Raw genomic sequence first — 56,222 nt, forward strand, 5'->3', positions numbered from 1 at the left:
TATTCCTCACCCACCTGAGGCTGACACGCCCAAAAGCAGCGGGGCAGACCTGAGCCTCTACGCCGTCCTGCGCGAACTGCAATACCTACTCGCGACCTGGCTCGGGTTCTGCCCCCTCTGCCACCAACTCGTCCCAACCTAACAAAGCACTACTAGCAGGATCGGGCAGGAGTCCATCGCGGCGTACCTCCAGGCGGTGCAGGGCGCGTGAAAGGACTACGCCGAGCAGGGCGGCCGGGCGCTGACCGAGTTCCAGGCGTTCTGCTATCACCAGCCGTTCACCAAGATGGCGTACAAGGCGCACCGGCACCTGCTGCGGCACTGCGGACTGGACGCCGAGGCGGCTGACGTGGACCGGGCTGTCCAGCCGACCACCGCGTACAACTCGGTGATCGGCAACAGCTACACCGCTTCGATGTACCTGGGCCTGGCCGCCCTGCTGGACAGCGCGGTCGAGCTGAACGGCCGGGCGGTCGGCCGCTGTATGGCCAGGCGGTGCCGTGGCTCGGGTAGGAGGTCGTCGAGGACCTCGTCTTGGTGGGCCGTGCCTCCTTGGACGATGAGGTAGACGAGGAACTCCAGGGCCTGGGGGCGGAGGTGTTGGCCGGCGGGGACCCCGAGGATGGTCGGTGGGCCGAGTACGCGGACGCGCACCCGGTGCGCTCCGGCAGCGGCTTTCTCTTTGGCCGGTCGGTGCGTCGGGTGGCCTCCAGGTGCGTCAGCGCCGACTACGGGGGCAGTCCCGGGTGAATTCCCGGGTTCGGCGTCGTTCATCGATGAGATCAGCCAGACACCCTGACCAGAGAGGAGGCAACTTCCAGGGCGCACCCCCAGGAGAGGGTGACGCCGGCTCCGCCGTGTCCGTAGTTGTGGATCACCCTGGTGCCNNCGATTCGGCGCTCTTCGACGCGTACGTATGGTCGGGTNGGCCNTANGCCGACTCGGTGCTCGATGACCCGGGCCCTACGAAGGCGCGGTTCGATCTCGGCACAGCGTGCGACGATCGCTGCGGCGATGTCCGGATCGGGCCGCGGGTTCCACGCGTCGGGTTGGGCGGTGCCGCCGAGGACCAGTGTCTCGCCCTGCGGATAGAAGTGCAGCAGGTCCGGTGAGAGCCCGGTGTCTTCGGAGAAAAACTCGGTGATGCCCGGGTTGTCGACCACGACGAGCTGCCCGCGGATCGGGGCCAGGTCGGGGTCGGGTACGAGGTCGTGGGCGCCCATCCCGGTGCAGTTGACGACCACTGGGGCGACATCAACGGTCTCATCGAGTGAGTCGACCCGGCGGATCGCGATCTCGCCGCCAGCTTTCCGGAGCCGCTCTCGCAGGTAGCCAAGGTAAACCGGCATGTCGACCAGCGGAGCCGTGTAGCGCCACCCGGTGGCGAAGCCGTCCGGCAACTCGTCCGGCTCACACATCCTGAATCCATCAAGCTCGTTTCCCCACTCCGGCGGTTCGACCGGCTTGCGGGACGCCTCGACGCCGGAGACGAGCCGTACACCGGTCGCCGTGTCGGTCGCGAGTTGCCGCAGGACGTCAAGCGTCTGGGCGCTCCAGACACGTACCCGGCCGACAGGTTCGACGAGGTACGGACCCCACATCGCCCCGGCCGCGTACGAGGTGGTCCGCTCGGGTGACTCGGCTGCCCAGATCTGGACCCGCAGCCCGGCTTCGGCGAGGCAGATGGCGGTGGTGAGGCCGGATACGCCAGCGCCGACGACCAGAGCGTCAAGATCGATGCTCGTCATCGTTTGACCGTAGTGTCAGGCCGGTTGGTGCGCCAGTGCCTTCTCAAGGTCGGGGAGCACGTCGGCGACGCTCTGGTTCCGCTTCCGTCGCGCGCCGATGCGCCTGGCGGACCTCGCCGCCGCCGGCAGCCGCGCTGAGCAGACCACCTGACCCCGCCAAGCGCCGAACCACGCACGGCGGCCGGACACGCCCGCACAGGCGGGGCGACAAGGACCGCCCGCTGACCCGACGGCCCCGTCCAGGCGCGGCGAGCGGTAGCCGTCCGCGCCGGCTCCCAACGATGGAGGGCGGAAGGTACCTCTGCGCTCGCGGTGACAGCAAGAATTCGAAACTGTCAGCGGCTCTCCAGCAGCCCGCGTGAGTTGTGGTGAGTCGCTGGCAGTCCGAATCACTCCCCGGTGACAGCGCTCGGAGGTACCGTCCCCGCCTCCCGGACGCCAGATAGAGCGACCCGCCACGAGTCGCCCCTTCCGCATCAATCAGATCAGTCGCGCGACTCCGCGTAAGAGAGGAAACCGCATGAACGAAGGACTCCGACCCCCACAGCTTCACACGCTTTTCGGAGGACCGTTGCCACCGCGTCGTATGACGACGAAAACGCCGTCCGGAGCTATCCTGACGACCCGCATCCCGGTACCGCGAATAATAACGGCGGCGCGAAACACGTCCCCACCAACAAGAAGGAAACGACGATTCCGATGCGGATCGTACGCGTCGACACCATTCCCATGACCGCCGAAGACCTCGATAACGCCGCCGAAGCCCTCGCCGTCCTCCTCAACCACTTCCGGCGTGAGCACCCCGACCTCGCCACCTGAACCCCACCCGAACCCAGCCCAACGGCGGCCCACCCCGCGTGGGCCCGCCCACCACCGAACGCCCCGGCCTCAAGAAAGCACTCGACGCGGCAAACGCCGGCCTCTACGACGTCCGGGCTCACGTCGGGCTCACTTTGGCTGCCGCTCTGCCTGAGCCGCTCCGGGATCTGCGAAGTACAGTCCGAGCACCTGAGTCGGCCAGGTCGGTTGGCTTGGCCTCGCCGCGTGGGCCGACCTGAGTCCCCGCTTTCATGGCACGCTTACCTACTGCCAGCTTGTGGAGGGGTAGCGATAGGTGATTGGGCTATTCCTTCTGACTCTGGCTACCCTACTCCAACGGGATCGTGTACGCGTGCACGAAGAAGGTTTCGACGCGCGCCCAGTGCAGGTGACCGGCAAGTGCTCCGTCGCCCTCGCGGCCGAGGACCACATGCACATGGACCTTGCCGTCCCGGATCTCGCCGGTGCCACTCAACTCGAATGGCTGCCGGTACTCGTTGACGATGTCCGTGCTTGCGTCGTCCGCAGGCATGTTGCTGATCGCGCACCCCTCAACAGCACCGATGAGAGAGACGATTGCGCCATTCGCTATGCCCTCTTCCGCTGCACGCCGGGTAAGCGTGTCGATTACTTCTTCACCAGGCTTGACGCTCAACAGCTTCATCGACTGCTTATCCAATCTTTAGAGGAGTGGCACCGGCCAGCACTGCCGCATATGCGCGCAGGTTTTCGCGGCACGGTTCGTTCTTGACAGCCAACATCAGAGCGGATCGCATCCGCGTATCCTCTACGTCTATGCACGTCGCGAACAGTACGGCGCTGCACCATCGGGCGGCGGCGTCCCGGTTGTTCGCAAGCTCATCGGAAAGACGGCGCGATGCCCACGCTTTCGTGCCGTCACCTTCACCAAGCGTCCAGTCGGCTGCATGTGTGTTTGTCGCGCCGGATAGATCGGCTGCTCGCTCCCACGGCAGTTCCAGGACTCGGCTGGCGACGGCTGTGACGTAGAGGTGTCGGGCGTCTCGGTCGCTGCGGATGGCCGAGATTGCCGCATCGCTAAGGTCAGCCGCTCCCAACTTGGCGAGGATGCCGGCGGAGTTGACTCTGAGGACTGCGGTGGCACCACTACGCATCCATGCGGTCAGGCCCCGGCATGCTTTCTCGTTTTCGGCTGCCAGAGCGCTGATGGTGAGATCGGTGACGTGACTGGTCTGGGCGGTAGCGAGGAGATGCCCGCTGCCCTGGGCGATGTCACCGAATACGCGGTGGGCGACGAGAACGTCGGTCAGTGCCGGGTCCATGAATCGGTAGGCTCCGCCTGCTGTTCGTAGGACGTGTGGGTGCGCGTTCAAGCGATGAGAAATTGACTGCGGGATTCGGGAAGGATCCAGCTCGTCCTTACGGTTTTGCCAAAGGTGCCATGCGAGCCAATCGACGGCTTCGTGGTCACCAATTGGCTGGGCGGGAATCGAAGGGTCGTACAGAAACCCGCTGGCGGCGGTGGCGGCCGTCGAGGAAAGGAACTGGCGGCGGTTCACTGTGCCCTCTTTCTCGTCCAGCTCTTCGTTAGCGGCTGGCAGTGCGAACCACAATCGGTCTTCCGGTATGTGTAGCACTGCTGCCCACTGCGCCAAGCGGTCAAGGTGGACGACGGGGGGACCGTTCTCGATCCGGCTTAGTTGAGCTTGGCTCATGCCGACCCAGGAAGCGGCCTGATCTTGAGATATCGGATGGCGGCCATGGTAGGGGTGGGTTCGCCAGGCTCGGATCACTCGGCCCATGTGGCGGTCTTGTAGCGCTCGAGCAAGGACGACCTCGCTCCAAAAGTCGGCCGGAACCTTCGGCGCTGACTCTGGGTGCTGTCGGTCGCGGGACGAGCAGGGTGAACAGCGGCCATCGGTGTTGTCGCGTGCGAGCCGTGCGCCGCAGCGGCAATAGCGGGTCTGGCGGGTCGATGTCATCTTGGCGTCCTTGCGTGGCTGCCGAGCCTTGATGGTAGACAGTGCCTCTCCAAGATCCCATCCGAGTGTCGGTTGTGCCCATGCATGAGGTGCATATCGACATCCATCCTCTGTCATGTTGCCCAAGGTCCGCCCCACGGCATCGTGTCGTAACGATAAGCGATAGGTCGATTACGGCGTTGCGGCTCCTGCTTTGCGCTGCTCAGTCCACGCAGGCAGGCGGTCGGCACGTTGCGCTAGGCCGGACAACGCCCGGTCTTCCGCCCGCAAGGCGTACGACCACCAGCGTGAAAGGCGGTTGAGGATGGCCATGTACCCCGGCGGCGAACAGGTAGATGCCGCGCAGGTCGCGCTTGAGCGACACGCGGTGTCGAGCGCGGATGGTAGGTGTCTGAGCTGCGGAACGGCGGGGCCGTGCGCTTCCCGGGAAGCAGCAGTGTTGGTGTTCACGCGATCACTACGTCTGCCCAGCCGTCGGCCCGGGGCTACTCGCCCGGAGCTGGTCGGCGCGCGTCGTGTCGGTGTGCCCATGCTGCTCGCGGCGCGGTAGGTGGTCGTCATGGCAGTTGCCACCGCTGCGCTTATCCCCCTACGCGCTGCTGCGGAGCCGGTGACGCCAGCAACGGTGGCGGATGCTCTTCGGTTGCTGGGGGCTCGGTTAGCGAACACGCGTAGGGCTGCCGGCGTCAGACAGGTGGACCTCGCCCGGATGGTTCTCGCTGGTCGCGCAGCACGGTCGCCAGCGTCGAGACGGGACGGCAGTCAACTCCACGAGAGTTCTGGTTGGCGTGTGATCTTGCTCTGGGTGCCGGTGGTTTGTAGGTGGCCGCGTGGGCGGAAACCGAGATGCTGTCGAGCCGCTTACGCGATCAGAGAGCGATGGAGCGGATCCGGCTGCGCTTGTCTGAGTCGCCGCCAAGGTGCGTATGTGCCGCGATCTTCAACTCCTGCTTAATGAAGTAGCAGTAGCTACGTCGGCGGCGCACCTCGGCCGCTCGTCCGTCGTCCAAGCGGATGGAAGACAGCGCCGTGGATGACGACGCGGACCTGAGCCGTCCTCGGCACCGTCCGTATCGGTCACGCCGCCTCCCGCGCGGCCGGGCGTCCGGCATGCCGGTCAGGGCGTAGGCGCAAGCGCCTGACCCCTGGGCCGACGATGCCGCCTGCGGGCTACCTGCCGTCGCTTCGGGCCGCTCCACCGTCTGCTTCGGCGACACGGGCGTCGGATGGCCCGACACAGATCGATTGGACTCGCGCGGCCGAGACGGTGACCCGAGGTCAGCTCGACCGCGTGCAAGGAGTCGCACGAGTGGAAGGAGTGAATCCCTCTAGCACGTCAGCTCATGGCACGAACCCGTCAGCTTTCACACAGAAGGAGACACGGCACCATGACCGACACGATCACTGGTAACCCGACAATCGAGGCGTACACCGGTCCGATCGACCTGTCCCGTCCGCACTTCGTGGGCATCGGCGGTTGCGCGATGTCCGGCCTGGCGCGGCTGTTGGTCGAGTTGGGCCACGAGGTCAGCGGCAGCGATCTACGTGACTCGGCCGCGCTGGCGGCGCTGCGTGCAGCCGGCGTGCGAGCGCAGGTTGGGCACGACCCGGCGCGCACTGAGGGCGCTAGCTGCGTCGTCTACACCACCGTCGCGCAGAACGCGCCCGAGGTGCGTGCGGCCCGGGTCGCGGGCGTCCCGGTGGTGCATCGGGCGCAGCTCCTCGACGTGTTGGCCGCCGCGCGGCGGCTGGTGGCGGTGTCCGGATCGCATGGCAAGTCCACCACGGCGGGCATGCTCGCTCACATCCTGCGCACGCTTGGGCAGGACCCGAGTTACCTGATCGGTGCCGACGTGGCCGAGGTCGGCTCGGGCGCCCACCTCGGCGCGTCTCGGCTGCTGGTGGCGGAGGCGGACGAGTCGGACCGCTCGTTCCACTTCCTTACTCCGTCGATCGCGGTCATCACGAACGTGACCGACGACCACCCGGAGAACTTTGTCAGCCACGCCGAGGTTCTGCGGGCCTACGTCGGGTTCGGCGGCCGGGTCGCCCCCGACGGGTTCCTGATCGTCAACGCGGATTGTGTGGGGGCGACGGTGGCCGCCGATGTGATCGCCGACGAGCGTCCCGACCTGACGGTACTGCGCTATGGCTGGGACCGGACGGCGGATGTGCGGCTGTTGGACGTGCACGCCGAGGGCTGGAGTGTGTCCGCGACGGTGCGGATGCCGAACGGAACAGAGGTCCGGCTGACCTTGCCGACTCCGGCGGCGCACCACCTGGACAACGCGGCGGCGGCCATTGCGTGCGCGGTGGCGCTGGGCCTGGACCCCGTCGACGTGGCCGGGGCAGTGTGCTCTTTCGCCGGGGTGCGTCGGCGGTTCGAGCACATCGACACCCGCGCCGGGGTAACGGTGATCGACTCCTACGCCGATCACCCGCACGAGATCGCCGCCGATCTGGATGCCGCGCGCACCCTGGCGCGGGGTCGGGTGTTCGTGGTGTTCCAGCCATCCGGACACGCCCGCGTGCTGGCGTTCGGGGAGCGCATCGGCGGCGTTCTGGCGGACAAGGCCGATCACGTCTTGCTCCTGGATGTGCACGGCACGGTGCCGACCGGTCGACCCGTGGCGGACACCTCCGCGATCGTGGCCCGGCTGCGCGAGGGCGACTACTGCCTGCCGCTCGGCCCGGACCAGGCGGCGCGGCTCATCGGGCGGATGGCTGGCCGCGGTGACGTGGTGCTGACGATGGGCACCGGTGACGTAACCGGCTACGGTGCGGCGATCCTTGACGCTCTGAGCAGCCGGAGCGAGGTCGCGTTGTCCGCGTGAGTGCTACGCCTGGGTGGTGACGGCGCCGGGTTCCTCGATTAGCTTGTCCGCGAGCGCGAGGAGCCCGGCGCTGTTGGCTGCCTTGACCAACACCACGTCGCCCGGCCGCAACCCGTCGCGCAGCAACTCCCACGCCTCGGCTACGTTGCCCGCCCGGTCTAGGGCCGTGCCGTTGCCGGCTGCTCCGGTCGCGTACTGCTCGGCGTCGGCTCCGCCGATGGCGACTAGCCACCCGGCTCCGATCTCGGCCACCTGCTGCCCGATCTCGCGGTGCACCTGTGCGGCGTGGTCGCCCAGCTCGGCCATCTCCCCGAGCACCGCGACCGCCCGCCGCCCGTCGCCGGCCATCGCGTGCAAGGCGCGCAACGCGGCCCGCATCGCGTCGGGCGCGGCGTTATAGGCGTCGTTGATGACGGTCACCCCGTCGGCGCGGGTGCTGACCTGCATGCGGCCGGGCGACACCGCCTCGGCTTGTGACACCGCGTCGGCTACCGCCTCGATCGGGTGCCCCAGACCGAGAGCGACCGTGGCGACGGCCAACGCGTTGGACGCCTGGTGCAGCCCGTAGAGACGCAACCGCACCTCGGCGGCCTGGCCGTCATGCATCAGCCGGAAACCGGCGCGGCCCAACTCGTCCACGGTCACGCTCTCGGCGCGCACGTCAGCCGGGTTGTCGATGCCGTAGGTCAACACCCGGGCGCGGGTACGGCTCGCCAGCGCGGCCACCAACACATCGTCACCGTTGAGCACGGCCAACCCGCCGTCGCGGGCGTCGGGCAGCGCTTCCACGATCTCACCCTTGGCCTGGGCGATGTTCTCCACCGACCCGAACTCGCCAAGGTGCGCATGTCCGACGCGGGTGACGACGCTGACGGTGGGCGGAGCTATGCGGGTCAGATACGCCACATGCCCGATCCCCCGTGCGCCCATCTCCAACACCAGATAGCGGGTATCGGCGGTGGCGCGGGTGACCGTGTACGGCAACCCAAGCTCGTTGTTGTTCGACGCCCGGTTGGCCACCGTGGCACCCCACACGGGCAGCACCTGGGCGAGGATGTCCTTGGTCGACGTCTTGCCCACCGAGCCGGTCACCCCGATCACGGTGGTCTGCGGCAGCCGGTCCACCACCGCGCGGGCGAGTCGCCCGTAGGCGGTGGGCACGTCCTCGACGACCACGGCGGGTACTCCAACCGGCCGTGACGCCAGCACCGCCGCCGCACCGGCCTCGATCGCCTGGGCGGCGAAGTCGTGCCCGTCGACGCGCTCACCAGGCAGCGCCACGAACATGCCGCCGGCCTCGACACGGCGGCTGTCGAACACAACTGGGGCGGTCACGATCACGCCTTGGGGAGCGTCGTGGACGGCTCCGCCGACAACGGTCGTGATCCCTTGCAGAGTCATCGGAAACACGTGATGAACCTACCGCCTGCGGTCGGCGGAACGAGGGCTGTAGCCGGATCGCGGTTGTCTGCGCGCCGGTAGCTACTGGCAATAGCCCAATTGGCACGATGCCAACTGTCGCTAGCGCTACTGGCACTGTGCCAAGCTGTGTTTTATGTACCGCAATTCGCCTGCCGGTCGCCGGTGGTCGTGATCGTCGACGAGTTGGCAGAGCTGTACCTGGTCGCCTCCCGTGCGGACAAGGACGAAGCGCTGCGGGCGACCACGAACCTGTTGCGATTGGCGCAGCTCGGCGCGGCCCTCGGCGTGCACCTGATCCGCCGGGCTCACGTCGGGCTCACAGCGGCCCTCTGTATCGACGCCGAGCAATGGAAAAGATCGCAAGAGTGGCAAGAAACACCAGGTCAAGCGCGCTTCTTGATGGTGGGGCGGGCGGGACTTGAACCCGCGACCGAGGGATTATGAGTCCCCTGCTCTGACCAGCTGAGCTACCGCCCCGGTACCGCGCTGGATCGTACCCGCCTGGTTGATCAATGGCCAGCACACACCAGCTTCCCTCGGTCACGGCGCCAGGCGCTGTAGCACGATGGGCAACGCGAGGATAACAGTGTGCTCCCAGCCCGCTCGGCCGAGGAGCTCTCAGGCCGCTGACCGCAGGTACGCGAGGACCGCCCCGGCGGTACGCCAGCCGCTGGCCAGCGCACCCTGAATCGACGGGCTGTCCCGGTGGTCGCCGGCGACGAAGAGACCGTCGCCGAGAGCGACCGGCCGCCGCAGCCGGCCCTGTGGCGGTGGCGCGGCGGGGAGCGCCCCGGCGATGGTGACGGTGCTCAGGTGAGCCCAGTCGGCGGTGGACTGTCCGTAGAGGCGGGCCAGCTCGGTTCGGATCACTGGCTCGGGCGGTACGGCCGGGCCCACCATCGAGGTGGCGACGAGGTGCCGCCCCTTCGGCGCGTACGTCGGTGCCGCCTTGCTGACAACGACGGTGTTGGCGATCAGTTCTCGGCGGTCACCGTCAACGAGCAGAATCGGCTCCGTCAGCGGCGCTGTCTCGGTGGCGTGGTACCAGGTCGTGTAGCTGTGCATGCGTACCGCGGACAGCGCCGGCAGCAGGGTGGTCGCCGTGGATGGGTCGACCGCGACCACGACGGCCCGGGCGGTGATGGCACCGGCCGGGGTCCGCACCCGGCCCGGCGCGACGTGGTCAACCGAGGTGTCCAGGTCGATCAGGTCGGCGGGGAGCGGGGCGGCGATCGCGTACGGCAGCGCGGCCATTCCCTCGGCAGGCAGCCCGATGCGGCCCCGGACGAAGGAGCGCAGCACCAGCGCGAAGACGTGGCTGGAGGTCTCCAGCTCGCGCTCCAGGAACACGCCGGAGAGAAACGGCCGCAGCAGCTGCTCAATGATGGTGTCGGAGAGGCCGGCGCGACGCAGTGCCGCCTCGGTGGTGGTCTCCGGGGCGTTGAGTAGCTGCCGCGCGGGCAGCGTGGCGGCGCCGGTGGCGAGTGCGGCGAAGCGGAGCCGGTCGCGCAGCGACCCGACTCCGGCGAGCAGGGTGGTGGGCGCGCCGACGGGCTCGCGGAGCGGGTTGACCAGTCTGCTGCGGGTGTCGCCGTGGCGCACCAGCACCCCGGGGACGAGGTACCCGAGGTCGAGCTGGTTGACGTCCAACAGGGTGCCGAGCCGCGGGTACGCGGTGTTGAGCACCTGGAAGCCCCGGTCGAGTCGGAATCCGTCAATGAGGTCGGTGCCAACCCGGCCGCCAAGCCGGCCGGTCGCTTCGAGGAGCCGCCAGGGCACCCCGGCGCGGTGCAGCCGGCGCGCCGTCGCCAGCCCGGCCAGGCCGCCACCGACGATCACCACGTCGGTATCAACCGGCATCGCGGGACTCCCGTTCTCCGTTGGTCCGGGCCAGCCGGCTCGGCCACCAGATCTTCGGCCCGATGTCGTACGCGAGGGCGGGCACCAGCAGCGAGCGGACGATGATCGTGTCGATCAGGACGCCCACGGCGACCGCCACGCCCAGTTCGATGAGCACCACCAACGGGAGTACGGCCAGTGCGCTGAACGTCGCGGCGAGCACGATGCCGGCGGAGGTGATGACGCCGCCGGTGACGACGAGCCCGTGCAGCACCCCGGAGCGGGTCCCCCGCCGCACCGCTTCCTGCCGGATCCGGCTCATCAGGAAGATGTTGTAGTCGATGCCGAGGGCGACCAGGAAGACGAAGGCGAACAGCGGGAAGGAGGCGTCCACACCGGGGAAGTCGAGGAGGTACTTGAAGATCAGCGCGCAGAGTCCCAGCGTGGCACCGTACGAGAGCAGCACGGTGGCGACGAGCAGCAGCGGGGCGAGCAGGGCGCGCAGCAGCAGCGCCAGGATGACGGCGATGACGCTGAGGACCACCGGGATGATGACGTTGCGGTCCCGGGTGGAGGCGTCGGCGGTGTCGATGTTGATCGCGGTGACGCCGCCGACGACCGCGTCGGCGGCGGGTACGGCGTGGACCGCCACCCGTAGGTCGCGAATGGTCTCTTCGGCGCCGTCGGAGTCGGGTGTGTCGGCGAGGGTCGCCTCCAGTTGCACGATGCCGTTGACGACTTTCGGCGGCTCGGTCGGCCCTGCACCGCCTTCCGAGTCCGATTCCGAGCCTGGACCGGCGCCGGGACGGTCGGTGACGGGTCGTACCGCCACGACGCCGGGCGTCTCCTGGGCCACGGCGGCGACCTGCTCGGCGGTCTCCTGGCGGGTGAAGATGATGGCCGGGCTACCGGTGCCGGCCGGGTAGTGTCGGGCGATCGTTTCCTGGCCCGCGACCGAGTCCGTCTGCTCGGTAAACAGGTCGCTCTCGCCCAGTGTGGTCACACCCAGCTGGGTGAGGCCGAGGGAGAGCGCGGCCAGCGCGAGCGCGGTGACCAGCCACACCGTGCGGGACCGACGGGCTACGAACCCCGCGACGCGCCCCCAGATGCCGTGTTCGGTCTGTGGCTCGGCGTGGTCGAGTGGCGGCTGGCGCGGCCAGAACACTCGGCGTCCACCGAGCACGAGCAGCGCGGGTAGGAGGGTGAGCATCACCAGCAGGGTGGCGCCGATGCCGATGGCGGCGACCGGTCCGAGTGCCTGGTTGGAGCTCAGGCTGGACAGCAGCAGGCAGAGCAGGCTGGCGATGGTGGTACCGGCGGAGGCGGCGATCGCCGGGGCGGCGCCGCGCCAGGCCGCCAACATGGCGGCGGCGGGCTTGTCGTGCCGGTGTAGCTCCTCCCGGTACCGGGCGATCAGGAGCAGGGCGTAGTCGGTGCCGGCACCGAAGACCAGCACGGTGAGGATGCCCTGCGCCTGCCCGTCGAGGGTCAGGATGTCGGCCTCGGCGAGCCGGTAGACGATCGCCGTGGCCACCGAGAAGGACATGCCGGCGGCGAGCAGCGGGAAGATCCACAGCACCGGGCTGCGGTAGACGACCAGCAGAATGAGGAGCACCACGCAGAGGGTGACCAGCAGCAGCGTCCCATCGATCGCCGAGAAGACATCGATCAGGTCGGCGAGCAGGCCGGCCGGCCCGGTGACGTTGACGGTGAGCCCGTCTCGATCCGCACCGACGACGGTGCGCAGCTCCGCCACGACGTTGGCGATCTCCTCGCCCCGCTCGTCGTCCACCGGGACGATCAGCTGGACCGCCTGCCCGTCCGCGCTGGGAATCGGCGGCGGTAGTGGGCCGACCACACCGGGCACTTCGGCGATCTCGGCCGTGTCGGCGGCGATCTGCTGCTGGTCGGCGTCGGTGATGCCGCTGGTGCGTTCGTAGACGATGAGCGCCGGGGTGGTCAGTTGGTCCACGAAGAGTTCGGAGAGGTCCTGGGCCCGGGTCGCCTCGGCGTCGGTGGGGAGGAAGGCGGCGTTGTCGTTGGTGGTGACCTCACTGAGTCTGCCGGTGTACGGCCCGGCGAGGCCGCCGACCACCAGCCAGGCGAGCGTGATGAGCAGGGCGACCAGCACGCCCCGACCCGCGGCCCCTTTCCCGGACATCCGCACCCACCCGATGCGCCTTCCGGCGCGTTAGGGGTCTTGGTTGACGTCTCCCATCCTGCCCTCCGGCTCCCGCTCCGATCCCGAAAACACCGGTAAGGGCCACTGCGGGGTGATGCGCCGGACTGATGGTCCGGTGCCGGCACAGGAAAGCCCACCGACCTGGGCCGGTGGGCTTGATGGGGAGGGAGCTCCCCCGTTTGGACTCGAACCAAAAACCTGCCGGTTAACAGCCGGCTGCTCTGCCAATTGAGCTACGGGGGATCGTGCCGACGCCCAGCCTCCGGATCTCCGGTTCGCCGTGCGACGGGACAAGAGTACAGGACCACCGGGTGCCTCGGTCGAGGGGGTTAGCGCGCCGTTGCGGGTGCTACCGCGGGAATTCTGTATCCATCATTCAGGATGTTCCGGATAAATCGGCGTCAGGGCACCCGGAGACCAGCGCGGGGAGCAGGATGGGGAGTTAGCACATCAGGTACGGAGGGAGCCGCTATGCGCGGAAAGGTCATGTTCCTCGGCGGGATGGCGGTGGGATTCGTCCTGGGCGCCCGCGCCGGCCGGGAAGCGTACGAGGAGTTGGTGGTGTGGGGTCGCAAGATCCTCGACCACCCGACCGTCCAGGAGGCGGCGGGAGTGGCGCAGGCACAAGCGAACCGGTTCTACAGCGAGAGCCGAGACAAGCTCGGTCAGTCCAAGCTGGGCGAGACCTTCGGCGGTAACGGCCAGCGACGGGGCCCCACCGCCGCGGACGACCCCTTCGCCGGCACACCGGTTACCGATAGAGCAACCGGCTCATCCGGCGGGATGCGATAAAGAGGCCGATGGCCAGGACCACCAGCAGGTATCCGATGTCGAGCAGCCAGGTCCAGCCACTGCCGCCGACGGTGATCCCCCGGATCAGGTGCACCGCGCGGTAGAGCGGAGTCACCTCGACCAGCCAACGCAGCAGTGTCGGATAGGCCTGCGCCGGGATGAACGTGCCGGAGAAGAGGAAGAGCACGAACTGCGCCGACCCCAGCAGGTCGAAGTCCTGCCAGCTCCGCATGAAGGTGGCGATCGTCATGCCGATCGCCCCGAACGTGAAACCGACCAACACCGCCGCCGGGAAGGCGACTGCCGCCCGGGTGACGGTGGTCAGATCCATCACGACCATCACCACGAGGAACGCGCCGGAGTAGGCGCTGCCCCGGAGCATCGCCCAGGCCAGCTCACCGAAGGCGATCTCAAACGGCTGCACCGGAGTGGCGATCACCCCGTCGTACAGCTTCATGTACTTCATCTTGCCGAAGAAGTTGAAGGTGGTCTCCGCGAACGATCCGGTCATCGCCGACGAGGCGAGCATCGCGGGCGCGACGAACGCCGCGTAGCTGACGACGGCTCCGCCGGGCAGCGTAAGGTCACCGACCAGCGCCCCCACCCCGACCCCGATGGAGAAGAGGTAGAGCAGCGGCTCGATGAAGCCGGAGACCAACAACAGCCAGTAGATCGACTTTAGGGCCGAGAGGTTCCGTTCGGCCACCGAGGCCGACCGTCGCGACGCCGCCGAGACATCCATCAGCCGGGGCAGCACCAGAGCGACCATGACGCCCCTTTCCTAGACGACGAGCCTGCGGCGCAGGGCACGGTGGGCGAGCAGCCACCCACCGGCAGCCCAGGCGGCGAGGTACAACAGATGGCCGGTGACCGACCAGACCGGCGCGGTGCCGAGCGTGGCCGCCCGGCTCAGGTCAACCGCGTGCCAGAGCGGCGTCGCGTACGCCAGCCAGCGCAGCCCCACCGGCAGCGACTCGACCGGGAAGAAGACCCCGGCGAAGAGCGTCATCGGGATCACCGCGAACCGGAACAGCAAGGCGAGCCAGCTGTCGCTGGAGGCCGTCGCCGCGTAGGCGAAGGTGGGCGCGGCAACGGCCAGGCCGAGCAGCGCCGCCACCGGTAGCGCCAGCACCGCCCACGGCGAGCGCAGGGCCCCCAACACCCCAGTCACCAGCAGAAACACCGCGGCTGAGGTCAGCACCCGGAGCAGCACGAAGGCCAGCTGACCGGCCACGATGTCGGCAACCCGCAGTGGCGCTGCGTGCTGCGCAAAGTAGATCTTTGTCCACTGGAGGCTGCTGTAGACCGGCCAGGTGGACTCGGCGATCGCCACCTGCAACGCGGTGGACGCGAGCAGCCCCCCGACGATCCACTCCAGGTAGGAGACGCCATCGACACCCTGGTCGATGTAGGCCCCGACTCCCACGCCGAAGCCGAGCACGGTCAACGTGGGGAGCAGGAACGACGAGAGCGCTCCGCCCCGCCAGGTGCGCCGGTAGCCGACCAGGTGGTATTGCAGCACCGCCAACGCCGGCACCCGGGCTGGGCCGGGTCGGGCCCGCCTCGCCGCGAGTTGTGTCATGCCTTCACTCCCCATCCACCCGGCCCCCGGCCCGGCTCCTCGCGGCCTCAGTCGATCAGAGTGCGGCCGGTGAGGTGCAGAAAGACATCCTCCAGGCCGCTGCGCCGCACCAGCACGTTGAGCGGGTGCAGGCCGAGCGCGGTCACCTCGACCACCGCCGCGTCGCCGTCGGGCACGTAGAGCAGGATCCGGTCGGGCAACACCTCGACCCGCTCGCCGAGCTGTTCGAGCTTGCTGACGAACGGCTCCTGCGACTCGCCCGCGAAGCGCAGCTCGACCACCTCGCGGGTGGAGTGCTGCTCGATCAGCACGCGGGGGGAGCCTTCGGCGACGATCCGCCCGCCGTCCATCACCACCAGCCGGTCACAGAGCTGCTCGGCCTCGTCCATGTAGTGCGTGGTGAGCACCAGCGTGACACCCTGCTGCTTGAGCTGGAACAGCCGCTCCCAGACCAGGTGCCGGGCCTGCGGGTCGAGACCGGTGGTCGGCTCGTCCAGGAGCACGATCTCGGGCTCGTTGACGAGCGCACGGGCGATGGTGAGCCGCCGCTTCATGCCACCGGAGAGCGGCTCCACCTTACTGTCGGCCCGCTCGCTGAGCTGCACGAAATCGAGCAGCTCGGCGGCGCGCAGCCGAGCCACCCGGCGGGGGATACCGAAGTAGCGGGCGTAGGTGATCAGATTTTCCCGGACGGTCAACTCCGGGTCGAGCGTGTCGAGCTGGGGGCAGACACCGAGGCGGGCCCGGATCGCCGGCCCGTCTCGCACCGGATCCATGCCGAGGATGCGCAGCTCCCCACCGCTGGGCGGCGAGACACAACCGATCATGCGCATGGTGGACGACTTGCCGGCGCCGTTGGGCCCGAGGAAGCCGAACGCCTCCCCGGCCCGGACCGCAACGTCGATGGCGTTAACCGCGGTGAAGCCGCTGAACCGCTTCACCAGCCCCCGCGCCTGGATGAGTGGTTGAGCCGTGGTCACCCCCTGACCCTAGCCACCCGGTCCGACACTCCCTACCGGGTTTTTGCCCAGCCCGTCGGTCCAGATCCGCGGCGGGGCCCCGCTGCCGCCGGGCCGCGTTGTCACGCCTCCAGGGCGGTGGTCGCGGCGCGGGCCGCGGCGACCAGGCGCTCGGTCTCCGCACGGACCGCCGGATCGTCAACCGGGGTGCCCGGCTCGTACCGGACAGTCCAGGTCAGCCCATCAACCCCCGGCACCCGCCGGCCGACCACCCGGCCCGCACCGCCGGGCACCGAGTGCGCCTCGGTGTACGCCACCGAGCGGGTGACCCGTTCCCGTACCTGATGCGGCAGCTCCCCCGGGTCCAGCAACGGGTAGGCCTCGGCGGGTCGGTCGGCCACCACCAGGTAGCCGTCCCGCTCGACGACGGGCTCGGCGGCGGTGACCACCAGCTCCCGTCCAGACCAGACCGCTCGGAGGATGTCGTGCCAACTGAGCCGTTCCGCACGCCGGGGTAGCCACAGCCCGAGGTTGGTGGCGACCAGGACGCTGCCCTCCGCGCAGCCACCGGCGGCAGCCCAGGCGAGCACCCGTTCCCCGGCGACGAGCGGCGGACGGTCTGCCGGCGACAGCTTCGGCCGGCGGCGAAACAACCCCATCTAGCACCCTCCCACGGCTACCGGCCCCGTACCTGCCGGCGGTCGGCCTCACAGCCCACCAGCGGCCTGCTCACGCAACGCCCGGGCATGTTGCTCGAGGGACAGCAATTCGCCGAAGGCGGCGAAGTACTCGTCCTTGTGGCTGACCGGATTTATCCGCTGAATTCTCGACTTGAGATCCCGGATCCGGCCGGTCACCGCCCCCCACTGGAGGCGGGCCATCGTCACCGACACATAGCGTGGATCGAGCTCCCCGTCGATTCGCAACGGCTCGACAGCCAGCTCACCGACGAGCGCCTGGGCGGCGAGGTCCGCGCAGGCGTGGCGGACCGACTCGATCCAGACCGCACCGCCGGTGGCCGCCGCCGCTCCCCCGGCCGCCGCCACCGCCGCCCGGACCTCGACGTGCACGGGATGGCGGTACTCCGTGGCCTCCACGGCGTCGAACATCGGCCCGGCGAGCACCGGTGCCTGAAGGGCCAGCTTCAGCGCCTCCCGCTCGACGGCCGCCTGTGGGCTGTCCGCCGGTGACTGCGGCGGTGCCGAGGCTCCGCGGGGCGCGGTGTTGGCCTTGCCGGGGGCGGTGTTCGCCTTGCCGGGGGCGTGGGCGGCGGCCAGCACGGCCCGCTGCACCGGCTCGATCTCCATGCCGAGGTCCCCGGCGAGCTTGCGGACGTACTCCGGGCGCTTCTCCCGGTCTTTGATCTTGGCGACCAGCGGGGCCGCCCGGCGCATCGCCTCCACCCGACCGTCAACGGTGTCGAGGTCGTGCCGGCCGATCACGTGCCGCAGCGCGAAGTCGACCAGCGGTTCACGGCGCGCGACCAAGTCCCGGACGGCCAGCTCCCCCTTGGCCAGCCGCAGCTCACAGGGGTCCATCCCGTCCGGGCTGACCGCGATGAAGGTACGCCCGACGAAGCGCTGATCGTCGTCGAAGGCACGCAACGCCGCCTTCTGCCCCGCCGCGTCCCCGTCGAAGGTAAAGATGATCTCCCCGGCGACGGCGTCGGTGTCCAGCAGCAGCCGGCGCAGCACCCCGATGTGGTCGCCGCCAAAAGCGGTGCCACAGGTCGCCACGGCGGTCGGCACCCCGGCCAGGTGACAGGCCATCACATCGGTGTAGCCCTCGACCACGACCACCTTGCCCTGCTTGGCGATCTCCCGCTTGGCCTGGTCGATGCCGTAGAGGACATGGGACTTCTTGTAGATCGGGGTCTCGGGAGTGTTCAGATATTTCGGGCTGTCGTCGTCGGCAAAGAGCTTGCGGGCGCCGAAGCCGACGACGTCACCGGTCAGGTCCCGGATGGGCCAGAGCAGCCGGCGCCGAAACCGGTCGATCAGGCTGCCCGACCGGGCCGGCCGCGACAGCCCGGCGGTGACCAGCTCGTCGTGACTGAAACCCTGCTGGCGCAGGTGGCGGGTCAACAGGTCCCACCCGTCGGGCGCGAAGCCGCAGGCATACCGCTCGGCAGCGGCCTTGTCGAAGCCGCGTTGGGCGAGGAACTCGCGGGCCGGCCGGGCTCCGGCGGTGGTTAGCTGCGCCCGGTAGAACTCGACCGCGGCGGCGTGCGCGGCGATCAGCCGCTGCTTCTGCCCCTGCTGCGGTCGGGCCCGGGGGGTGGTCTGGTCGTTGGCCACGTAGCGGAGCTGAAGGCCGGCGCGGCCGGCCAACCGCTCGACGGACTCGACGAAGCTGAGGTGCTCGGCATCCATCAGGAACTTGATGGCATCCCCGCCGGCGCCGCAGCCAAAGCAATACCAGACGTTACGGGCCGGTGACACGTTGAACGACGGACTCTTCTCGTCGTGGAACGGGCAGAGCCCCTTCAGGTTGCCGCCACCGGCGGACCGCAGGGTGACCGTCTCGGAGATGATCTCCGCGATCGAGGTGCGCTCGCGGACCAACGCGATGTCCTCGTCCCGGATCCGCCCCGTCATCTCCGCCACCTCCTCGCCGTACATCCTGCCCTGTCCGACCGACGTCTCGGTGGCCGGGGGACGCGGGTACGGCGACCGCCACCCGAATCCCCAGAGCGGGACCCGCGGCGTGAGACCAGGATGGTCGGGGACTACTCCTCCTCGTCTTTGGTCAGGCGGGCGTGCGGGTCCTCCTCCTTGGTCGAGCGGGCGTGGTGCAGGGCATCGGCAAGCCCGTGCCGGTGGGGCGGGCGCGCCCGCACCGCCGGGTCCTGGAGCATCTCCTTGACCAGCGACATGGCGAGGCCGAGCATCACCACCACGAACGGCAGCGCAACCATGATCGTCGCCTGTTGGAACGCGCTCAGCCCGCCGGCCAGCAACAGCACCGCAGCGGTTCCACCGATCAGCACGCCCCAGGTGACGACGATCACCCGGCGCGGGCGCAGCGCACCTCGGGAGGTCAGCGACGCGAGCACGAGAGAGGCGGAGTCGGCGCTGGTGACGAAGTAGAGCGTCACCAGCACAATGGCCAGCACGCTGGTCAACGCGCCCAGCGGCAGCGCCTCGAGCAGCCCGAAGAGCGCCTCCTCGGTGCCGGCGGCGGTCTCGGCGACCAGGTCCGCGTCGCCGTTGGCCTGCACCCGCAGCGCGCTGCCGCCCAGCACCGCGAACCAGACCACGCTGGCCCCGCTGGGCACCAACAGCACGCCGATCAGGAACTGGCGTACCGTACGACCACGGGAGATGCGGGCGATGAAGGTGCCGACGAACGGCGCCCAGGAGATCCACCACGCCCAGTAGAAGACCGTCCAGGAGCCCAGCCAGGACGGCTCGGAGAAGGCACCGGTCCGGGTCGACATGAAGATCAGGTTGCTGAGGTAGTCACCGATCGAGGCGGGCAGCACATCAAGGACGTAGACCGTCGGGCCAACCACGAAGACGAAGAGCATTAACAACACCGCCAGCACCACGTTGGTGGTGGACAGCCACTTTATGCCCCGGTACAGCCCGGAGAAGGCCGAGACGACGAAGGCCAGGGTCAATGCCCCGATCACCACCAGCTCCACCGCCCTGCCGCTGGGGATCCCGGCGACCCGGTTCAGGCCCGCGGCGACCTGGAGCGCGCCGAGGCCGAGGCTGGTCGCCGAGCCGAAGACCGTGGCGAAGACCGACAGCAGGTCGATCATCCGCCCGATCGTGCCGTCGGCTCGGGAGCCGAGCACCGGGCGGAACACCGCCGAGATCCGGTTCTCCCGCCCCTTGCGGAAGGTCGAGTAGGCCAGGGCGAGCGCCACCACCGCGTAGATCGCCCAAGGGTGCAGGGTCCAGTGGAAGAGGGTGAACTGCATGGCGACCGAAGCGGCGGCGCCGGTCTCCGGCTCGGTCCCGGTGGCCGGCGGCGGCGAGGCGTAGTGCTGGATCGGCTCAGCCACGGCGAAGAAGACCAGGCCGATCCCCATCCCGGCGCTGAACATCATGGCGATCCAGGCCAGGGTGGTGAACTCCGGCCGCTCGGTCTCGGCCCCCAGCCGAATGGTGCCGAACCGGGAGAGGGCCAGCACGAAGGTCAGCACCAGGAAGGCGTTCGCCGCGACGACGAACAACCAGCCGAACGTGGTGATGACCCAGTCCAGGCCAGACTCCCCGACGCTGGAGACCAACTCGGGCGTCCAGACCCCCCAGGCCACGACGGCCAGCACACCGCCGACGGCCAGGCCCAGCAGCGGTCGGTCCACGCTCCTGCCGGCGGCCCGCTGCTCCGCCCGCTCGTCCATGTCCACCCCTTCCGATGACGAGCCGCTGCCCGCCGCTCCACCGACGCCCCCTGCCATCCTGCGGGTGGCGGGGGTAGCACCGGGGCGAAATCGGAACGGTCGGCGTCAGGTCGGGGTGGCGACGGACTCCTCGGCCTCGACCTGACGGTTCCACTCCGCCTTGCTGGCCCGCCAGCCCTCGTCGTCCACTCCGCGACGCCAGTAGCCGGAGATGGAGAGCCGCTCGCGCGGAACCTCCCGCTCGCCCCGCAGCAGCCGCCGCAGCTCCCGAACGAAGGTCGCCTCACCGTGCACGAAGGCGTGCACCCCGGGTGGGAAGTCCAGCTCCCGGACCGCCGCGACCAGCGCCGCGCCGACCGGCCGGTCACCCCGGTGCAGCCAGGTCAGCCGCACCTGCCCCGGGCTGGGCAGCGGCTGCTCCTCGGCCGGCCCGCTGGTCTCGACCAGGACGGTGGCCGGCGCGCCGGCGGGCAGCCGTTCCAGGGCGACGGCGATGGCCGGCAGGGCGCTCTCGTCGCCGACCAGCAGATGCCAGTCGGCGTCGGGGCTCGGGGCGTACGCCCCGCCCGGGCCGACGAAGTGCACCGGGTCACCGGGGCGCAACGCCGCGGCCCACGGCCCGGCCAACCCCTCGTCGCCGTGGTACACCACGTCCACGGTCAGCTCGCCGGCGTCGGCGTCAAAGGCCCGTACGGTGTACGCGCGCAGCCGCGGCCACTGCGTGGCCGGCAGGTCCCGACGGATCGCGGCCACATCGATCGGTTCCGGGTACACCGCCCCGGGCACCGGGAAGAGAATCTTGATGTAGTGATCAGTAAACTCGCCGACCGGAAGTCCGGCCAACTCGTCGCCGCCGAGGACCAGCCGAACGACATGCGGGGTAGGCCGTCCGATCCGGACGACGCGGGTGGACGTGACCTTCTTCGGACGATCCGTCATGCGGTTAGGTTAACCTAAGTCAACCGACCCCGACGGCGCCGGTCGGGCCACCAAAGAACCGGGAATGCCACTGCACCGCCATCGGATCCGTCAACGACGCCACCTGATCAACCACCACCCGTAGCCGGGCCGCATCATCTCCGGCAGCCCGCCACAGCGGGGCGAACACCGCGTCCAACGCGTCGGGGGCCCGGTCGGCCAGGCTCGCTACCAGGCCGGCGAGAAGTTGCCGCTGCCGCTCGTGCCGGGCGGCGGAGCCGGGGCGACGCAGCACGTACCGCAGGGCGATGCCCTTGAGTAGCGCGCACCGGGCCCGGACCTCGCGCGGCACGACCAGGTCGGCGGCGCACCGCCGGTGCGGGCCGGGACCGAACCGCCGCCGGGTGGCGGCCACGGCGGCGGCGACGAAGCGACCAGTCAGCGCGCTGGTGGTCGCCTTCAACGCAGCCTGTGCCCGGTGACTCCCGTCGTAGCCGGCGAGCGCCACGAGCAACGGATCGGCGAGCAGGTCAACCAGCACCTCAACGAGGTCGGCCGGAGACTCGCTGGAGTAGGTCGCCGCGACGTCGGCACCCAACGCCGCCCGCTCGTCGGCGTCGGCCAGCAGCGGACGCAGCGTCACGTATCCACCGTGGATGCCGTCCTCGACGTCGTGCACCGAGTACGCGACGTCGTCGGCCCAATCCATCACCTGTGCCTCCAGACACCGCCGCCCGTCCGGCACGTCGGCGCGCAGCCACTCGAAGACCGGGCGATCGTCGGCGTACACGCCGAACTTGCGCTCGCCCGGCCGGCGCGGCCACGGATACTTGCTGACCGCGTCGAGGGTGGCCCGGGTGAGGTTCAGGCCGGCGGAGGCGCCGTCCGGGCCGATCACCTTCGCCTCCAGGCGGGTGAGCACGCGCAGCGTCTGCGCGTTGCCCTCGAAGCCGCCGCAGGTCGTGGCGAGGGCGTCCAGCGCGTCCTCGCCGCTGTGCCCGAACGGCGGATGCCCGAGGTCGTGGGCGAGCCCGGCGGTGTCCACCACGTCGGGATCACAGCCGAGCCGACTGCCCATCTCGCGGGCGACCTGGGCGACCTCCAACGAGTGCGTCAACCGGGTGCGGAGAAAGTCGTCGGTGCCGGCCGTGTGCACCTGGGTCTTGGCGGCGAGCCGCCGGAAGGCCGCCGAGTGCAGCACCCGGGCGCGGTCTCGCTCGAACGCCGACCGGCCCTGCCCGGTGTCCTTCGCGGGCTCGTCCACCCACCGCCGCTGGTCCGGGCCGACCGGATTCATGCCGCCAGGCTACGCCGGCCGACCGACCGGCAGGCGGCGGCCGATAGGCGGTGGCCGATAGGCGGCCGCCGGTGCTCGGTGGGCGGTGGCCGCACCACCGCCCCCCACGTCAGCGGCTGTCTGATCCGGCGGTCTCCACGGCGGCCCGCCCCGCCTCCAACCGGGCGACCGGCACCCGGAACGGCGAGCACGAGACGTAGTCCAGCCCGACCTCGTGGAAGAAGTGCACCGAGTCGGGGTCACCGCCGTGCTCGCCGCACACGCCGAGTTTGAGCTCAGACCGGGCGGCCCGCCCCTCCTCGGCGGCGATCCGCACCAGCCGGCCCACCCCGTCCCGGTCGATCGACTCGAACGGCGAGATGCCGAAGATGCCCAGCTCGAGATAGCGCCAGAAGAAGGCACCCTCCACGTCGTCGCGGGAGAAGCCCCACGCCATCTGGGTCAGATCGTTGGTGCCGAACGAGAAGAACTGCGCCGCCTCGGCGATCTCGCCAGCGGTCAACGCCGCCCGCGGCACCTCGATCATTGTGCCGATCAGCACCTCGACACCGCTGCCGTCGACCACCTCGGCGATGATCTTCTCGGCTTCGGTGCGTACCGTCTCCAGCTCCTGCACCGCACCGACCAGCGGGACCATGATCTCCGGGAAGGCGGACCCACCGGACTCGGTGACCGCGGCAGCGGCCTCCGCTATCGCGCGGACCTGCATCGCGAACAGGCCGGGAATGACCAGGCCGAGCCGGACGCCACGCAGGCCGAGCATCGGGTTCTCCTCGTGCATCCGCCGGACGGCGGCCAGCAACGCCTCCTCCCGGGCCGCGGCCTCGCCCCGCTCCTGGGCCACCGCCACGTTGACCGCCAGCTGCTCCAGCGGGGGCAGGAACTCGTGCAGCGGCGGGTCGATCAACCGCACCGTGACCGGCAGCCCGTCCATCTCGCGGAAGATCTCGATGAAGTCCGCCCGTTGCAACGGCAGCAACGCGGCCAGCGCCTGCTCCCGGTCGGCGTCGGTGGAGGCGAGGATGAGCCGCTCGACCAGTTCCCGCCGGTCGCCGAGGAACATGTGCTCGGTGCGGCACAGGCCGATCCCCTGCGCGCCGAAGCGCCGGGCCCGCGCCGCGTCCGCCTTGGTGTCCGCGTTCGTCCGCACGGCCAACCGCCGCCGGTCGTCGGCGTGGGTCATGATCCGGTGTACGGCCCGCACCAGTACGTCGTCGGCCTGCTCCGGGTCGAGGGTGCCCTCGAAGTACCGCACCACCTCGGACGGCATCACCGGCACCTCGCCCAAGTAGACCTTGCCGGTGGTGCCGTCGATCGACACCACGTCGCCTTCGTTGACGGTCTGTCCGGCCACGGTGAACACCTTCGCGGGGATGTCCACGCCGAGTTGGTCGGCGCCGGAGACACAGGTCTTGCCCATGCCTCGGGCCACCACGGCGGCGTGGCTGGTCTTACCGCCCCGCGAGGTGAGGATGCCCTGTGCGGCGATCATGCCGTTGAGGTCGTCCGGGTTGGTCTCCCGACGGACCAGGATCACCGCCTCACCCTGGCCGGCCAGCTCCACGGCGCGGGCAGAGGTGAAGACCACCCTGCCGACGGCCGCGCCCGGTGAGGCGCCGATACCGGTGGCGACCGGCTGGAACTCGTGGTCCAGGTTGAAGCGCGGGAACATCAGCTGGGCGAGCTGGGCACCGTTGACCCGGTGCAGCGCCTCGTCCAGGTCGATGAGGCCCTCGTCCACGAGTTGCCCGGCGATGTTGAACGCGGCGGCCGCGGTGCGCTTACCGACCCGGGTCTGGAGCATCCACAGCTTGCCCCGCTCGATGGTGAACTCGATGTCGCAGAGATCCTTGTAGTGCCGCTCGAGCCGGGCCATGTAGTCGAGCAGTTCGTCGTAGGACTTCTTGTCGATCCGCTCCAGCTCCTGCAGCGGCACGGTGTTACGGATCCCGGAAACGACATCCTCGCCCTGCGCGTTGGCCAGGTAGTCGCCGTAGATGCCCTGGGCCCCGCTGGCCGGATCACGGGTGAAGGCGACGCCGGTCCCCGAGTCCGTACCGAGGTTGCCGAAGACCATGGCGACCACGTTCACCGCGGTGCCCGCCTCGGCGGGAAGTCGCTCCTGGCGGCGGTAGATCACCGCCCGCTCGGCGTTCCACGACTCGAAGACCGCCCGGATCGCGAGGTCCAGCTGCTCCCGCGGCTCCTGCGGGAAGTCCCGGCCGGTGTGCCGACGGAAGATCTCCTTGTAGGTGTCGACCAGTGCGCGGAGGTCGTCGGCGCTCAGGTCCAGGTCCAGGTCGCTGCCCTTGGCCCGCTTGGCGTCGTCGAGGGCGCGCTCGAAGTCCTCCCCCGGCACCGCACAGACAGTCTTGCCGAACATCTGGATCAGGCGACGGTAGGAGTCCCACGCGAACCGGTCGCTGTCGCTGGCGGAGTCGGAGCCCGCCGAGCCGCCGGCCTGTCGGGCCAGCCCTACGACACTCCGGTCGTTGAGGCCGACGTTGAGGACGGTCTCCATCATGCCCGGCATCGAGAACTTGGCACCGGAGCGCACTGAGACCAGCAGCGGGTCCGCCGGGTCACCGAGGGTTCGCCCCATCGCCTGTTCCAGGGCGTCGAGGTGGGAGCCGACCTGGTCGGCGAGGCCGGCCGGCTCGCTACCGGTGGCGAGGTACGCCTGACACGCCGAGGTGGTGATCGTGAAGCCGGGCGGCACCGGCAGGCCGAGGTTGGTCATCTCGGCCAGGTTGGCGCCCTTGCCGCCGAGGAGATCCTTCTGGTCCTTGTTTCCCTCGGCGAAGTCATAGACGTACTTGTGATCGACTGTCTCCTGCGCTGCCACCAGAGCCTCCCACGCACGCCGAATGTGTCACCTGACGAAGGTTCAGCTGCCACCGGGCCGGCCCGGTCGCCGACGGTCCGTGGCCAGGCTTTCAATCGTGGGGCGAAGGTTAGGCGAACATCGGACCCCTAGGGACCGTTCGGTGACAATCGGCACAGTCACCCCCACTTTCCGTGTTCGCACCCGTTTTTGGAAACGCTTCCACGCGCACGATCACGCAACTGCCGTGCCGCCGTACCCTTGAGGCAACGCTCTCGGTGAAGCCTTGCCACAACCGCCGCGAATACACCCCCGAAAGGCAGCTCCGTGCACCCCACCCCCGCCACCTCGCCACAGCATCCGGAACACCGGACCGCACCCGCGACCTCGGGCGCGACGGGCACCGTGCCGGCCACCGACGGCGACGCGAACACCTCGAGGACCTCCACCCCGGCACCCGTCCAGCCGGCAACGGGCGAGCTGGCAGCGGGCGAGCTGGCCCGGCTGGCGGCCCACGAAGCGGGCACCCGACTCGCCCCCGCCCCGACTCGGCTGGGCGATGTGGTGCCCGCACCCGAACAGGTGCGCCCGGAGCCCCACGCCGACTTCACGCTGGCGGCCGATACGGCGGTGCGGGTCAGCCCCGACCCCGCCGCGCGGGCCGTCGCCGAACGCCTCGCCGACCTGCTCCGGCCGGCCACCGGATATCGGCTGCCGATCGCCGACGCCCCGTACCCCGAGCTGGCCGACGGCATCGCGCTCGTCCTCGTCGAGCAGCCCGACCTCGGCCCCGAGGGCTACCGACTCGACGTCACACCGACCGGTGTGCGGATCAGCGCCGGCACCGCGGCCGGGCTCCACCACGGCACCCAAACCCTGCGCCAGCTTCTCCCGGCCGCGATCGAGAGCAGTACGCCGGTCCACGCCAGCTGGACGCTGCCCGGCGGGTCGATCGTCGACCGGCCGCGCTTCCCGTACCGGGGCGCCATGCTCGACGTGGCCCGGCACTTCTTCGGGGTTGACGACGTACTGCGGGTGATCGACCACCTCGCCCGCTACAAGCTCAACCACCTGCACCTGCACCTCACCGACGACCAGGGGTGGCGGATCGCGGTCGAGTCCCGACCCCGACTGACCACGGTCGGCGGAAGCACGGCGGTCGGTGGCGCCCCCGGCGGGTGGTACACCCCGGCCGACTATCAGCGAATCGTCACGTACGCGGCCGAGCGGCACCTCACCGTCGTTCCGGAGATCGACCTGCCGGGGCACACCAACGCCGCGCTGACCGCCTACCCGGAGCTGGCCCCGGACGGGACCACACCGGCGCCCTACACCGGCACCGAGGTTGGCTTCAGCTACCTGGACCCAGGAAACGCGCAGACGTACGAGTTCGTCGCCGATGTGCTGGGGGAAGTCGCCGCGCGCACCCCCGGGCCGTTCCTGCACATCGGCGGGGATGAGGCCTTCAAAGTGAAGGGAGCGGCGTACACCGGATTCGTCGAGCGGGCACAACGCATCGTGGCCAAGCTCGGCAAGACAGTGGTGGGCTGGCACCAACTGGCGCCGGCCACCCACATCGAAGGACGGGTGCTCCAGTGGTGGGGCACCGACGGCGTTGACCCGACGACCGCAGGCGCGGTGCGCCGCGGCGCCCGGCTGATCCTCTCCCCCGGTAACCACGCGTATCTAGACATGAAGTACGCCGCCGACACCCCGATCGGACATGACTGGGCGGGCCTGATCGACGTACGGCAGGCGTACGACTGGGATCCCGCGACTCAGGTGACGGAGGTGCCGGCGGAGTCGGTGTTGGGGGTGGAGGCCCCGCTCTGGACCGAGTCGGTCACCTCGCTGGCGGAGATCGAGTTCATGCTCCTGCCCCGGCTACCCGCCATCGCGGAGCTGGGCTGGTCACCGCGGGCCACCCACGACTGGGCGTCGTTTCGCACCCGGCTGGCCGGGCAGGGCTCTCGCTGGACGACCGCCGGCATCGCCTTCCACCGCTCCCCCGAGGTCCCCTGGCCAGCGACACCCGCTGACCCGCCGATGGCGCAGGGCGCGGCACCCGCGCCCCGCCCCAGGCCGGCATAACGGAGCGCGGGGTTGCTCGAAGGCATGAGCGAAGCCCTTACGCAGGAGGCCACGATGTCGCTGGTGGGTATTTCTGAGTCAAATGTCCGGTCCTGAAGCACGGGTGGGCGGGGAAAGCGCACCTCGATCGTCCGCTCTGGGCGTTCTGATGGGTGGTCCGGGTCACGGTTGGCGGGGAATCGGTGCCGGGGGCCGGTGGTTATACCTGGCGTAACCATGCGGGGCAGCCGTGAGCGCCCCACCGCCCCACCGGACCGCCGGTGGCCGCCCGCCGGCGGAATGCCGCCGGACCGGCGTTGGTTACATCCCCGGGCCGCCCGAGTAGCACCCCGCCGGGCGGGACCCCCTATTCGTTCTCATCTCGAACCACCTCGTGCGACCCGCTGGCGCGCCCCCCGCGTCCGCGGCACCCCCGAGCGGAAGGCTTCGACCATCATGCGTACCGACATCCTCCGTAAGACCGCCCTGACCGCTGCTGGCCTGATCGCCACCGGTGGCGCCATCGCCGCCCCCGCCAGCGCCGCCTTCGCCGCCCCCACCACGCAGCCCACCACGCAGCCCACCACGCAGACCGAGCGCGACGACACCCGCGTGCTCCCGGTCGACTACGAAGCCCAGCCGAACTTCTACTACTGCGGCCCCGCCGCCGCCCGCAACGCCCTGTCCGTGCAGGGCAAGAACATCGACATGGACGCGATGGCCGAGCGGATGGGCACCACCCAGTCCGGCACCGACTCCATCAACGACATCACCCCGGTGCTGAACACCGAGACCGGCCACGACGTGTACCGCAGCGTCGAGATCTCCACCCCGATGGCCGACGACAAGCAGACCGACACCCTGCGCGAGGACATCATCCGCACCGTCGACGACGGCCGCGCCATCGTGGCCAACATCGCCGGCACCGCCACCGACACCAACGGCGAGACCCACTCCTTCGCCGGCGGCCACTACATCTCCGTCACCGGCTACCGCGACGCCGGCGACCAGGTGAAGATCGCCGACTCCGCGAACCCGAACACCGCCGAATACTGGATCACCACCGACGCCCTCGCCGACTGGATCGCCACCCGCGGCTACTCCACCAGCTGACCCCCACCAACCGCCAAGGGCCGGCCCCACGAGGGGCCGGCCCTTGTTGTCGTCGTTCGAGGCCCAGTTCAGCCGCCCGAGTCGGCCAACTCCGCGCCCTGCGGAACCGTGTCGTCGTCCCGGCTGTCCAGCCATCCGTTCGGCAGGAAGACCTTGCCTGGGGAGTTGGTCCGGCCACGGGGCTGGCCCAGCGTCTCCACCGGGAACGGCGCCGCCGGGTCCAGCTTGCCGAGCAGATCGTCGAGCTGGGCCAAGCTGTCAATCATCGCGAGCGACCGACGTAGCTCGCTGCCGACCGGAAAGCCCTTCAGGTACCAGGCGACGTGCTTCCGAAAGTCGGTGCAGCCGTCCCGCTCACCGCGCGCCGCGTCACGGGCGCCGACGGTGAACTGCTCGACCAACAGCTCCGCGTGCCGGCGCATGGTCGTGGCCACCTCCCCCAGCGTGGGCAGTCGCCGGTGCGGCGAACCGGTGAGGGCAGCCTCCAGGTCGGCGAAGAGCCACGGCCGGCCCAGGCAGCCCCGCCCCACCACGACCCCGTCGACTCCGGTGTGCGCCACCATCCGCAGCGCGTCGTCCGCCTCCCAGATGTCGCCGTTACCCAGCACCGGCACGTCCAGCGCCGCCTTCAGCGTCGCGATGGCGTCCCAGTCGGCGGTCCCCGAATATCGTTGGGCAGCCGTACGCCCGTGCAACGCCACCGCCGCGACCCCAGCATCCTGGGCGGCAAGGCCCGCCTCCACGTACGTCAGGTGGTCGTCATCGATGCCCTTACGCATCTTCACCGTGACCGGCACCCCGGCGGGTGACGCGGCGTCCACCGCGGCCCGCACCAACCGGGCGAAGAGCCGACGCCGCCACGGCAGGGCGGAGCCACCGCCCTTGCGGGTGACCTTCGGGACCGGGCAACCGAAGTTCAGGTCGATGTGGTCGGCGAGGTCCCGCTCGACGACGATGCGCACGGCGGCGGCGGTGGTGTCGGGGTCGGTGCCGTAGAGCTGGAGGCTGCGCGGCGACTCCCCGGAGCCGAAGGCGATCATGCGCAGTGTCTTGGGATTCCGCTCGACCAGCGCGACCGTCGTGATCATCTCGCAGACGTAGATGCCACCGCCCTGCTCCCGGCAGAGCTGACGGAAGCCAACGTTGGTGATGCCCGCCATCGGTGCCAGGACCACCGGCGGCCACACCTGGTGCCGCCCGATGGTCAGCGGGCGGGGCGGGACGGCCTTCGTCGTGGTCACCACTCAAGTGTAAGGAGGTCCTGCTCCTCCCTCCGCTGGCCTACCAGCGGAGGGAGGAGCCACCCTCGCGGCTCAGCAGCCGGGGAGGCGCTCGATCAGGTACCGCTCGACCTGGTCCAGGGAGATCCGCTCCTGGGCCATCGTGTCCCGGTTCCGCACGGTCACCGCGTCGTCGTCGAGGGTGTCGAAGTCGACCGTCACACAGTACGGGGTGCCGATCTCGTCCTGCCGACGGTAACGGCGACCGATGGCCTGCGAGTCGTCGAACTCCACCACCCAGCGCTTACGCAGGTCGGCGGCGAGCTTCCGAGCCTTCGGCGAGAGCGCCTCGTTGCGGGACAGCGGCAGCACCGCGACCTTCACCGGGGCGAGCCGCGGGTCGAAGCGCATCACCGTGCGCTTGTCCACGCCGCCCTTGGTGTTCGGCGCCTCATCCTCGTCGTACGCCTCGAGCAGGAACGCCAGCACCGCACGGGTGAGGCCGGCGGCCGGCTCGATCACGTACGGTACCCAGCGCTCGCCCTTGGCCTGGTCGAAGTAGGACAGGTCGACCCCGGAGTGCTTGCTGTGCGTGGCGAGGTCGAAGTCGGTGCGGTTGGCGATGCCCTCCAACTCCGCGAACTCGGTGCCACCGAACTGGAACCGGTACTCGATGTCGACGGTGCGCTTCGAGTAGTGGGAGAGCTTCTCCTGCGGGTGCTCGTAGCGACGCAGGTTGTGCTCGCTGAGACCGAGGTCGAGGTACCAGTTCCAGCGCTCGGCGAGCCAGTACTCGTGCCAGCCCTCGTCGGTGCCCGGTTCGACGAAGAACTCCATCTCCATCTGCTCGAACTCGCGGGTCCGGAAGATGAAGTTCCCCGGGGTGATCTCGTTGCGGAAGGACTTGCCGGTCTGGGCGATGCCGAACGGCGGCTTCTTGCGCGCCACCGTCTCGACGTTCTTGTAGTTGACGAAGATACCCTGCGCGGTCTCCGGTCGCAGGTAGTGCAGACCCTCGTCGCTCTCCACCGGGCCCAGGTGGGTCTTCATCAGACCGTTGAACATCCGCGGCTCGGTGAAGGTGCCCTTGTTTCCGCAGTTCGGACAGTTCAGCTCGGTCAACGAGGCCGGCGGACGACCATGCTTGGCCTCGAACGCCTCCTCCAGGTGGTCGGCCCGGAACCGCTTGTGGCAGGACTGGCACTCGGTCAGCGGGTCCACGAACGCGTCCAGGTGGCCGGAGGCGGCCCAGACATCACGGGCCAGGATCACCGCGGAGTCGAGGCCCACCACGTCGTCACGCTGCTGGACCATGCTCCGCCACCACTGCCGGCGCACGTTCTCCTTGAGCTCCACACCGAGCGGGCCGTAGTCCCACGCCGAACGGGTACCCCCGTAGATCTCACTGGACGGGAAGACGAAACCCCGGCGCTTGGCGAGGCTGACGACGGCGTCGATACGGTCTGCGGGCATGTTTCCTCCTACGCCGGCTGGCGGTCGGCGGGGACAGTACGGGATGGAGCGAGGCTCGGGACAACGGTACGACCGGCGACGTCCTGAGCCCAGGAGAATACCGGGAGCGGTTCAGCTGACTCCGCACACCTCCAGTGCACCGGTCTGCTCGTTCTGCTCGAGGTTCACCCGTTGGCGATCGCGGCCGCCGCCGCTGAAGGTGACCTCGACCGGCACGGTCAGGTTGGTCTGGTCGACCTCGCCGACCTGGAACGAGGCCACCTGTGGCCCATCGGCGGCCCGCCGTTCGAACTCCCGCCGCGACTCCTGCCGCCGCGCCGGTGCACAGAGCTGGTCGTACGCGGCACCGTATTCTCGTTCCACCAGCGCCTGGTAGTAGTCGGTGGAGACGACACGCCCCTGCTCGTCGAACGCCTGTACGCCGGCTACCACGAGCCCGACCACCGCCGCACCACCGCCGCCGCAGCAGAGCGCCAGTGCGAGCGCCCCGACGCCGAGCCCCAGCCAGAGCCGGGTGGGACGGCCCTCGACCGGCGGCGCCGCGAACGGTGGTGCGACACCGGGGCCGGCGGGCGGGTTCGGCACTCCCGGCCCGGAGGGTGGGCCGGGCACGGCAGGGGGTACGGCGCCGTCTTGCGGGCCGGGCACCGACGGGTGCGGTGAGGGAGCGGCCGGTCCGGGAGCGGTCATGGGATCAATGTAGTGCGTATCGCTCACCGGTACGGATCGGCCGCCCGATCGCTCGCCGTCACGACCACGTCGGCTCCGGGCGCGGCGCTGGCGAGGGCCTCGTAGGCCGACGGTTCGTCGACCGACTCGGCGAGCAGCGGAACCGCGGTGACCTTGACGTCAAAACCGCCGAGCGCTCGGCGGTAGGTGCCGACCGACTCCCACTCGGTGAGCAGGCACCAGTAGCGCGGGTCGTCCAGCGCGCGGACGAGTTGCCCGCGCAGGTATCCGGGGCGGGCGGCGAGCGCCGCGAGCGCGGCGTGCGCTCGCGCGGTGAAGTCGTCAACGACATCGGGCTCGACCACGAACCGGTTGGTGACCAACACCGGCTACCTCCTCGTAGAGTCTGTGGGATGCAGCGTACGCAGCACCGGATAGCGGGCCGGCTGGCCCGGGCGAACCCGACGGCAGTCTTCCTGGTCACCCTGGTGGTGGTGCTGGTCGCTCTCTTCACGCCGGGGGTGATCGGCGGGCTACTCACCCTCGCCCTCGCGGCGGTCGTGGCCGTGCTGGTGGTCACCACGGGGGCGCGCCAGCCGGCACGGCTGCGGGTGGTCCGGCTCCTGGTGCTGACGCTGCTGATCACCGCCGGGCTGGTCAAGCTTCTCTGACATGCACTCATGCGTTTTTGACAATCATTATCATTGTTGCGGACAGTTGCCTTCATGAACAACCGCCGTGCTCCACGCGCCCTGGCGGCCACCTCCGCCGCCCTACTCGCCCTCGGCGCTGCCGCCTGCTCCGACAAGCCGACCGATGCCGATCCGCAACGGGTGGAGGTCGTCGCCGCGTTCTACCCACTCCAGTTCCTGGCCGAGCAGATCGGTGGGGACACGGTTACCGTTAGTAACCTGGTCAAGCCCGGCGCCGAGCCGCACGACGTCGAGTTGAGCCCGAGCCAGGTTGGGGAGGTAGCCGGGGCCGAGCTGATCGTCTACCTCAGGGGCTTCCAGCCGCAGGTCGACGAGGCGGTGCAGCAGAACGCCGCCGACCGGGCGTTCGACGTCACCACCATCGAGCCGCTGCTCGACGCCACCGCCGACGGCCACGATCACGACCACGGACACGACGGCGACACCGGACACGAGGACGACCACGGACACGACGGCGACACCGGACACGAGGACGACCACGGACACGACGGCGACACCGGGCACGAGGGTGAGGGCGGTGCCGAGACGCCGGCGGACCCGGACCACGCGGCGGACGCCGGCAGCAAGGACCCGCACCTGTGGCTGGACCCCACCCGGCTCGCCACCGTCGGTGACCAGCTCGCCGACCGGCTCGCCCAGGCCGACCCCGAGCACGCCGACGACTACGCCGCTCGCGCGTCCGACCTCCGCGGCAAGCTGGAGCAGCTCGACGCGGAGTTCACCGCCGGCTTGGAGACCTGCCAGCGGCGGGAGATCGTGGTCAGTCACACCGCCTTCGGCTACCTGACCACGCGATACCAGCTGGAGCAGATCGGCATCACCGGGCTGAGCCCGGAGCACGAGCCGTCGCCGCAGCGGCTGGCCGAGGTGATCGAGGAGGCAAAGGCGCACCAGGCCACCACGATCTTCTTCGAGACGCTGGTCAGCCCGAAGGTCGCCGAGACCATCGCAGCCCAGGTCGGGGCCGAGACCGCGGTGCTCGACCCGCTCGAGGGACTCGCCGCCGACAACAACGGGGACTACTTCTCGGTGATGCGGGCCAACCTCGCGGCGCTACAGACCGCGCTGGACTGCGCATGAACGCACCCGTCATCACCGTCACGCGGGCGGCGATCGGCTACGAGGGCCGCACCGTGCTGCGAGACATCTCGCTGACCGTGACCAGCGGTGAGGTGGTGGCCGTGCTCGGCGCCAACGGCTCCGGCAAGTCCACCCTGACCCGAGCCGTGCTCGGGCTGGTCCCGCTCAGCTCCGGCTCGGTCGGGCTCTTCGACCAGCCGGCGCGGCGATTCCGGCAGTGGCACCGCATCGGGTATGTCCCGCAACGCCTCGGCGCCGGCGGTGGTGTACCCGCCACCGTCCGCGAGGTGGTCGCGGCGGGCCGGCTGGCCCGCCGCGGCATCCTGCGGCCCCCCGGCCGCGCGGACCGGAGGGCGGTAGCGACCGCGCTGGCGGCGGTCGGTCTCGCCGACCGGACCGGCGACCCGGTCTCCACCCTCTCCGGCGGCCAGCAGCAGCGCGTCCTCATCGCCCGGGCCCTGGCCGGCGAGCCGGAGCTGCTGGTCCTTGACGAGCCGACCGCCGGTGTGGACGCGGCGAGCCAGGAGGCATTCGCCGGAGCGCTCCAGGAATTCGTCGCCGGCGGCGGCACCGTCCTGCTGGTCGCACACGAGCTGGGGCCACTGCGGCCGCTGATCTCCCGAGCCGTCGTCGTGCACGCCGGGGGGATCGCTCACGACGGCCCGGTGCCCGAACCGGCCGGCCACCACGCCGACCCCGACCACGACCACGTGCACCCGCACGGTCCCACCGAGCCCGCCGGTCTCTGGAGCGCGTGAGATGGAACTCTTCCAGTACCCGTACATGCAGCGTGCGCTGATCGGCGCGTTGGTCATCGGCCTGGCCGCCCCGGCGCTCGGCATCTACCTGGTACAGCGGCGGCTGGCCCTGATCGGCGATGGCGTCGGGCACATGGCGCTCACCGGCGTCGGCGCCGGCCTGCTGCTGAACCGCTCCCCGGTCCTGGTGGCGGTGATCGTGGCCAGCCTCGGCGCGATCACCGTCGAATTGGTCCGGGCCCGCGGCCGCACCTCCGGTGACCTGGCGCTCGCCCTGCTCTTCTACGGGGGCATCGCCGGCGGCGTGATGCTCGTCGGGCTCTCCGACAGCACCAGCACGAGCCTCAACGCGTACCTCTTCGGCTCGCTCTCCACCATCGCCCCCACCGACCTCACCACGATCGCGGTGCTCGGTGCGGCGATCCTGGTCACCATGCTGTCGTTGCGCCCGGCACTCTTCGCGATCTGCCACGACGAGGAGTACGCCCGGGTCTCCGGGCTGCCCGTCCGCGCCCTCAACCTGCTCCTCGCGGTCGCCACCGCGGTCACCGTCACCATCGCGATGCGCGCGGTGGGCGTCCTGCTGATCAGCGCGCTGATGGTGGTGCCGGTCGCCGCCGCCCAGCAGGTCACCCGCGGCTTCCGCAGCACGATGACGGCCGCCATGGCGCTCGGCCTCTTCGCCGCCGGGTCGGGTGTGTACGTGGCTGCCAACGCCGACACCGCCCCCGGCGCGTCGGTGGTGCTGATGGCGATCGCCTCGTTCGCGGTGGTGGCGCTCGGCGGCGCGGGTTGGCGGATACTACGACGACGGCGAGTCGCCGCACCGGACACACCGGCCGTAGAGCCGCACGAGGTGGTGCTCAGCCAGTCCTGAACAACGGCGCAACCTTGGATTGGTTACCGTTACCCGGTGAGCAGCGGGTCCGGCTACGACGCCTACGAGGGGGCGAGCGAGCTGCTGCGCGCCCTCTCCGCCCCGATCCGGCTGGCCATCGTCAGCCAACTCGCCGAGGGCGAACGGTGCGTACACGAGTTGGTTGACCAGCTCGGCGCCGCGCAGCCGCTGGTCTCCCAGCATCTGCGGGTGCTTCGCGGTGCCGGGGTGGTGCGGGGTTCCCGGCGCGGGCGGGAGATCGCCTACACGCTGGTTGACGAACACGTCGCACACATCGTGGCGGACGCGGTCAGCCACGCCGGCGAGCACACCAACCCCACCTGAGGGCTCACCTCGGGTCGCGGACCCGGGCCACGATCACGTCGGCCCACTCCCCACTGTGCGGGGGAAGCCGTGCAGCAGGAGCAGCTGCGGGCCGGCCGCCAGGCCACCGCCGTGGAGATCGAAGGCGAAACCTCGGACATCGATACGTAGGATCGGCAACCTACGCGGGGTTCGCCGGGGGAGCCCCGGCGAACTGCACCAATGCCGCTTTGTTGAAAGATTTTCGAAGGTGCTAGCGTCGGTCGTACAGTTTCACCTCCGACAGGGGAGCGCACAGCGCTGAGAGTGTGGGCAAGGTCCCACAGACCCTCGAACCTGATCTGGGTAATGCCAGCGCAGGGAGTTCGGTCGACCTCCGGTCGCGCCGTCGTTCGGCCAGCCGGACGTGGATGCGCCCCTCCTGTTCCCCCGGAGCAGACAGGGAAGACCGATGAGCAAAGTCAATGTAACCACCAACCGCTGGCGCACGGTCGATGTCGTCGTCGCCGCTGTCATCGCCGTCACCTTCGGCGTCATCTTCTGGGCCTGGGGACTGCTCTGGAACGTTGTCACCCCGGCGTTCGCCTTCCTCCCGGCGACCCAGGCCGTCATGTACGGCGTTTGGCTGATCCCGGCGGTCCTCGGCGGCCTGGTGATCCGCCGCCCCGGTGCGGCGCTCTTCTGCGAGGCGGTGGCCGCGATCGTGTCCGTGCTACTCGGCTCCGAGTGGGGCAGCATCGCCATCCTTCAGGGCCTGGCCCAAGGGCTCGGCGCCGAGCTGGCCTTCGCCGCCTTCCGCTACCGTTCCTTCCGACTGCCCACCGCGCTGCTCGCAGGCGCCCTGACCGGCCTGGGCGCGGCTGCCTTCGACTTCTTCGTCTGGAACAGCGAATACGCGCTGGGCAGCTACCGGATCCCGTACGCGCTGCTGACGATCGCCAGCGCCACCGCCATCGCCGGCTTCGGTGCCTGGAGCCTGACCCGGGCCCTGGCCCGCACGGGTGTACTGGACCTGTTCCCCGCCGGCCGCGAACGCACCACCATCTGAGTACCGTGTCGATCGAGAGGTTGGGGCCGCAGACCGCGCCCGCGGCTGCTCGCAGCGCCCGGCGCGGTGTGTTCCGGGACAGCACCCGGCGCGGCGTGTTCCGGGACAGCACCCGGCGCGGCGTGCTCCGGGGTGACGGCCGGTGAGCGCGGTCCGGTTGCGGGGCTTCGGGTGGCGGCACGCGGGGCGAAAGCGGTGGGCCGTACGCGGACTCGACCTGCGGATCGAGCACGGCGAACGGGTTCTCCTGCTGGGTGCCTCCGGGGCGGGTAAGAGCACCCTGCTCGCCGCGCTGGCCGGGCTGCTACCCGAAGACTCCGGCGAACAGGAAGGCACGGTCGAGGTTGACGGCCGGGACCCTCGCGCGGCCCGAGAAGAGGTCGGCCTGCTCTTCCAGGACCCGGAGACCCAGCTGGTGATGGCGCGCTGCGGCGACGATGTCGCCTTCGGCCCCGAAAACCGCGGGCTACCCGCCGGGCAGATCTGGCCCCGGGTGGACGAGGCACTGCGCCGGGTTGGTTTCCGCTACGGCCGGGACCGATCGACCGCCGCGCTCTCCGGCGGCGAACAGCAGCGCCTCGCCCTCGCCGGGGTGCTCGCGCTCCGCCCAAGCCTGCTGCTGCTCGACGAGCCGACCGCCAACCTGGACCCGGCCGGTGCGGCGCTGATCCGCGACGCGGTCGCCGCGGCGCTCGACGCCGACACCTCCCTGCTCCTCGTCGAGCACCGGCTCGCCGAGGCGCTGCCGCTGGTCGACCGGGTGGTCGTGCTGGCACCCGGTGGCGGCGTCCACGCCGACGGCACCCCGCAGGCGGTCTTCGCCGCGCACGGCGAGGCGCTCGCTGCCGAGGGGGTCTGGGTGCCGGGCCATCCGACGCCCCTGCGGCGGGCCGCCACCGCCCCCGGGACGGAGTTGCTCGCCGCCGACGAGCTCGCCCTGCCGCCCCGGCTGGCCCGTGTTTCCCTCACCGTACGGGCCGGCGAGGCGCTCGCCGTCCACGGACCCAACGGAGCCGGTAAGTCCACCCTGGCCCTCCTGCTGGGTGGGCTGCTCGCACCGGCGGCGGGCCGGGTCACCGCGACCGCGGAGCTGGCCGGCGGGGACGCCCGCACCCCACCGCACCGATGGCGGGCGCCGGCGCTGGTGGGCCGGATCGGTTCGGTCTTCCAGGACCCGGAACACCAGTTCGTCACCACCACCGTCGCCGAGGAGCTGGCGCTGGGCCCACGCCGCACCGGCCGAACCGAGGCGCAGGTCCGCGCCACCGTGGACGCACTGCTCGACCGGCTCCGCCTGACCGCGCTCGCCGCGGCCAACCCGTACACCCTCTCCGGAGGCGAGGCGAGGCGGCTGAGTGTGGCGACGGCCCTGGCCACCGCGCCCCGCCTACTCGTCTGCGACGAGCCCACCTTCGGCCAGGACCGGCGGACCTGGCGGGAGCTGGTGGAGCTCTTCGCCGAGCTGCGCGATAACGGGCACGGGCTGGTCACGGTGACCCACGACCGGGAGTTCATCGCCGCGCTCGCCGACCGCCAGGTACGGCTCGAGCATCCGCGGAGGGTGTCGTGACGCATCCGCGGAGCGTGCCGTGATCAACCTCGAACCGGTGACCCGACCGGACGCCCCGCTGGCCCGGCGCAACCCGGTGGCGAAGCTGGCGGCGGCGCTGCTCTGCTCGGTCATCCTGATCGCCACCCTCGACCCGGTGGCGCCGGCCATCGCCATCGCCTTCGAGCTGGCCCTGCTGCCGCTGTTCGGTGTACGGCTCCGGGTACTCGCCCGCCGAGCGATGCCGCTGCTGGTCAGCGCGGTCGGCATCCTCGTCACGCTGGTGCTCTTCGCCGCCGAACGCTCCGGGCGGACCCTCATCGAGGCCGGCCCGATCCTGATCACCTCCGGGGTGCTGATCACCGCGCTCGGTCTGGTGTTGCGCATGTTCGCGGTGGCCCTGCCGGGAGTGACCGTGGTGGCGACGACCGACCCCACCGACCTGGCCGACGCGCTGGTGCAGAACGCCAAGCTGCCCGCCCGCTTCGCCTACGGCGCACTGGCGGCGTTCCGGTTGGTGCCGTTGCTCGCCCAGGAGTGGCAAATGATCAGCATGGCGCGGCGGGCCCGGGGCGTTGACGCCGGCCGTAACCCACTGGCCCGGCTGCGGCTTTTCGGGTCAACCGCGTTCACGCTACTGGTCGGCGCGATCCGCCGCGGGACCCGACTTGCGGTGGCGATGGACGCGCGGGGCTTCGACGCCACGACCCCCCGGTCGATGGCCCGCCGTCAACACTTCGGTCGCGCCGACGGTCTCCTGATCGCCGGTGCGGCGGTACTGGCCGGCGCCGCACTCGCGGTCAGCGTCGCCGTCGGCGCGTTCCGCCCCCTGATCGGCTGACCACCGAGCCCAGTGCACCGCCGGGTGGAGTGGCTGTGGAGCAGCGGAACCTGGAGCGCGATACGGTCACAGACGGAGATCGAGGCGGAGGTGGCTGGGATGAGCGGGCAGGCACAGATCGGCGTTACCGGGCTGGCGGTGATGGGGCGTAACCTCGCCCGGAACCTGGCCCGCAACGGCTTCGTCGTGGCGGTGCACAACCGCTCTCCAGAACGGACCCGCCGGCTGGTCGCCGAGCACGGCGAGGAGGGGCGGTTCGTCCCCACCGAATCGCTGGCCGACCTCGTCGCCGCGTTGGAGCGCCCCCGGGCGGTCATCACGATGGTCAAAGCCGGCGCCCCGACCGACGCCGTCATCGACGAGTTGGTGCCGCTGCTCGATGCCGGCGACATCATCGTCGACTGCGGCAACGCCCATTTCGCCGACACCCGGCGGCGCGAGGAGGCGCTGCGCAAGCAGGGGCTGCACTTCGTCGGCACCGGTGTCTCCGGTGGTGAGGAGGGCGCGTTGTGGGGGCCGAGCATCATGCCGGGCGGTTCGGCCGAGTCCTATCAGAAGCTGGGGCCGCTCTTCGAACAGATCGCGGCGCAGGTGGACGGCGAGCCCTGCTGCCGACACATCGGTCCGGACGGAGCCGGCCACTTCGTCAAGATGGTCCACAACGGCATCGAGTACGCCGACATGCAGCTCATCGCCGAGGCGTACGACCTCCTGCGGACTGGCCTGGACGCGACCCCAGCCGAGCTGGCGGAGATCTTCCGAGAGTGGAACTCCGGCGAGTTGGAGTCGTACCTCATCGAGATCACCGCTGAGGTGCTCGGCCACACCGACGCCAGCACCGGGCGGGCCTTCGTGGACATCGTGCTCGACCAGGCGGAGCAGAAGGGCACCGGACGCTGGACCGTACAGAACGCCCTGGACCTGGGCATCCCGATCACCGGCATCGCCGAGGCGACGTTCGCGCGTTCCCTCTCCGGGCACGCCGCCCAGCGAGCGGCCATCCGCCACGCGTTCGCCGGCGCGGAACCGACCTGGCGGGTCGAGAAGCGGGGCGCCTTCGTCGAGGACGTCCGGCGCGCACTACTGGCCAGCAAGATCATCGCGTACGCGCAGGGCTTCGACCACATCCGGGCCGGCAGCCAGGAGTACGACTGGGACATCGACCTGGGCGGCACCGCCACGATCTGGCGGGGCGGGTGCATCATCCGAGCGCACTTCCTCGACCGGATCCGACAGGCGTACGACGAGCAGCCCGACCTGCCCACGCTGCTGGTGGCGCCGTGGTTCGCCGACACCGTACGCGCCGGGTTGTCGGGGTGGCGGCGCGTGGTCGCCGAGGCGGCCCGCGCCGGTGTGCCCACCCCCGCGTTCGCCTCGTCCCTGTCCTACTTCGACGCGCTGCGCGCGAACCGACTACCGGCGGCCCTGATCCAGGGCCTGCGGGACAACTTCGGCGCTCACACCTACCGCCGGGTTGACCGTGGCGGCTCCTTCCACACCCTCTGGGCCGGCGACCGCAGTGAGGTCGAAGCCTGACCCCGGGCGCCCGGGGTCAGGTGGTAGGCGCCACCGGGTTCGGCAGCGCTCCGCCGAACCGGCGGTCCCGCTGGGCATAGAGCTCACAGGCGTACCAGAGGTGCCGGCGGTCGAAGTCCGGCCAGAGCGTGTCCAGGAAGACCAGTTCGGCGTAGGCGCTCTGCCAGAGCAAGAAGTTCGAGGTGCGCTGCTCTCCGGAGGGGCGCAGGAAGAGATCCACGTCGGGGACCTCCGGGTGGTAGAGGTAGCGGGCCATGGTCTTCTCGGTGACCTTGGCGGGGTCGAGCCGGCCGGCCGCGACCTCCCGGGCGATCGCGGCGGCGGCGTCGGCGATCTCGGCCTGCCCGCCATAGTTCACGCAGAACTGCAGGGTGAGCGTCGAGTTACCGCGAGACATCTCCTCGGCCGCCTGCAACTCCGAGATGACGCTCTTCCACAGCCGCCCGGACCGGCCCGACCAGACGACCCGTACGCCCAGGTCGACAAGTTGGTCGCGGCGGCGGCGGATCACGTCCCGGTTGAAGCCCATCAGGAAACGCACCTCGTCCGGCGAACGTCGCCAGTTCTCCGTCGAGAACGCGTACGCCGACAGGTACGGGATGCCCAGCTCGATCGCGCCCTCGACCGCGTCGAAGAGGGAGAACTCTCCCGCCTCGTGCCCTTTCGTACGCGGGAGCCCACGCTCCTTGGCCCACCGGCCGTTGCCGTCCATCACCACCGCGACGTGCCGCGGCAACGCCTCGGCGGGCAACGCCGGTGGCCGGGCACCGGACGGGTGGGGGGTGGGCGGCACCGGCGCCGGGCCGGTTCGCCTGGTCGATCGGATCACTCGGTCTACTCCCTGTCCACGCCGGCCGCGGCCGGCCCGACTCCGCCGGCCGGCGTCCCGACCGCGCCGGCGGCCGGACCGCCCCGGTCCACCAGCGGCAGCGAGCGTAGCGCGCGCTCCAGATGCCACTGCAGGTGCGCCGCGACCAGCCCGCTGCACTCCCGGCGAACACCACTCTCGGCGGCGTCAGCAACCCGCCAGTCGCCGCTGGTGAGCGCGGTCATCAGGTCAAGGGTGGCCGGTGCGGGGTGGGCCGCGCCAGGCGGCCGACAGTCCCGGCAGACGGCACCGCCGGCCGGGACGGAGAAGGCCCGGTGCCGCCCCGGCGTGCCGCAGACCGCGCAGCCGACCAGCGCCGGCGCCCACCCGGCCAGGGCCATGCCACGCAGCAGGTACGCGTCCAGCACCAGGGTCGCGGCGTGTTCCCCGCCGGCCAGCACACGCAGCGCCCCCAGGGTGAGCTGGAACAACCGCAGCGACGGTTCCCGCTCGACCGGGGTGAGCCGCTCCGCGGTCTCACAGACCGCACTCGCCGCCGTGTAGCGGGGGTAGTCGCCGAGGAGGCGCTTACCGTACAGATCAATGCCCTCGACCTGGCTGACCGTGTGCAGCGAACTGCCCTGCTGGCCCTTCGGGTCGCCGGCGAGTTGCAGGTCGACGTGGCCGAAGGGCTCCAGCCGGGCGCCGAACTTGCTGGTGATCCGACGCACCCCGCGGGCCACCGCGCGCAGCCGCCCGTGCCGACGGCTGAGCAGGGTGATGATGCGATCCGACTCGCCGAGCTTCTGCACGCGCAGCACCACCGCGTCGTCGCGGTAGAGCTGTCGGCGGTACCCGGCCATCGGATCATTCTCCCTCAGGGTGGCAGCTCCGGGTCGGCTCGGGGTGGCCGCGGCGCCGGCTGGTCATCGTGCGTTGCTCTGCACGCTCCCGGTCTGCACGCGCTCGCTCTCCGCCGACCGGGGCGCCGGCACCAACGGCTGCTTCCGCGCCGGCCCGGCCCGCTCCGCCGAACCAGCTACGGCCTGCTCCGCTGTCGCCCCCTCGGGCGTAGCTGCCACTCCCTCGGGCGTAGCTGCCGCCTCCTCGGGCCTGGCTGCCGCTCGCCGTCCAAAACCGGGGATCAACTCCGGCCGGCGCCGGGCCGCGATGTCCTCGACCCAACCGACAAGCATGATGACGACCCCGAGCAGGGCGAAGACCAACACGACCCGGATAGCCAGGCCGAGCAGATTCTGGTGCGACCAACCGACCACGTCCACCAGTGGGGTGAGCGCTGCCACGAAGGCCATGTGCCACAGGTACACGGTGAGTGCACGCCGGTTGATCAGAGTGACCACCCGACTGAAGATCGCGTTACGGTCGATCCACGCCGTTGTCGCCGGCTCCCGCCCGAGCACGACCAGGATGACACCGGCCGACCAGAGGGCGTTGGCGAGCGGATTGCCGTTGAGGTCGAGCCCCTTGGTACCGGGCTGGGTCAGGTTCCACCAGCCGCCGAGGGCGACCAGAGCGATCGCGGCCGGCCACAGGACGCGGTTGGCGAGTCGGCGCAGCATTCCCTCCTGGTGGGCGAAGCCCAACATCCACGCCCCGAGGTACAGGCCGAACTGCTGCACCACCATCGGCGGATCCGGGTACAGCCCCAGTTCGATCGCCACCGTCAGCGCGTACGGGGCGATCAGGGTGGGCAGCGGGAACCGACGGAACAACCACAACGCCAGCGGCGAGACGAGGACAAACCAGAGGTAGTTGCGCAGGTACCAGATCGGGCCCAGCACCGGTATTCCCCAGTCGTTCCGCGGTGGGTCGGCCACGGGGAAGAGCCAGAGCAGAAGCTCGGGGGTGAACGACAGCCCGGTGAGCAGCATCGCGGGCACCAAGATCGCGCCGAGCACCCAGAACGACGGCAGCAGCCGCCGCAACCGACGACCGACCGCCGCTGTCCCGAAGCGATGCAGGGACGCCGCCATCAGCGATCCGGCCAGCGCGAACATCACCGACATCGCGGGAAAGACCAGCGTCATGGTGGCCCACCCAGTTACGTGGTAGACCACGACCCGGACGACGGCGAGGGCACGCAACAGGTCTAGGTAACGATTTCGCATCAGCTCGCTGCTATTTCCGGACGAGGAGAGGGAAACACAATCCCCTACCCTCCGCCCGCGACCTGGAATACGCGAGACTCGCCGGATGAAAAGTGAAATTCCTCATCAGTCCATCGAAGGCTGACAAGTCACTCGGAACATTCGGCCACAAGCCGGGCGGCCGGCTAAAAGCCGAGCTTACGGAGCTGCTTCGGGTCCCGCTGCCAGTCCTTCGCCACCCGGACGTGCAGGTCGAGGTAGACCCGGGTGCCGAGCAACTCCTCGATCTGCCGCCGCGCCCGGATGCCGACATCCCGGAGCCGGCTGGCCCGATGCCCGATCACGATCGCCTTCTGGCTCGGCCGCTCGACGTACACATCGGCATAGATCTTGATGACGCGTTCCGCGGGGATCATCTCCTCCACCACCACCGCGATGGAGTGGGGTAGCTCATCGCGCACACCCTCCAGCGCCGCCTCCCGGATCAGCTCGGCGACCAACACCTGCTCCGGTTCCTCGGTGAGCATGTCGTCCGGGTAGAGCTGCGGTGACTCCGGCAGGTAGCGGGTCATCACGTCCACCAGCGTGTCGACCTGGTGCCCGGAGACCGCGCTGACCGGCACGACCTCCGCGAAGTCCGCCAGTTCACTCACCGCGACCAACTGCTTGGCCAGCTGCTCTCGGTCAACCAGGTCGGTCTTCGTCACCACCGCGAGCACGGTCGCCTTCAGCTCGGCCAGCTCACCGGTGATGAAGCGGTCACCCCGGCCGATCGGCTCGTCCGCCGGGATGCAGAGGCCGATCACATCAACCTCGCTCCACGTCTGCCGTACCAGATCGTTGAGGCGCTCGCCGAGCAGCGTCCGGGGCCGGTGCAGGCCCGGCGTGTCGACCAGCACGAGCTGCGAGTCGGGCCGGTGCAGCACCGCCCGGATGACGTGCCGGGTTGTCTGCGGCTTACTCGAGGTGATGGCGATCTTCTGCCCGACGATCGCGTTGGTCAACGTCGACTTGCCGGCATTTGGCCGTCCCACGAAGCAGCCAAAGCCGGCCCGGTACGGCTGCCGGAGGTTCGCGGAAGTCACTCGGCCACCGTCCCGAGGAGCGTGCCGTCCGGGGCCGCCACATGGATGGGCGCGTCGGCAGCGAGGTCACGGACCGCCGCATGGCCAGCACCGTCCAGCGTTGACGCCTCGGTCACCACCGCCGCGGCCTCCAGCCGGGTGCAGCCAGCCGCCGCCGCCGAGCCCACAGCGAGTTGAAGTGCGGTCAACGCCAGCGAAGGCAGCGAGACGCTCGCCGCGGCGTACGTCCGGCCATCCTGGTCCCGGACGGCGGCACCTTCGACGGCACCGACCCGGCCCCGCGCCCCCCGGGCCAGGACGACCAGTTTGGCGTCCTCGGCGGTCAGCTCCACCGGGGTGGACCCGGTAGTCGGTACGGCGGGTGACTCAGGCATCGGCGGGTTGCCTCTCCTCGGCTTGGTCGGTGTCGCCCGGGGTGTCGGTGGATTCGCCACGCCCCGGATCGTGCTGTTGGTCGGCCGACTCCACCCGGCGCACCAGGACCGTGTCGATCCGGTTGCGCCGCCCGGTGGTGCCCTCAGCGAGCAGCCGCAGACCGGCCACCTCCACCTGGGCGCCGGGGATCGGGACCCGGCCCAGGGACTGCGCGAGCAGACCGCCCACCGTCTCCACCTCATCGCTGGGCAGCTCGGTGTCGAACAACTCGCCGAGGTCCTCCACGGGCAGCCGCGCGGTAACCCGCACCGCATCGTCGTCGAGGTGCTCGACCGGCGGACGCTCAACATCGTACTCGTCGGTAATCTCGCCGACGATCTCCTCCAGGATGTCCTCGATCGTGACCAGCCCGCCGGTCCCGCCGTACTCGTCAACGACGATCACCAGGTGGTTCCGGGCAGCCTGCATCTCCGAGAGGAGGTCGTCAACCGGCTTGGACTCCGGCACGAAGGTGGCCGGGCGCATCAGCTCGGCCACCGGGAGGCGCCGATCCTCCGGGGCGCCGCCCTGCGTGCGCCGGATCAGATCTTTCAGGTAGAGCACGCCGAGCACGTCGTCAACGCTCTCGCCGATGACCGGGATACGGGAGAAGCCGGAACGCAGAAAGAGCGCCAGGGCCTGGGAGAGCATCTTGTGCCGCTCGATCCAGACCATCTCGGTGCGCGGCACCATCACCTCGCGGACGATGGTGTCACCGAGCGCGAAGACCGAGTGGATCATCTGCCGTTCACCATGTTCCACCACGCCGCGCTGCTCGGCCAGATCGACCAGTTCGCGGAGCTCCACCTGGGTGGCGAAGGGACCCTCGCGGAAACCGCGACCCGGGGTGACCGCATTACCGATCAGGATCAGCAGCGAGGCGAGGGGGTTGAGCGCCCGACCCAGCCAACGCACCAGCGGCGCCACCCCGCGACCCACCGCGTAGGCGTGCTGCCGGCCGATGGTACGTGGTCCGACGCCAACCACCACGAAGCTGACCACGGTCATCGCCCCGGCCGTCACCACCGCAGCCAGCCAGCCGGCACCGAGCGAGTCGACCGCGACCAGGGCTACCAGGGTGGTAGCGCTCAACTCAGCGAGCAGCCGCAACAGCAGCAGCAGGTTGAGGTGCCGGACCACGTCCCCGGCGACGGACTGTAACGCGCGGGCGCCCCGGGCTCCGTCGCGGACCAACTCGGCCGCCCGGGCCGGCGAGACAGCGGCGAGCGCCGCCTCGGTCATCGCGATCAGGCCGGCGAGGACCACCAGCCCGGCCGCGAGGAGTACCAGCTGCACGTCGGGAAGGCCGGACGCACCGGCCGTCGCTGCGGCGAGAGAGGCCATCATCGTGACCGGGTCGACCGCCAACTCACCAGCAGCCGGGCTTGGAGGGCGAACATCTCCCGTTCCTCCTCCGGCTCAGCGTGGTCGTAGCCGAGCAGGTGCAGCACCCCGTGCACGGTGAGTAGGTACAGCTCATCGGCGGTGGAGTGACCCGCGGTAGCCGCCTGCTTGGCGGCCACCTCGGGGCAGAGCACGATGTCACCGAGCAACGCCGGCTCGGCGCCGACGGTGGCGTTCTCCCCCGGCCCATGGTCAACGCTGCCCTCGTCCATCGGGAAGGCGAGGACATCGGTGGGGCCGTCCCCGCCCATCCAGCGGTGGTTCAACTCGGCCATGTAGTCGATATCGACGAGCAGCACGGACAGCTCGGCGAGCTGGTTGACCCCCATTTCGTCGAGGGCGTGCCGGGCGACGGCGAGTATCGCGTCGGTGTCGACGTCAACCCCGGACTCATTGGCAATCTCGATGGACACTGTCTTCCTTCGCCTCGTTAGCGGCGCCGACCGGCGCGGCCACCCTGGGTGGGCCGCCCGGGCACCGCCTGCACGCTCTTCGCCTGCTGATTTTCCCGCTCCACGTCCCAGCGGGCGTACGCGTCAACGATCTCCCCAACCAGCCGGTGTCGGACCACGTCCGAGCTGGAGAGCTGGGCGAAGTGCACGTCCGCCACGTCGGTGAGGATCTCCCGGACCACCCGCAGGCCACTGGTCGTCCCGCCGGGAAGGTCCACCTGGGTGATGTCGCCAGTGACAACAATCTTGGAACCGAAGCCGAGCCGGGTGAGGAACATCTTCATCTGCTCAGGCGTGGTGTTCTGCGCCTCGTCCAGGATGATGAACGCGTCGTTGAGCGTACGACCCCGCATGTACGCCAGCGGCGCCACCTCGATCGTGCCCGCCGCCATCAGCTTCGGGATCGACTCCGGGTCGAGCATGTCGTGCAACGCGTCGTACAACGGTCGCAGATACGGGTCGATCTTCTCGTTCAGCGTGCCGGGCAGGAAGCCCAGCCGCTCGCCCGCCTCGACCGCCGGCCGGGTGAGGATGATCCGGTTGACCTGCTTGGCTTGCAGCGTCTGGACCGCCTTCGCCATCGCCAGGTAGGTCTTGCCGGTGCCGGCCGGACCGATGCCGAAGACGATGGTGTGCGCATCGATGGCGTCAACGTAACGCCTCTGCCCGAGCGTCTTGGGGCGAATGGTGCGACCACGTCGGGAGAGGATATTGAGCGTCAGGACCTCGGCGGGCCGCTCGGCGCTGCCCTGCTCGAGCATGCCAACGGTGCGCCGAACGGCGTCGATGGTCAGCGTCTCACCTTTCTCGATGAGTTCGATCAATTCGCCAAAGAGCCGTTCGGCGAGAGCATTGTCCGCGGGTGCGCCGGTGATCGTGATCTCGTTGCCCCGAACATGCACGTCACTGCGGACGGAGCGCTCGACCAGTCGCAGGATCTCATCGCCCGCACCGAGGAGATTGACCATCATCTTCGGTTCCGGGACGGTAATCCTGGTTTGTGCCCGGGGCGGGCCGGGAGGTGGGGTGCTGGTCATAGGTTGGGCCGAGTGGCCCTGAGCCACCTGCTCTCGATCTCGGCGCCGGGCCGGTCGCCGCGGCGTACTGGGCGTTGCCCCCATCGTATCGGGTCAACCGCCAGGGCACCTCGCCCAATTCCCCTGACCGGCACCGACCGGCCGGTCCTCACCGCCGTCAGCCGGGGCTACCCGCCAGCATCGGCCCGAGCGGCGCACCGCCGAGCAGGTGCGCGTGGACATGGAAGACCTCCTGGCCGCCGTACGCTCCGGTGTTGAAGAGCAGCCGGAAGCCGTCACCGAGCAGCCCCTCCTCCTCGGCCACGGCGGCGGCGGTGGCGAGCACCTCGGCGGCGAGCCTTGGGTCCCCCTCCGCCAGGGTGGCCACGTCGGCATAGTGCTCCTTCGGAATCACCAGCACGTGCACCGGAGCTTTCGGATCGATATCGCGGAACGCGAGGGTTGTCCCGGTCTCCCGGACAACCGTGGCGGGAATCTCGCCGGCGACGATCCGGCAGAACAGACAGTCAGTTGGGCTCACCGGGGCAGTGTAAGGAACGGCTCCGGTCACCCGCCGCCCAGAGCGGAAGAACCTGCGCTACCAGCGGCCTAGACGGGCGGCGAGCACCGAGAGCGCCGCCACTCCGGCGGTGGATGTCCGCAGCACCGACGGGCCCAGCCGCACCGTCCGGGCTCCGGCCTCGGCGAAGGCGGCCAACTCGGCCGGGGCAACGCCGCCCTCGGGGCCTACCACCAGCACGATCTCGCCGCGGTCGGGCAGCTCCGCGGTGACCAGACGCTCCCCCGCCTGCTCGTGCAGCACGAACGCCGCCGCAGCGCCGGCGATCCGGCGGGCCACCTCGGAGGTGGCTTCGGCCGGCGCGCCGGTCACCACCGGCAGCCAGGCCCGGCGGGCCTGCTTCGCGGCCTCCCGAACGGTGGCGACCCACTTTCCTCGGGCACGTGCCCCCCGGTCACCCCGCCACTGGGTGACCGATCGCCCGGCCGTCCAGGGCACGATCGCGTCCACCCCGACCTCGGTCATCGCCTGCACGGCCAGCTCACCCCGGTCCCCCTTGGCCAGCCCCTGCACGACGACGAGCCGGTGGACGGGGGCGGGCAGGTAGTCCCGGGAGGTGATCCGAAGGTCAAGCACGCCCTGTCCCACCGCCGTGACCACGGCGACGGCCGTGCCGCCGCGGCCGTCAGCGAGCAGCAACTCCTCGCCGGCCCGCAACCGCTGCACTGTCGCGGCGTGATGCCCCTCCGGCCCGTCCAGGGTCGCCGTCTCGGCGGTGGGCAACGACTCGACCAGGAACAGCGGCGCGGACACGGTGCCAGGCTAGCGACCGTCCCGGTGTCCCGGGCCGCTGGCCTGGACACCGGGACGGGTCGAGTCAGGCGTGGCCGTTGAAGGCGTCCCGCATCCGCGAGAAGAAGCCGCCCTGCTTGGTCAGCTCGGCGACCTCCTCGCCCCGGGTCTGGGCGAACTCGCGCAGCATCTGCTCCTGGTCGGCGTCCAGCTTGGTCGGCGTCCGCACGTCCAGGTGAACAAAAAGATCACCCCGGCCGGTCCCGCGCAGGTGAGGCACACCACGGGCGCGGAGCCGCAGCATGCTGCCGGGCTGCGTACCGGGCTTGACGTCAACCGGCTCCTCGCTGTCCAGCGTCTTGATGGTCAGGCGGGTGCCGAGGGCCGCCGTCGTCATCGGGACAGCCACCCGGCAGTGCAGATCGTCGCCCTTACGGGAGAAGACATCGTGCGGACGTTCGTGGATCTCCACGTAGAGATCACCGGCGGTGCCACCGCCGGGACCCACCTCGCCCTGCTGGGCCAGCCGAATCCGCATCCCGTCCTCGACCCCGGCGGGAATCTTGACGGTCAGCGAGCGCCGGGTCCGCACCCGGCCGTCCCCGGCGCAGCCGGGGCAGGGGTTCGGAATCGTGGTGCCATAGCCCTGGCAGGCGGCACACGGCCGGGCCGAGACCACCTGCCCAAGGAAGGTGCGCTGCACCGACTGCACCTCGCCCCGCCCGCCACACGCCTCGCAGCTCTCTGGATGAGTGCCGGCGGCGGTGCCCGCGCCGGAGCAGGTGGTGCAGAGCACGGCGGTGTCGACCGTGATCGGTGCCTCTACGCCGAACGCGGTCTCGGGCAGGTCCAGTTCGAGGCGCAGGATCGCGTCGGAGCCCGGCCGGGTGCGGGGGCGCGGTCCCCGCCCGCCGCCGCTGGCGGCCCCCCCGAAAAAGGCATCCATGATGTCCTGGAAGCCGACGAACGGACCGGCCTCGCCGGGTCCACCCGGCCCCCCACCCCCGCCGCCGGGGGCGAGCGGGTCGCCGCCGAGGTCAACAATCTGCCGCTTCCGGTCGTCGGAGAGGACCTCGTACGCGGCGTTGATGTCCTTGAACTTCTCTTGCGCCTCCACGTCCGGATTCACGTCCGGGTGGTACTTGCGCGCGAGCTTGCGGTAGGCGCGCTTGATCTCGTCGTCGGAGGCTTCCCGGCTCACGCCGAGGATGCCGTAGTAGTCCTTGGCCACTGCGTTCGGTGTCCTCATGTTCGTCTCGCTTGCGCCGACCGCCGGCCCGATCCGGCCGGACGGTAATGCCTAGTTCTGGGCCAGCAGGTCGCCCACGTAGCGCGCCACGGCCCGAACCGTGGCGATGGTGCTGGGGTAGTCCATCCGGGTCGGCCCGACCACACCGAGACCACCCAGGATGGTCACGCCTGGTCCGTAACCGGTGCTCACCACGGAGGTAGCGCGAAGATTGTCGATTTCATTCTCGTCGCCGATCCGGACGCGCATCGCGCTCGGCTCGACCTCCCCGATGAGTTTGAGGAGGACCACCTCCTCCTCAAGCGCCTCCAGAATGGGACGCAACGACCCCTGGAAGTCGAGCAGGCCACCACGGGTGAGATTGGCGGTGCCAGCGAGGGCGATACGCTCCTCGTGCCGTTCGACCAGCGTCTCCAGGAGGACGGTGGAGAGTGTGACCATGGCCGGTCGAAGCTCCCCGCTCACCTCGTCAACCAACGCCTGCACCAGCGGCGGTGTGTCGGCGAGCCGGGTACCGACCAGCTTCTCGTTGACCAGCTGACGCAGATCGATCACGTCGTCTGGGGGGATCGGCCCGGGTAGCTCGACGAGCCGCTGCTCGACCCGACCGGTGTCGGCGATCATGACGAGCATCAGCCGGGTGGTGGAGATCGGCACCAGTTCCAGGTGCCGAACCGAGGACCGGGCCAACGACGGGTACTGCACGACGGCGACCTGCCGGGTGAGCTGGGCCAGCAGCCGGACCGTGCGGTGCACCACGTCGTCGAGATCGATCGCGCCGACCAGGAAGCGCTCGATCGCCCGACGCTCGGCCGGAGTAAGCGGCTTCACCCGGGACAGCCGGTCCACAAAGAGCCGATAGCCACGGTCGGTGGGCACCCGGCCCGCGCTGGTGTGCGGCTGCCGAATGTAGCCCTCCTCCTCCAGCACCGCCATGTCGTTGCGGACGGTCGCTGGGGAGACCCCGAGTTGATGGCGCTCGACCAGCATCTTGCTGCCGACGGGCTCCTGCGTGGCGACGTAGTCCTCGACGATCGCGCGCAACACCGCGAGTTTACGGTCGTCGAGACCCATCCCTCCCCCCTTCCTCCTACAGCGCGTCGGCCCATCGAGGCACTTCCTGGCACTCGACTCTAGCGAGTGCCAGTCTACGTCGGCACGCCCGCCAACGCGATGATCAACAAAGATCGAGTACCGTCATCGGATGGCGGCGCGGGGCCAGCCGCCTGCCAGCACCGACATATAGTGATCAGCCGGACAACCAAGGTGGTCAGGTACAGGGCTCGTTGTCCACTGCGCCTACGGTGACCCCATGACGGAACCACCTCGCCCTCCCGCCGACGGAGAGCCTGGGCCCCCCAGCCCGGGCCCCGACGACCTCACCACCCCGCTGTCCGGGACACCTGGCCCGGGTAGCTTTCCGCCACCGGGCAACTACCCACCCCCCGGCGGTACGCCCCCGCCCGGCGGCTACCCACCCAGTGGTGGCTACGGCCCACCCGGGGGCTACCCACCCAGTGGTGGCTACGGCCCACCCGGGGGCTACCCACCCAGTGGTGGCTACGGCCCACCCGGGGGCTACGGGAACAGCGAAGACCGGACCTGGGGCCTCGTCGCGCACCTCGGCGGCGCGCTCGGCGCACTGATCAGCTTTGGTCCGCTCGGGTTCGTCGCCCCGCTGATCGTCTACGTGACCCGCGGCAAACACTCACCGACCGTCCGCGCGCAGGCCCAAGCGGCGCTCAACTTCCAGATCACCTGGTCCTTGATCGCCTTCGTCCTGCTCTTCGTGGGCTGGTGCCTGCTGTTCCTCCCGAACATCGCCGTCGTGGTGATCCAGATCGTGTTCGGCATCATCGCCGCCGTACGGGCGAATGAAGGCCGGCAGTACCGCTACCCGATGTCGGCCAGCCTCATCAAGTGACGCCCGACGGGCCGCATCCCGACGGGCCGCATCCCGACGGGCCGCATCCCGACGGGCCGCATCCCGACTGGCCGGATCCCGACTGACCCGGGTTCCGGCCAGTCGGCTCCGCCGGTGGTTCGTGGCCACCGGCCGGCGAGGACCGGAAGTCGCCGATCAACCGAGCAGGTCCCGCACCACCGCGTCCGCGAGCAGCCGACCGCGCAGGGTCAACACCGCCCGACCGTCGCCGTACGCCGCCTCGGCCAGCAGACCGGCCGCCCGCGCCCGATCGGCACCGGCGCGACCGGCGGGGTCCAACACCTCCAGCGGCAGGCCCACGGCGAGCCGAAGCCGCAGCATGACGTCCTCCAGGTGCGCCTCGTCGGCGGTCAGCACCTCCCGGGCCAAGCCCGGCGACGCCCCCGCCGCGAGCCGTTGCGCGTACGCCGTGGGGTGTTTGACGTTCCACCAGCGCACCCCGCCGACGTGGCTGTGTGCCCCCGGGCCGAGGCCCCACCAGTCGCCGCCGGTCCAGTACAAGAGGTTGTGCCGGCACCGGGCAGCCGGTGTCCGCGCCCAGTTGGAAACCTCGTACCAGGAGAAGCCGGCCGCGTCGAGGGCCGCCTCCGCCGCCAGGTAGCGGTCCGCAGCGACGTCGTCGGAGGGCTGCGCCAACTCGCCCCGCCGCACCTGCGCCGCGAGCCGGGTCCCCTCCTCCACGATCAGGGAGTACGCGCTGACGTGGTCCACCCCCGCGGCGACTGCCTCGTCGAGCGAGGCGGCGAAGTCGGCCGCGCTCTCCCCCGGCGTCCCGTAGATCAGGTCCAGGTTGACGTGCGCGAACCCGGCCTCCCGGGCCTCCCGGGCGGCGGCGACGGCCCGGCCGGCGCTGTGCCGCCGGTCCAGGATCGCGAGCACGCCGGGCGACGCGGACTGCATCCCCAGGGAAATCCTCGTGTAGCCGGCGGCCCGCAGCGCGGCGAGGGATCGCGGGGTGACCGACTCCGGGTTGGCCTCCGTGGTGACCTCCGCGTCGGGGGCCAACCCCCAGGTGCGATCGATGGCGTCGAGGATTCGCGCGAGGTCTGCCGCGGGCAGCAGGGTAGGGGTGCCACCGCCGACGAAGACCGTGTCGACCCGGGGCGGGCGGTGCTCGCCCAGCACCCGGGCTGCCAACGCGAGTTCGGCGAGTACGGTGTCGGCGTGCTCCTCCCGGCTGGCACCACCACCCAGCTCGGTCGCCGTGTAGGTGTTGAAATCGCAGTACCCGCACCGGCTGGCGCAGAAGGGGACGTGTACGTACACGCCGAACCCTCGCGTTCCCACCGAGGTCAGGGCGGTTGTGGGCAGCGATCCATCCATCGGGATGGTCTCGCCTGCTGGTAGGAGACCGGGCATGGCCACTAGTGTGCCCGGCATGACCTCTCCCGACGCGCTGGTGCGAACTGTCACGGCCGGCGGGGTGACCACCCTCACCCTGGACAGCCCGCACAACCGCAACGCGCTCTCCACGCCACTGATGACCCAGCTGCTCGACGAACTCGCCGCGGCGGTCGCCGACGACGCCGTACGCGCGGTCGTGCTGGACCACTCCGGACCGGTCTTCTGCTCCGGCGCCGACCTGAAGGAGACCGCCGCCGCGTACGCCAGCGGGACGGTTCCGGCCGGGATGCTCGGCGACGTGCTCGCGGCCGTCTGGGAGTGCCCGAAGCCCGTGGTGGCGCGGGTGGCGGGACCGGCACGGGCGGGCGGGCTGGGCCTGATCGCCGCGGCCGACCTGGCGGTCTGCGCCCAGCAGGCGACGTTTGCCTTCACCGAGGTCCGGATCGGGGTCATCCCAGCGGTGATCTCGGCGACGGTGCTGCCCCGGCTGCGGCCCCGCGCCGCGGCCGAGCTGTACCTGACCGGGGACACCTTCGACGGGCAGCGGGCCGCCGACATCGGTCTGGTCACCGCGGCGGTGCCGCTGGCAGACCTGGACACCGTCGTGGCCCGCTACTGCGACTCGCTGGTCCGGGGCGCACCCGGGGCACTGGCCGGGGCCAAACAGCTACTTCGCCGCCCCGCCACCGTCGAGCTGCGGGGCGAACTGGCCGACCTGGCCACGCTCTCCACCGGCTACTTCCTCTCGGCGGAGGGCCGGGAGGGCGTCACCGCGTTCCGGGAGAAGCGGCCAGCGAGCTGGGTACCGGGCGAGTAGCCCGGGTTTCTGGCCGGCTCGGCACGGGAAGTCGCTGGCGCGCCCACCGCCGCCGCGACCGACCGGCAGCCGAACCGACCGAACGCCCGGGTAGCACCGCCCCGGCTGGCCGGCGGCTCACCGGGCACAGGGGCTTACGCTTGTCGGACTCATCGAAACAGGGGGTGCAGGTGCGGACTCGGGCACTCGTAGCGACTGGCGTCGTTCTCGCGCTCGTCGCCATGGTCGGGCTCTTCGTCACCTTCCGGCACATCGCGGATGGGCTTCGGCTCCCGTTCGCCGGGCGGAGCTGCACGGTCCAGGCAGACGGCCAGGTGGAGTTGGATGCCGGCCAGATGGCCAACGCGGCGACGATCGCGGCCATCGGGGCGCAGCGCGGCATGCCGGAACGGGCGGTCGTGGTGGCGCTGGCGACCGCGTACCAGGAGTCGGGGCTGCGCAACCTGGCCGGCGGCGACCGGGACTCGGTGGGCCTGTTCCAGCAACGGCCCAGCCAGGGCTGGGGCTCGCCAGCCGAGATCCGGGACCCGCGGTACGCGACGAACACCTTCTACGCCGCGCTGGCGAAGGTGCGCGACTGGGAAGAGATGCGGGTCACCGACGCCGCCCAGACGGTGCAGCGCTCGGCCTTCCCGGAGGCGTACCAGAAGTGGGCCGACGAGTCGGAGGTGCTGAGTCGGGCCCTGCTCGGTCAGGCCAGCGGAGCGGTGGCCTGCGCCGTCAACGACGATCCGCAGCACCGCGGGGCCACCGCGACCGCGGCGCTGGCCCAGGGGCTCACCCTGGACTGGGGGCTCGCCCCCGAAGCCGCGGCGGCCGGCCCGACCCGGCTGACCCTGACCGTGGACGACGAGCAGGATGGCTGGCGGTACGCGCACTGGCTGGTGTCACACGCCCAGGACAACGGGGTCCAACTAGTCCACTTCCAAGGGCTACGGTGGACCGCCGAGGAGGGCGTCTGGGCCCCGGTAGCCGGCAAACAGAGCCCCACCCGGGTGGTCGCCGAGGTCCTCGACGCCCCCTGAGGACGCCGGATCACCGGTGAGCGCTGCCACCGCGCCAGCCCAGGCGCGCCACCACGGCCACCGCGATGGCGGCGAAGACAACCTGGAGCAGCAGCTCACGCCAGTCGAACCCATCCGCTTCGGCGAAGCCGACGGATCGGGCGACGATCGCCCCGAGCAGCGCGGCACCGACGCCGATCACCAGGTGTAGCCAGCCGGGCATATCCTGCCGGCCCGGCACGACCAGACGGCCCAGCGCCCCGACGATCAGACCGACGAGCAGCGTGGTGAGGATGCCGGAGACGGTCAGCTCCACGGTCGTTCTCCTCTGCGGGGAAGGGCGAGTCCGGCGGTGACCGGCGACGCGGTGTGCACCGTTCCCGACCTGAGGAGCCCCACACCGCCGGCCTACGGCCAGGCGCCGGGTGCCCGCTCCGCCACGGCAGCCGTACTCACTTCTTA

At 70.3% G+C, this 56,222-nt stretch carries 55 protein-coding genes, 2 tRNA genes, 1 pseudogene and 1 riboswitch (1 of these 59 only partly in view); of the genes and pseudogenes, 20 read left to right on the forward strand and 38 right to left on the reverse strand.

The genetic code is table 11. The features are described from left to right. Positions 1–286 precede the first annotated feature (286 nt). Both SALPAC6_RS29910 and SALPAC6_RS0102865 read left to right on the forward strand, forming a co-directional pair. Positions 287–568, forward strand: coding sequence for a hypothetical protein (locus SALPAC6_RS29910; RefSeq protein WP_018251944.1), 282 nt, complete (start codon positions 287–289; stop codon positions 566–568). Continuing rightward, entirely contained in the window at positions 553–750 is a 198-nt protein-coding gene (locus tag SALPAC6_RS0102865; protein ID WP_223874416.1) for a hypothetical protein, read from the forward strand. The genes SALPAC6_RS29910 and SALPAC6_RS0102865 overlap by 16 nt, the downstream gene beginning before the upstream one ends. Positions 751–782: 32 nt before the next feature. On the opposite strand, the gene SALPAC6_RS0102870 is transcribed toward SALPAC6_RS0102865, so the two are convergent. The 4 genes from SALPAC6_RS0102870 to SALPAC6_RS29310 all read right to left on the reverse strand — a co-directional run bounded on the left by SALPAC6_RS0102870 (position 783) and on the right by SALPAC6_RS29310 (position 5,538). Then, positions 783–1,748 (reverse strand): FAD-dependent oxidoreductase, encoded by a 966-nt coding sequence (locus tag SALPAC6_RS0102870; protein ID WP_018251946.1) that lies wholly within the window; start codon positions 1,746–1,748, stop codon positions 783–785. Positions 1,749–2,895: 1,147 nt separating this feature from the next. Next, positions 2,896–3,231: a PPC domain-containing DNA-binding protein gene (locus SALPAC6_RS27140; RefSeq protein ID WP_018251948.1), complete on the reverse strand. Its 336-nt coding sequence runs from the start codon at positions 3,229–3,231 to the stop codon at positions 2,896–2,898. 7 nt (positions 3,232–3,238) lie between these two features. Continuing rightward, entirely contained in the window at positions 3,239–4,645 is a 1,407-nt protein-coding gene (locus tag SALPAC6_RS0102885; RefSeq protein WP_317888981.1) for a helix-turn-helix domain-containing protein, read from the reverse strand. Between the two features lie 752 nt (positions 4,646–5,397). Further along, on the reverse strand, positions 5,398–5,538 hold the full coding sequence (locus tag SALPAC6_RS29310) for a hypothetical protein (protein ID WP_162561511.1): 141 nt from the start codon (positions 5,536–5,538) through the stop codon (positions 5,398–5,400). A 378-nt stretch (positions 5,539–5,916) separates the two neighbouring features. On the opposite strand from SALPAC6_RS29310, the gene murC reads away from it, so the two are divergent. Then, positions 5,917–7,362 (forward strand): UDP-N-acetylmuramate--L-alanine ligase, encoded by a 1,446-nt coding sequence (gene murC, locus SALPAC6_RS0102890; protein WP_018251950.1) that lies wholly within the window; start codon positions 5,917–5,919, stop codon positions 7,360–7,362. 3 nt (positions 7,363–7,365) lie between these two features. On the opposite strand, the gene SALPAC6_RS0102895 is transcribed toward murC, so the two are convergent. After that, the gene (locus SALPAC6_RS0102895; protein WP_223874417.1) at positions 7,366–8,697 is read right to left on the reverse strand and encodes a UDP-N-acetylmuramoyl-tripeptide--D-alanyl-D-alanine ligase; all 1,332 of its coding nucleotides are present in this window, start codon (positions 8,695–8,697) and stop codon (positions 7,366–7,368) included. 255 nt (positions 8,698–8,952) lie between these two features. On the opposite strand from SALPAC6_RS0102895, the gene SALPAC6_RS31135 reads away from it, so the two are divergent. Then, positions 8,953–9,228, forward strand: coding sequence for a hypothetical protein (locus SALPAC6_RS31135; RefSeq protein ID WP_397539756.1), 276 nt, complete (start codon positions 8,953–8,955; stop codon positions 9,226–9,228). On the opposite strand, the gene SALPAC6_RS0102905 is transcribed toward SALPAC6_RS31135, so the two are convergent. From SALPAC6_RS0102905 to SALPAC6_RS0102920, 4 genes are all read right to left on the reverse strand, one after another. After that, positions 9,185–9,261 (reverse strand) — tRNA-Ile (locus SALPAC6_RS0102905). The two genes, SALPAC6_RS31135 and SALPAC6_RS0102905, sit on opposite strands and share 44 nt — an antisense overlap. A 141-nt stretch (positions 9,262–9,402) precedes the next feature. Next, positions 9,403–10,644: an NAD(P)/FAD-dependent oxidoreductase gene (locus tag SALPAC6_RS0102910; RefSeq protein WP_018251952.1), complete on the reverse strand. Its 1,242-nt coding sequence runs from the start codon at positions 10,642–10,644 to the stop codon at positions 9,403–9,405. Beyond that, complete coding sequence (locus tag SALPAC6_RS0102915; protein WP_026189271.1) at positions 10,634–12,784, reverse strand: MMPL family transporter; 2,151 nt, start codon at positions 12,782–12,784, stop codon at positions 10,634–10,636. Before SALPAC6_RS0102915 ends, SALPAC6_RS0102910 begins: the two co-directional genes overlap by 11 nt. A 191-nt stretch (positions 12,785–12,975) precedes the next feature. Then, positions 12,976–13,048: transfer RNA gene (locus tag SALPAC6_RS0102920), tRNA-Asn, on the reverse strand. A gap of 228 nt (positions 13,049–13,276) precedes the next feature. On the opposite strand from SALPAC6_RS0102920, the gene SALPAC6_RS0102925 reads away from it, so the two are divergent. Continuing rightward, positions 13,277–13,597, forward strand: coding sequence for a hypothetical protein (locus SALPAC6_RS0102925; RefSeq protein WP_018251954.1), 321 nt, complete (start codon positions 13,277–13,279; stop codon positions 13,595–13,597). Here the strand turns inward: SALPAC6_RS0102925 and SALPAC6_RS0102930 are convergent. The 9 genes from SALPAC6_RS0102930 to ppdK form a co-directional block, all read right to left on the reverse strand. Then, positions 13,557–14,366, reverse strand: coding sequence for an ABC transporter permease (locus SALPAC6_RS0102930; RefSeq protein ID WP_018251955.1), 810 nt, complete (start codon positions 14,364–14,366; stop codon positions 13,557–13,559). The genes SALPAC6_RS0102925 and SALPAC6_RS0102930 overlap by 41 nt on opposite strands. 12 nt (positions 14,367–14,378) lie before the next feature. Continuing rightward, positions 14,379–15,179, reverse strand: coding sequence for an ABC transporter permease (locus SALPAC6_RS0102935; protein ID WP_018251956.1), 801 nt, complete (start codon positions 15,177–15,179; stop codon positions 14,379–14,381). Between the two features lie 47 nt (positions 15,180–15,226). Then, positions 15,227–16,159, reverse strand: coding sequence for an ABC transporter ATP-binding protein (locus tag SALPAC6_RS0102940; protein ID WP_018251957.1), 933 nt, complete (start codon positions 16,157–16,159; stop codon positions 15,227–15,229). 101 nt (positions 16,160–16,260) lie between these two features. Then, positions 16,261–16,797 carry a hypothetical protein gene (locus SALPAC6_RS0102945; protein WP_018251958.1) on the reverse strand — a complete coding sequence of 179 codons (537 nt, stop codon included), beginning with the start codon at positions 16,795–16,797 and terminating at the stop codon, positions 16,261–16,263. 48 nt (positions 16,798–16,845) lie between these two features. Then, a complete protein-coding gene (gene dnaG, locus SALPAC6_RS0102950) occupies positions 16,846–18,759 on the reverse strand; it encodes a DNA primase (protein WP_018251959.1) in 1,914 nt (637 codons plus the stop codon). A gap of 107 nt (positions 18,760–18,866) precedes the next feature. Beyond that, positions 18,867–20,492, reverse strand: a complete 1,626-nt coding sequence (locus SALPAC6_RS0102955) for a BCCT family transporter (RefSeq protein WP_018251960.1) — start codon at positions 20,490–20,492, stop codon at positions 18,867–18,869. 105 nt (positions 20,493–20,597) lie between these two features. Next, positions 20,598–21,431, reverse strand: coding sequence for a siderophore-interacting protein (locus SALPAC6_RS0102960; RefSeq protein WP_018251961.1), 834 nt, complete (start codon positions 21,429–21,431; stop codon positions 20,598–20,600). A gap of 19 nt (positions 21,432–21,450) precedes the next feature. Beyond that, a complete protein-coding gene (locus SALPAC6_RS0102965; RefSeq protein ID WP_018251962.1) occupies positions 21,451–22,707 on the reverse strand; it encodes a deoxyguanosinetriphosphate triphosphohydrolase in 1,257 nt (418 codons plus the stop codon). 109 nt (positions 22,708–22,816) lie between these two features. Further along, positions 22,817–25,552, reverse strand: a complete 2,736-nt coding sequence (gene ppdK, locus SALPAC6_RS0102970) for a pyruvate, phosphate dikinase (protein ID WP_018251963.1) — start codon at positions 25,550–25,552, stop codon at positions 22,817–22,819. Between the two features lie 306 nt (positions 25,553–25,858). On the opposite strand from ppdK, the gene SALPAC6_RS0102975 reads away from it, so the two are divergent. Then, complete coding sequence (locus SALPAC6_RS0102975) at positions 25,859–27,622, forward strand: beta-N-acetylhexosaminidase (RefSeq protein ID WP_018251964.1); 1,764 nt, start codon at positions 25,859–25,861, stop codon at positions 27,620–27,622. A 435-nt stretch (positions 27,623–28,057) separates the two neighbouring features. Continuing rightward, entirely contained in the window at positions 28,058–28,714 is a 657-nt protein-coding gene (locus tag SALPAC6_RS0102980; RefSeq protein ID WP_018251965.1) for a C39 family peptidase, read from the forward strand. 68 nt (positions 28,715–28,782) lie between these two features. On the opposite strand, the gene dusB is transcribed toward SALPAC6_RS0102980, so the two are convergent. The 4 genes from dusB to SALPAC6_RS0103000 all read right to left on the reverse strand — a co-directional run bounded on the left by dusB (position 28,783) and on the right by SALPAC6_RS0103000 (position 32,462). Continuing rightward, the gene (gene dusB, locus SALPAC6_RS0102985) at positions 28,783–29,958 is read right to left on the reverse strand and encodes a tRNA dihydrouridine synthase DusB (RefSeq protein WP_018251966.1); all 1,176 of its coding nucleotides are present in this window, start codon (positions 29,956–29,958) and stop codon (positions 28,783–28,785) included. A 69-nt stretch (positions 29,959–30,027) separates the two neighbouring features. Continuing rightward, complete coding sequence (locus SALPAC6_RS0102990) at positions 30,028–31,407, reverse strand: glycine--tRNA ligase (RefSeq protein ID WP_018251967.1); 1,380 nt, start codon at positions 31,405–31,407, stop codon at positions 30,028–30,030. Between the two features lie 111 nt (positions 31,408–31,518). Further along, positions 31,519–31,992: a hypothetical protein gene (locus SALPAC6_RS0102995; RefSeq protein ID WP_018251968.1), complete on the reverse strand. Its 474-nt coding sequence runs from the start codon at positions 31,990–31,992 to the stop codon at positions 31,519–31,521. A 128-nt stretch (positions 31,993–32,120) separates the two neighbouring features. Then, positions 32,121–32,462: an antibiotic biosynthesis monooxygenase family protein gene (locus tag SALPAC6_RS0103000; RefSeq protein WP_018251969.1), complete on the reverse strand. Its 342-nt coding sequence runs from the start codon at positions 32,460–32,462 to the stop codon at positions 32,121–32,123. A gap of 27 nt (positions 32,463–32,489) precedes the next feature. Between SALPAC6_RS0103000 and SALPAC6_RS0103005 the strand changes: the two genes are divergently transcribed. From SALPAC6_RS0103005 to SALPAC6_RS0103025, 5 genes are read left to right on the forward strand one after another with little or no spacing between them, the layout of a single operon-like run. After that, complete coding sequence (locus SALPAC6_RS0103005; RefSeq protein ID WP_018251970.1) at positions 32,490–32,747, forward strand: hypothetical protein; 258 nt, start codon at positions 32,490–32,492, stop codon at positions 32,745–32,747. Positions 32,748–32,801: 54 nt separating this feature from the next. Further along, positions 32,802–33,869, forward strand: a complete 1,068-nt coding sequence (locus tag SALPAC6_RS0103010) for a metal ABC transporter substrate-binding protein (RefSeq protein WP_018251971.1) — start codon at positions 32,802–32,804, stop codon at positions 33,867–33,869. After that, positions 33,866–34,627 (forward strand): metal ABC transporter ATP-binding protein, encoded by a 762-nt coding sequence (locus SALPAC6_RS0103015; protein WP_018251972.1) that lies wholly within the window; start codon positions 33,866–33,868, stop codon positions 34,625–34,627. Before SALPAC6_RS0103010 ends, SALPAC6_RS0103015 begins: the two co-directional genes overlap by 4 nt. Position 34,628: 1 nt before the next feature. Continuing rightward, positions 34,629–35,504: a metal ABC transporter permease gene (locus SALPAC6_RS0103020; RefSeq protein WP_018251973.1), complete on the forward strand. Its 876-nt coding sequence runs from the start codon at positions 34,629–34,631 to the stop codon at positions 35,502–35,504. 36 nt (positions 35,505–35,540) lie between these two features. Then, positions 35,541–35,849: an ArsR/SmtB family transcription factor gene (locus SALPAC6_RS0103025; protein ID WP_018251974.1), complete on the forward strand. Its 309-nt coding sequence runs from the start codon at positions 35,541–35,543 to the stop codon at positions 35,847–35,849. Between the two features lie 31 nt (positions 35,850–35,880). Here the strand turns inward: SALPAC6_RS0103025 and SALPAC6_RS29915 are convergent. Further along, positions 35,881–36,002: pseudogene (locus SALPAC6_RS29915) on the reverse strand (alpha/beta hydrolase); the annotation flags it as partial. A gap of 100 nt (positions 36,003–36,102) precedes the next feature. Next, positions 36,103–36,209, forward strand: a riboswitch (TPP riboswitch). A 70-nt stretch (positions 36,210–36,279) separates the two neighbouring features. On the opposite strand from SALPAC6_RS29915, the gene SALPAC6_RS0103035 reads away from it, so the two are divergent. The 5 genes from SALPAC6_RS0103035 (at position 36,280) to gndA (ending at position 40,802) form a co-directional block, all read left to right on the forward strand. Beyond that, positions 36,280–36,876, forward strand: a complete 597-nt coding sequence (locus SALPAC6_RS0103035; protein ID WP_018251975.1) for an ECF transporter S component — start codon at positions 36,280–36,282, stop codon at positions 36,874–36,876. A gap of 5 nt (positions 36,877–36,881) precedes the next feature. Continuing rightward, positions 36,882–37,022 carry a hypothetical protein gene (locus SALPAC6_RS29315; RefSeq protein ID WP_162561492.1) on the forward strand — a complete coding sequence of 47 codons (141 nt, stop codon included), beginning with the start codon at positions 36,882–36,884 and terminating at the stop codon, positions 37,020–37,022. Then, positions 37,019–38,446, forward strand: a complete 1,428-nt coding sequence (locus tag SALPAC6_RS0103045; RefSeq protein ID WP_018251976.1) for an ABC transporter ATP-binding protein — start codon at positions 37,019–37,021, stop codon at positions 38,444–38,446. The genes SALPAC6_RS29315 and SALPAC6_RS0103045 overlap by 4 nt, the downstream gene beginning before the upstream one ends. A gap of 19 nt (positions 38,447–38,465) precedes the next feature. Beyond that, a complete protein-coding gene (locus SALPAC6_RS0103050) occupies positions 38,466–39,266 on the forward strand; it encodes an energy-coupling factor transporter transmembrane component T family protein (RefSeq protein WP_018251977.1) in 801 nt (266 codons plus the stop codon). A gap of 99 nt (positions 39,267–39,365) precedes the next feature. Further along, a complete protein-coding gene (gene gndA / locus SALPAC6_RS0103055) occupies positions 39,366–40,802 on the forward strand; it encodes an NADP-dependent phosphogluconate dehydrogenase (protein ID WP_026189272.1) in 1,437 nt (478 codons plus the stop codon). A gap of 16 nt (positions 40,803–40,818) precedes the next feature. Here gndA and SALPAC6_RS0103060 read toward each other — a convergent pair whose 3' ends face one another. From SALPAC6_RS0103060 to hrcA, 12 genes are all read right to left on the reverse strand, one after another. Next, the gene (locus SALPAC6_RS0103060) at positions 40,819–41,595 is read right to left on the reverse strand and encodes an isoprenyl transferase (protein ID WP_026189273.1); all 777 of its coding nucleotides are present in this window, start codon (positions 41,593–41,595) and stop codon (positions 40,819–40,821) included. Between the two features lie 41 nt (positions 41,596–41,636). After that, on the reverse strand, positions 41,637–42,473 hold the full coding sequence (gene recO / locus SALPAC6_RS0103065; protein WP_018251980.1) for a DNA repair protein RecO: 837 nt from the start codon (positions 42,471–42,473) through the stop codon (positions 41,637–41,639). Positions 42,474–42,536: 63 nt separating this feature from the next. Continuing rightward, on the reverse strand, positions 42,537–43,739 hold the full coding sequence (locus SALPAC6_RS0103070; protein WP_018251981.1) for an acyltransferase family protein: 1,203 nt from the start codon (positions 43,737–43,739) through the stop codon (positions 42,537–42,539). Between the two features lie 164 nt (positions 43,740–43,903). Further along, a complete protein-coding gene (gene era / locus SALPAC6_RS0103075; RefSeq protein ID WP_018251982.1) occupies positions 43,904–44,803 on the reverse strand; it encodes a GTPase Era in 900 nt (299 codons plus the stop codon). After that, positions 44,800–45,177, reverse strand: a complete 378-nt coding sequence (locus SALPAC6_RS0103080) for a cytidine/deoxycytidylate deaminase family protein (RefSeq protein ID WP_018251983.1) — start codon at positions 45,175–45,177, stop codon at positions 44,800–44,802. The genes era and SALPAC6_RS0103080 overlap by 4 nt, the downstream gene beginning before the upstream one ends. After that, the gene (locus tag SALPAC6_RS0103085; protein ID WP_018251984.1) at positions 45,170–46,585 is read right to left on the reverse strand and encodes a hemolysin family protein; all 1,416 of its coding nucleotides are present in this window, start codon (positions 46,583–46,585) and stop codon (positions 45,170–45,172) included. Before SALPAC6_RS0103085 ends, SALPAC6_RS0103080 begins: the two co-directional genes overlap by 8 nt. Beyond that, positions 46,561–47,034 (reverse strand): rRNA maturation RNase YbeY, encoded by a 474-nt coding sequence (gene ybeY, locus SALPAC6_RS0103090; RefSeq protein WP_018251985.1) that lies wholly within the window; start codon positions 47,032–47,034, stop codon positions 46,561–46,563. Before ybeY ends, SALPAC6_RS0103085 begins: the two co-directional genes overlap by 25 nt. Positions 47,035–47,051: 17 nt before the next feature. Further along, entirely contained in the window at positions 47,052–48,110 is a 1,059-nt protein-coding gene (locus SALPAC6_RS0103095; protein WP_026189274.1) for a PhoH family protein, read from the reverse strand. Between the two features lie 157 nt (positions 48,111–48,267). Beyond that, positions 48,268–48,630 (reverse strand): histidine triad nucleotide-binding protein, encoded by a 363-nt coding sequence (locus tag SALPAC6_RS0103100; RefSeq protein WP_018251987.1) that lies wholly within the window; start codon positions 48,628–48,630, stop codon positions 48,268–48,270. Positions 48,631–48,687: 57 nt separating this feature from the next. Further along, entirely contained in the window at positions 48,688–49,422 is a 735-nt protein-coding gene (locus SALPAC6_RS0103105) for a 16S rRNA (uracil(1498)-N(3))-methyltransferase (protein ID WP_018251988.1), read from the reverse strand. Between the two features lie 64 nt (positions 49,423–49,486). Further along, positions 49,487–50,632, reverse strand: a complete 1,146-nt coding sequence (dnaJ, locus tag SALPAC6_RS0103110; protein ID WP_018251989.1) for a molecular chaperone DnaJ — start codon at positions 50,630–50,632, stop codon at positions 49,487–49,489. A 69-nt stretch (positions 50,633–50,701) separates the two neighbouring features. Continuing rightward, complete coding sequence (gene hrcA / locus SALPAC6_RS0103115; protein ID WP_018251990.1) at positions 50,702–51,724, reverse strand: heat-inducible transcriptional repressor HrcA; 1,023 nt, start codon at positions 51,722–51,724, stop codon at positions 50,702–50,704. Between the two features lie 238 nt (positions 51,725–51,962). Here hrcA and SALPAC6_RS0103120 point away from each other — a divergent pair, with 238 nt between their 5' ends. Further along, entirely contained in the window at positions 51,963–52,574 is a 612-nt protein-coding gene (locus tag SALPAC6_RS0103120; protein ID WP_018251991.1) for a DUF4870 domain-containing protein, read from the forward strand. A 156-nt stretch (positions 52,575–52,730) separates the two neighbouring features. Here the strand turns inward: SALPAC6_RS0103120 and hemW are convergent, their stop codons facing one another. After that, positions 52,731–53,954: a radical SAM family heme chaperone HemW gene (gene hemW, locus SALPAC6_RS0103125; RefSeq protein ID WP_018251992.1), complete on the reverse strand. Its 1,224-nt coding sequence runs from the start codon at positions 53,952–53,954 to the stop codon at positions 52,731–52,733. Between the two features lie 19 nt (positions 53,955–53,973). On the opposite strand from hemW, the gene SALPAC6_RS0103130 reads away from it, so the two are divergent. Together SALPAC6_RS0103130 and SALPAC6_RS0103135 are read left to right on the forward strand one after the other, a co-directional pair. Further along, a complete protein-coding gene (locus SALPAC6_RS0103130; RefSeq protein ID WP_018251993.1) occupies positions 53,974–54,756 on the forward strand; it encodes an enoyl-CoA hydratase-related protein in 783 nt (260 codons plus the stop codon). A gap of 164 nt (positions 54,757–54,920) precedes the next feature. Continuing rightward, on the forward strand, positions 54,921–55,781 hold the full coding sequence (locus SALPAC6_RS0103135; protein ID WP_018251994.1) for a hypothetical protein: 861 nt from the start codon (positions 54,921–54,923) through the stop codon (positions 55,779–55,781). A gap of 10 nt (positions 55,782–55,791) precedes the next feature. Here the strand turns inward: SALPAC6_RS0103135 and SALPAC6_RS0103140 are convergent, their stop codons facing one another. Together SALPAC6_RS0103140 and lepA are read right to left on the reverse strand one after the other, a co-directional pair. Next, positions 55,792–56,076: a GlsB/YeaQ/YmgE family stress response membrane protein gene (locus SALPAC6_RS0103140; protein ID WP_018251995.1), complete on the reverse strand. Its 285-nt coding sequence runs from the start codon at positions 56,074–56,076 to the stop codon at positions 55,792–55,794. A 136-nt stretch (positions 56,077–56,212) separates the two neighbouring features. Next, a protein-coding gene (lepA, locus tag SALPAC6_RS0103145) for a translation elongation factor 4 (protein ID WP_018251996.1) crosses the window boundary here: on the reverse strand, positions 56,213–56,222 show its final stretch. The gene runs 1,871 nt beyond the window's last position; the window shows 10 of its 1,881 coding nt (coding positions 1,872–1,881); its start codon lies off the right edge, out of view; its stop codon occupies positions 56,213–56,215.

The sequence above is a fragment of the Salinispora mooreana genome, from assembly GCF_000379065.1.
Classification (GTDB): Bacteria; Actinomycetota; Actinomycetes; order Mycobacteriales; family Micromonosporaceae; genus Micromonospora; species Micromonospora mooreana.

What these genes read in the sequence shown, in the direction of transcription:
- SALPAC6_RS0102930 (WP_018251955.1), bottom strand. Translation starts at nt 14,366, where the DNA reads ATGGTCGCTCTGGTGCTGCCCCGGCTGATGGATGTCTCGGCGGCGTCG.
- SALPAC6_RS29910 (WP_018251944.1), top strand. Translation starts at nt 287, where the DNA reads ATGGCGTACAAGGCGCACCGGCACCTGCTGCGGCACTGCGGACTGGAC.
- SALPAC6_RS0103095 (WP_026189274.1), bottom strand. Translation starts at nt 48,110, where the DNA reads ATGACCAGCACCCCACCTCCCGGCCCGCCCCGGGCACAAACCAGGATT.
- SALPAC6_RS0102915 (WP_026189271.1), bottom strand. Translation starts at nt 12,784, where the DNA reads ATGTCCGGGAAAGGGGCCGCGGGTCGGGGCGTGCTGGTCGCCCTGCTC.
- murC (WP_018251950.1), top strand. Translation starts at nt 5,917, where the DNA reads ATGACCGACACGATCACTGGTAACCCGACAATCGAGGCGTACACCGGT.
- SALPAC6_RS0102960 (WP_018251961.1), bottom strand. Translation starts at nt 21,431, where the DNA reads ATGACGGATCGTCCGAAGAAGGTCACGTCCACCCGCGTCGTCCGGATC.
- SALPAC6_RS0103020 (WP_018251973.1), top strand. Translation starts at nt 34,629, where the DNA reads ATGGAACTCTTCCAGTACCCGTACATGCAGCGTGCGCTGATCGGCGCG.
- dnaG (WP_018251959.1), bottom strand. Translation starts at nt 18,759, where the DNA reads ATGTACGGCGAGGAGGTGGCGGAGATGACGGGGCGGATCCGGGACGAG.
- SALPAC6_RS0102885 (WP_317888981.1), bottom strand. Translation starts at nt 4,645, where the DNA reads ATGACAGAGGATGGATGTCGATATGCACCTCATGCATGGGCACAACCG.
- SALPAC6_RS0103070 (WP_018251981.1), bottom strand. Translation starts at nt 43,739, where the DNA reads ATGCGAAATCGTTACCTAGACCTGTTGCGTGCCCTCGCCGTCGTCCGG.
- SALPAC6_RS0103080 (WP_018251983.1), bottom strand. Translation starts at nt 45,177, where the DNA reads ATGCCTGAGTCACCCGCCGTACCGACTACCGGGTCCACCCCGGTGGAG.
- gndA (WP_026189272.1), top strand. Translation starts at nt 39,366, where the DNA reads ATGAGCGGGCAGGCACAGATCGGCGTTACCGGGCTGGCGGTGATGGGG.
- SALPAC6_RS0102925 (WP_018251954.1), top strand. Translation starts at nt 13,277, where the DNA reads ATGCGCGGAAAGGTCATGTTCCTCGGCGGGATGGCGGTGGGATTCGTC.
- SALPAC6_RS0103010 (WP_018251971.1), top strand. Translation starts at nt 32,802, where the DNA reads ATGAACAACCGCCGTGCTCCACGCGCCCTGGCGGCCACCTCCGCCGCC.
- SALPAC6_RS0102980 (WP_018251965.1), top strand. Translation starts at nt 28,058, where the DNA reads ATGCGTACCGACATCCTCCGTAAGACCGCCCTGACCGCTGCTGGCCTG.
- SALPAC6_RS0102935 (WP_018251956.1), bottom strand. Translation starts at nt 15,179, where the DNA reads ATGACACAACTCGCGGCGAGGCGGGCCCGACCCGGCCCAGCCCGGGTG.
- SALPAC6_RS0103120 (WP_018251991.1), top strand. Translation starts at nt 51,963, where the DNA reads ATGACGGAACCACCTCGCCCTCCCGCCGACGGAGAGCCTGGGCCCCCC.
- SALPAC6_RS0102990 (WP_018251967.1), bottom strand. Translation starts at nt 31,407, where the DNA reads ATGCCCGCAGACCGTATCGACGCCGTCGTCAGCCTCGCCAAGCGCCGG.
- hrcA (WP_018251990.1), bottom strand. Translation starts at nt 51,724, where the DNA reads ATGGGTCTCGACGACCGTAAACTCGCGGTGTTGCGCGCGATCGTCGAG.
- hemW (WP_018251992.1), bottom strand. Translation starts at nt 53,954, where the DNA reads ATGCCCGGTCTCCTACCAGCAGGCGAGACCATCCCGATGGATGGATCG.
- recO (WP_018251980.1), bottom strand. Translation starts at nt 42,473, where the DNA reads ATGGCCGGGTACCGCCGACAGCTCTACCGCGACGACGCGGTGGTGCTG.
- SALPAC6_RS0103015 (WP_018251972.1), top strand. Translation starts at nt 33,866, where the DNA reads ATGAACGCACCCGTCATCACCGTCACGCGGGCGGCGATCGGCTACGAG.
- SALPAC6_RS0102910 (WP_018251952.1), bottom strand. Translation starts at nt 10,644, where the DNA reads ATGCCGGTTGATACCGACGTGGTGATCGTCGGTGGCGGCCTGGCCGGG.
- SALPAC6_RS27140 (WP_018251948.1), bottom strand. Translation starts at nt 3,231, where the DNA reads ATGAAGCTGTTGAGCGTCAAGCCTGGTGAAGAAGTAATCGACACGCTT.
- SALPAC6_RS0102945 (WP_018251958.1), bottom strand. Translation starts at nt 16,797, where the DNA reads ATGGGGTTGTTTCGCCGCCGGCCGAAGCTGTCGCCGGCAGACCGTCCG.
- SALPAC6_RS0103035 (WP_018251975.1), top strand. Translation starts at nt 36,280, where the DNA reads ATGAGCAAAGTCAATGTAACCACCAACCGCTGGCGCACGGTCGATGTC.
- SALPAC6_RS0102955 (WP_018251960.1), bottom strand. Translation starts at nt 20,492, where the DNA reads ATGGACGAGCGGGCGGAGCAGCGGGCCGCCGGCAGGAGCGTGGACCGA.
- SALPAC6_RS0103130 (WP_018251993.1), top strand. Translation starts at nt 53,974, where the DNA reads ATGACCTCTCCCGACGCGCTGGTGCGAACTGTCACGGCCGGCGGGGTG.
- SALPAC6_RS0102965 (WP_018251962.1), bottom strand. Translation starts at nt 22,707, where the DNA reads ATGAATCCGGTCGGCCCGGACCAGCGGCGGTGGGTGGACGAGCCCGCG.
- SALPAC6_RS0103005 (WP_018251970.1), top strand. Translation starts at nt 32,490, where the DNA reads ATGCAGCGTACGCAGCACCGGATAGCGGGCCGGCTGGCCCGGGCGAAC.